Consider the following 57671-nt stretch of genomic DNA (forward strand, 5'->3'; position numbering starts at 1 on the left):
TGTCGTGCGCAATTGTTACCCGGAGCTATCCGGTCGCGAGCAACTGCGCGCGCTGACACTCGAAAACGTCGTTTGTCAGTTGGCGCACCTGCGCACGCATCCTTCCGTCGCTACCGGGATTGCGCGAGGAACCATCGCTCTGCACGGCTGGTACGTCGACATCCACTCTGGTGCCATTCACGCGCTGGACGGACAGACGGGCGAGTTCACCGCCGTGCGTGACGACGCGCCGTTGCCGGTCGCACTTCCGCACGCGCCGCGTCTGGCGGCTCATCAAGCACTGCCTCGCACTGCCTGAGGCTGACTTATGAGCTCCAGTGCCGGCGAGACGGGGTTGTCCCGTCAAAACATCTTTGTGCGGGATTTCACCGCGTCCATCGTGGTGTTCCTGGTGGCGATGCCCTTGTGTATGGGCATCGCGATCGCCTCGGGCGTGCCGCCCGAGAAAGGTCTGATCACCGGCATCATCGGCGGCATCATCGTCGGCGCGCTCGCTGGCTCACCGCTGCAAGTCAGCGGTCCGGCCGCGGGTCTCGCCGTCATCGTGTTCGAGCTCGTGCGTCAGTACGGCATCGCTGCTCTCGGACCGATGTTGCTGATCGCGGGCGGATTCCAGTTCATCGCGGGCGCGGCGCGCCTCGGTGGCTGGTTCCGCGCGATCTCACCGGCGGTCGTGCACGGCATGCTGGCGGGCATCGGCATTCTGATCTTCATCGGTCAGTTCCATGTCTTGTTCGACGATCTGCCCAGACCGAGCGGCGTGGAGAATCTGCTGGCGATTCCCGTCTCGCTGTTTCGTTTGTTCACTGAAGCGCACTCGACTGCCAGTGCGTTTGCAGCCGGCATCATCACGATCGTGTCGATGCTCGCCTGGGAACGATTCAGGCCCAAGACGCTGCGCCTGATTCCAGGCGCGCTGGTGGGTGTCGTGCTCGCCACGCTGGCCGCGTTCTTCCTGCAGCTCGACCTCACGCGCGTCGATGTTCCTGAGTCGATCTTCGCCAGTCTGGCGGTGCCGACCTTCGCGGATGTCACCGGCCTGTTGAGCCCACAGTTCATCGCGACCGCGCTGGCCATCGCATTCATCGCCAGTGCTGAAACATTGATTTCCGCCGCAGCGGTCGATCGTATGCACGACGGCGTGCGTACCGATTACAACAAAGAGCTGCGCGCGCAAGGCATTGGTAACTTTCTGTGCGGAGCCGTCGGCGCGTTGCCGATGACCGGTGTGATCGTGCGCAGCTCGGCAAACATCCAGGCCGGTGCGCTGACGCGCGCGTCCGCGATCATGCACGGCGTCTGGATCCTCGGCTTCGTGATGCTCCTGCCCTGGTTGATGCGCGAGATCCCGATGGCTTCGCTCGCCGGCGTGTTGGTGGTGACCGGCTGGCGTCTCGTGAGCCTCGACCACGTGCGTCATCTGTATCACCACTACGGCGTGATGCCGGCGCTGATCTGGGCCAGCACGCTGTTCATGGTGGTGACCACCGATCTGCTCACGGGCGTGCTCACCGGCTTGGTGCTGTCGATGCTCGAGCTGCTGCCTCACGTGCGCGATCTGAAGCTGGACGTGAATGTCGATCGCAAGGAGACGTTGATCGAAGTGCAGCTGCGCGGTCGCGCCACGTTCGTGGGCATGAACCGGCTGAACAAGGCGCTCGATGAGCTGCCCCTCGGCGGTCACATTCGGCTGAATCTCACCGGGGTCACGCTGCTCGACCACACCTGTGCGGAAGTGATCGCCGACTGGATTCAGCGCAGCCGCAAGGCGGGTACCCGCGTGGAGCTGGTGGAAACCAGCGAGATGCAAACCAGCAATCCGCATCGTCGACTCGCCGAGGCGGCGAGTCTTTGAAGCAACACATGTCGACCATTTTCAAGGAGAACTGCATGAAGACGATTCGTTCTGAATCCCCTCGTCGAGTCGTGCGTCGAGCAGCGCTCTCCGCGACGGTGGCGCTCGCTGGCCTGTTCGGCGTCGTTGGCACGGGTGCCGCCGATGCGAAAGAGGACGGGCCGGCGAGCGCCAAATGCCGGCAGGAAACCAAGCGCGTTGCCGTGTGGCCGCAGAGCGCGCCGAAAGCTCCACAGATGGCGCGCTACGAAGAGCGCCTGGTGACGGTGTGCGAGTCCAAGGCCGACGCCAAGCGGGCGGCTGACGAAGAGCTCCAGGCAAAGGAAAGCGAGGGCTGATAGCTCGGATTCACATTGGACAGGAAACAAACATGACTACTCGATTGATCGCGGGAGTTGCGCTTGCTGTCGCCACTTTTGGACTGCTCGGCTGCTCGAGCTATCCGAGCTCGTACGGCCTGGATGCCGGCAGCGCGACATTGGTACGTCAGACTTGTAACCAGATCATGGGGCTGCGCACCGGGCCCGAGTTCGAAGCCTGTGGCGGCAGCCTTGCCGATACCGTCCGCTCATTGCAGGACGCCAACCTGACCCTGCAGGCCGATCAGGCTTGCGCACAGCAAGGGCTGGCGCGCGGCACGGCAGAACAGGCGAAATGCGTCGTGACGTTCAGAAGGGCGGCGCAGAGCCCCGTGCTCGTAAACGCAGCAGATGTCGCGACAGTGCCGGCTGCGGAGCCGTGGCAGTCCTACTTCAGCATGACCCAGTCGCAGCAGGCGGAGCGCGCGGAGCTGTCCTGCGCGCAGGTCGGATTGCACCCCGCCACCAACGGCTTCTGGAACTGCGTGAGCGACCTCAGGCACTCCATCGTCAACATTCGACCCGACACGATGCCCTGAGACGCCACTGGTGCTGCCTCCAGCACGCTTCTGACAGTTCGACTCGCGGGGCTCCGCGACGGCGCGCTATATTGGTGACGATATGGCGCGTCTGGATGCTCTATGGGTCGATTTTGTGTGGCGGCAGTGGCAGTGCTGGGTGGCTTCGCGGGCGCAGCGAGCGCCGCGCCGGACGCATCCCCCTGGCGGCTGGATCAGGCAATCGACACGCCCGAGTGGCTCAGCTTCAGCGGGTCTTATCGCGTTCGCTATGAGACCCTGAATCATCCTTACCGCGCCGGTGCCACGGGCTCGGACGAGATTCTGGTCGGGCGCCTGTTCTTGAATGCACGGGCCACCGTGCAGAATTTCTACGCCAATTTCGAGCTGGAGGATGCGCGCCAGCAGCTCGCTGACTCCGGCACCCCGCTGGGCACGGACTCCGTCAATACGCTCGAGCCGTTGCAAGTCCTGGTCGGCATGCGGTTCAACGATGTGTTTTCGCGAGGCGCGCGTCTGGATGTCAGCGCCGGCCGCATGACCATCGACCTTGGCGCCCGTCGCCTGGTGGCGCGTAACAACTTTCGCAACACGACCAATGCCTACACTGGCGTGCACACGTTGTGGAAGGGCGCCGACGGCTTCGAGGCGCGTGCCTTCTACGTTCGCCCGGTGCAACGCAGGCCATCCGATTTCGCCTCCTTGCTGGACAACGACAGAGAGCTCGATACAGAGAGCTCGGATGTGACGCTGTGGGGCGCTTTTGGCGCCGCTCCTGAGCTGTTCGGCGGCGTGAAAGGCGAGGCGTTTTTTTTCGGGCTACGCTCGCGCGACCACGCAGGCATCCCCGTGGCGGATCGCGACATCAACACGCCGGGCTTTCGTTTGTACGTGAATCCGGCCGCGAAGTCCTGGGACTTCGAAGCCGAAGGTGCTTATCAATACGGCACATCGCGTCTGACCAATGCCGCCACGGATACCAAGGATCTGCAGCACCGCGCAGGTTTTTTCCACGGCAAGGTCGGCTACACGCTGAGTGGCAAGATGGCGCCGCGGTTCGAGCTCTCTTACGAGTTTGCGAGCGGCGATGACGATCCCAACGACAACGAGAACAATCGTTTCGACACGCTATACGGCTCCCGCCGCCTCGATTTCGGGCCGACCGGAATCTTCGGGGCGCTCGCGCGCAGCAATATCAACTCTCCAGGCCTGAGATTCGAGGCAAAGCCGCTGCAGAAACTGTATGGGATGGTTGGGTATCGCGCGGTGTGGCTGGCGAGCGCTCGCGACCAGTACACCACCGCGCGACTGCAGGACCGCACCGGCAGGTCGGGCGATTTCGTCGGTCATCAGATCGAAGCACAGGTTCAATACAACCTGCTGCCAGGCAATCTGATGCTGGAGTTCGGCAGCGCCTACCTGGCGCATGGCCGCTTCCTGCACGATGCACCGAATGCTCCCAACGAAGGCGACACGACCTACATCTATGCGTCGGCCATGAGCACCTTCTGAAATAAAAAAAGGCTCGACGGGGCTTGAGGCACACCGTCGAGCCGAGAAGGAATGGAACGACTTACCAGCGGAACGTGAGATCCACGCCGGCGAAATTGATGTGATCGCCGTCGACGCCGTAGCGGGTGAACTCGCCACCCAGGCTCCAGCGGCCGCCCAGTTTCACTTGCGCTCCGACGCCGGCCAGCAGGCTGATCCCGTCGTCCTTACGGCGCACGAACTGTCCGTCGATGTTGCGAGTGTCGTAGCGAGCATCCCAGAAGAATGCTCCCGCGCGTGCATGTGCCGACACGCGCGAGCCGAGCGGCATGCGCGCCACCGCCGTCAGATCGAAACCTTCGGCTGAAGGCGGCTGCAAGGCGTTGGCGTCGACCAGGAACGTCGGCACGTCGGCGATCGGTCCGGAGAAAGCCATCTTCACTGCGCCGAGATCGGTGTAGCCGGTCTCGATGGCGAGCCAGTTCGTCACCTCGTAACCGGCGTACGCCCGCCACGCATCGCGGCTCTTGTCGCTCACCTTCGTGGTTACGTCATAGCCCTTATCGCGCAGCGTGCTGTCGACGGCACCGGCGCTCACATCGCTGCGCGCCGAGCCGAACTGACCGCCGACATACCACGAGTTCGTGTCATCGGCACGCGCCTGAGTGGCAACGATACCGAGCGACGCGAGCACGGTCGCGATCTGACGCCGATTCATGTTCTTGAGCATCAGCAGCAACGCCGCGCCCAGCAGCAACATCACATCGAACGAGCCGCCGCCGCCCTTGGTCTGTCCGGTGACCTGAACGTTGGACAGCGAGCCTACGCCGCCCGGATCGGAGATCGAGCCGTTTGCGGCACCGTCGGCATCGTTCACGCTGCCATCCTTGATGGTCAGGCGCACGCACCAGTCGCCGGTGTGCAGGCCGGGGCGGTATTCGTCGCTCGACGGCGGCGGACAGAAGCCTTCGACACCAGGCGCCGAAGCGATCCGGTTGTCGTTGTCCTCGAAGAACGTCCGCCACTGGTTGGTGGTGGGGTCGTACTTGCGATAGACAGGGTGAGCCGGGACCGGCGCACGCTGCGGAATCACCACGCTGGCGCTCTCGCCGATGCGCGGCAGATCGTCGATCACGAAGTCGAAGTAACCGCCCGCGTTGACCACCGAGTCATTCGGAATCCGCAGCGAGGTCGTCGTGCCCGGCAGCTCGGTCTGATAAGCGCCGCGATAGATCGCGTAACTGCCGAGCGACAGGCGCGTGCCCGCATCCGCTTCCATCAAGTGCGACGACAGCTGACCGCCGCGCTCAGGCAACACGTTCGGAGCCACCGGCGCGTATTCCGGAGAATCCGGCAGACCGTTGGCGAGCAGGCGCGTCGCGCCAGCCGGCAGCACCGGCGTGGTCTCGAGCACCACCACATCGAACATGCGACGCGTAATGACTGGCGGCGCACCGTTGTCTGTCACGATCAACTCGAAGCGATGCACGCCGGCCGGCAGGCTCGACGGCTGCACGACGATGCTGTTGCCGCTGACCGTGTAGATCGCGCCGGCAGGAGCACGCCATTCGATCGTGTGCGTGTCGGTGGTATCAGGATCGTGGATATCGGCGCTGAACGTGATCGGGCCGGCATCGCGGCTGGCGACGCGACGCTCTTCGCCCGACTGCGACAGCTGCAGGCTCACGCGCGGCGCCTGATTGATCGTAGTCAACGTGACCGTGAGCGGTCGCGTGTTGCCGCGATTCAATTCGGCATCGAGTGCGATCTGCACGGTGCGCTCGGCGGTGCCGGTCGGAGCAGTGACCTGCACGGCGAACGGAATCTGTTTCTCCACTTCGCCTTCTTCGAACACCACCTGGCCGCTTTCGAGCGTCGTGCCCTGCGTATCGCCGGACACGGTGTAGCGCACGGTGAACGGATAAACCGGCGAGCGGCCGTTCAAGGCGATACGGAACGAGTCGTAGTTGCCGGCGCGAGCGCCGAGGGACAGGTCCGGACCGAACGTTACGGTCGGCCACACACGCAGCGTTTGCTCGAGGACACCGGGCACACCGCGCGAGTCGGTGGCTTGCCAGCTCACTCGATGCAAGCCAGGCGCGAAGCGAGTTAGATCGCCGAGCAGAGTCACCGTAGCAGCCGCGCCGCGGTAGTCCACCGCACTCGGACGCGCGCCGGTCGGCAACGCGGACAGCAACTCACTCGCATTCATGTCGAGCACGGCGGGTTGTTCGACCTGGAAGGTTGGCGGCGTCGGCACGAAGCTGGCGCTCACGGCGCACGACGCAGACACGCTGGCAACCGTGAACACGTTGCCGCTGAGCGAGCCATGGCAACCGGTCGCTGTCACCTCACCGATTGAGTAACCCTCGCCCGGCGTCAGCGTGAAGCTGTTCGGCTGGCCTTCGGGCACTTGCGGGTTGGCCGGCACGACCGAGCCGTTGGTCGGCGTCTCGATGCTGACCGTGCGCAGCGGGATGAAGCTGGCATTCACTTCGCAAGCTTGCGTCACGGCGCCCGTCGTAAAGAGGTTGCCATTGAGCGAGCCTTCGCAACCCGAAACGGCGCCGATGACGAAGCCTTCCGCCGGCGTAACCGTGAATGCCGTGGTCTGGCCATGCGTAACCGTTGCGCTCGCCGGGCCGATGCTGCCGCCAGCGCTCACGGCGGCGGCGCTGACCTGATAGGAGTTCAGCTCGAACGTCGCGCTCACATTACATGCGGCGCCGATCGCGCCCGTGGTGAACGTGTTGCCGTTCAGCGTGCCGGCGCAACCCTGCACCGAAGCGATGTGATAGTTGGCGTTCGGCGTCACCGTGAACTGCGCGGTCGCGCCCTGCGCAACCGACACGGTTGCCGGCGAAATCGTGCCGCCGGCGCCCGCGGACGAAGTGACATCGATGTTCGACACTGCTTCGTTGGCCAGATCGTCGACGATGCTGGTGAGGTCCTCGATGGCGCCGGCCGCGTAGTACCAGCTGAACTCTTCGCTGGCGCCGACCGCCAGGTCGTTCATGCGAACGTACAGCGCATACGAGCCGTCGCCGCCCGCCGTCACCGACGAGGTCGCGGGATTCTGGCTGCGCGGGTTGGCGAAGCTGCCATAGTGGGCGATCGACGTATGAGCCTTGGGCGAACTGGAGTAGAACAGCACGCCTTCCTGACCCGAGGTGATGCGGATCGCCGAGGAGCGCGTCGCTGCGTTGGGCAACTGAGTGAAGCCGTTGCTGCCCAGGTTGCCGCGAGTCTTGGTGGGGGTGTCCGTCATGCCGACCCAGTCGTCTTGCGTACCGACCCACACGCGAACGTTGCCGACCGGGGCGTTGCTGGTGTTGGTGATGCGCGTGGTGATCTTGATGAAGGCCTTGTCGATGCCCAGCTCATAGGTGTTGCGTACCTGCAGCGTGGTGGCGTTGATCGTCACCGTGCCGGTGGAGATCACCGTGCCATAGCCGCGGTTGTCATTCAGCGGCACGAAGCCGCTGGTATCGACCACCTGATCGGTGAGCGTCGGATTGTCGACCACGTTGCCGGAGTTGTTCCATTCGTTGGTGTCGGTGCCGTTGATGCCGATGGCGTTGTCCAGCGGATACGACGAATAGGTGAGCTTGTACCACTGGCTCGCCGGCACGGAGTAATAGAACGGCTGCTCCAGGTTACCCCGGATGTTCACCGATTCCACCGCGCCGTTGCCGAAGCGCAGCCGGCCGTTGTCGAGAACCTGGGCGGACGCTTGTTGCGCCAGCAACCCCAGCGTGAGCAACGCGAGTGTTCGCGTCGGAGATAGCATGGAAAATCTTTTCATGGCCCAACCGTTGAAAGTTCGCGAGATCCGCCGGTTTCTCCGACGGGCAGCGAATCATGCTCATCGCGGAGCACGTCAATCGAGCACTGCGTCACTTATGCACGTGACACAATTGTGACGAGCGTCAATGGTTGGACGGACTAGGGGTGGGGCGCAGAGCGGGGTAGGTGGAGGTCTTAGCGAAAGCTTGCAAATGCTTGCAAAGGCCTGCTGCGCACGATGCCGCAGCAGGCCGCGACCTGCGCTAAAACGATTTGCCGTCCACCGGCTTGCGCTTGACGGCTGCCAGGTCGAAATCTTCCAGGCAACGTACATTGATGGCGGCCATCTTGCCGCCCTTGGGATTGCTGCCGACGCCGAACGGCGCGCAACCGCAACGTTTGCAGAAGTGATGCTGGATGACGTGCTTGTTGAACGTATACGTGTTCAAGCTCTCCGCACCTTTGCTCACCTGCAAGTGCTCGTGCGGAATGAACGTCAACAGGTAACCCTTGCGACTGCAGTGAGAGCAGTTGCACTCCAGGACCTCATCGAAAGTCCCTTCGAACTCGAACGCGATGTCGCCGCAATGGCAGCTGCCTGTGTATTTCATGATGGCTCCGTTTATTCGAAGAACCGGGTAGGTGAGTAATTCTGCACCGTCAGCACGCGATCCTCGATCGCGCCGACCAGTTGGCCATGCTGGGCGGCGGTGCGCTTCTTGATGTCGGCCCATTCCTGATCGGCCATGAATCTGGCCCAGCGATCGGTCAGGGTCGCCTGGTCCGGCCACTGTAACAAGTAAACGAACTCGGTGCGGCCCTCGTGCCGGGCTTCCCATTGCGCAACGATCTTGAAGTCATACTTCGCCATGATGCGCATGGCGTGATCGCGAAAGCGCTGGTGAAACGCCTGCTTGTTGTTCTCGAAGATCTCGTAGACGCGCAGCTGATGGATGACTTGCTGCGGCTCGGTCGCGGATGCTCGTTGCGAGACGCCCGCAAACAACANAACAAGCGCCGCCGCGATTGCCAACCCAGTGCGCTTCAGGAATTCCTTCGCCATGGCCACCTCCTTATCGGGATTGAAAATGTTAGCCGCTGCGGGCGGCGGCGTCAGGCGCTTGCATGAGCATCGCTTTGCAAAAATTTCGCAAGCGAGTCCGCTTCGCTAGCCGGTTTATCGGTGCGCCAGCGGAGGATCCTTGGGAAACGCAGTGCAATGCCGGATTTGTGGCGGCCTGACGCAGCGATGCCTTCATAGGCGAGCTCGAATACCTGGCTGGGCTCGACCGAGCGCACTGGACCGAACTTTTCCACGGTATGTGCGCGAATCCAGCGATCGAGCTGCGCGACTTCCGGATTGCTCAAGCCGGAATAGGCTTTGGCAACGGGTACGAGCTCCCGATCGCGCCACACGCCGAATGTGTAGTCTGTATACAGATTCGAGCGGCGTCCTTGGCCTGGCTGTGCGTAGAGCATCACTGCGTCGAACGAGTGCGGCTCGATCTTCCACTTCCACCACGCGCCACGCTGGCGGCCCGTGCCGTAGCTCGAATCGAGCGCTTTGAGCATCAGGCCTTCAACGTTGCGTTGTCGTGACGCGGCGCGCGCGGCTGCCAGCTCGTCCCAAGTCGAGCCGGGAACCAACGGTGAGACTTGCAGGATGGGCGATGCATTCGCCAGCAATTTTTCCAGGTGAGCGCGACGCTCTCGCAGTGACGTTGCGCGCACATCCTGGCCATCCAGCTCCAACAAATCGTAAGCGAGAAACTGCACAGGGACCGCAGCCAGGATCGCGGCAGTGAGTTTCTTACGGCCAATGCGCTGCTGTAACAACGCGAAGGGTTGAATGCGTCCGTCTTTCCAGGCAACGACTTCGCCATCGAGCACGACGCCATCGGGCAGCGTGGCCGCGGCGTCGACGATCTCAGGAAAGCGTTCAGTGATGCGTTCCTCGCCTCGAGACCACAAGTGACATTCGCCGGCGCGGCGAATGAGCTGGCCGCGAATGCCGTCCCATTTCCATTCCGCCTGCCAGGTGTCGCGCTCGCCGAGCTGGCTAGCCTCGCCCTCGAGCGGCGATGCCAGAAAGAAAGGATAAGGAACGGCCGGATCGGTGCGCGGGCTGTCAGCCGCATGCAGGGCCTGCCAGAACAGAGCGCCGGGTTGCCATTCGCCCATGAGTCGGCCGGTAAGCTCGGTGCGCTCGATACCGGTGACTTCGGCAAGCGCGCGCGTTACCAACAGGTGTGACACGCCGACCCGCAGCTCGCCGGTGAGCAGCTTGTTCAACAGGAAACACTGCCGGTAGGGCAGTTCGCGCCACCAGTTCGTGATCGCCTGGCGCTGCACGTCTTCGTCCGACTCGCGCAGTGGCAGCAGGCGGTCCTCGATCCAATCGGCGAGGGGCGTGTCGTCGGTGCTTGCTTCACTATGCGCCGTTCCTGCTGTGAGAAGCGCGATCGTTTCGGCGAGATCACCGACGGAGCTATAGGATTCATCGATCAGCCATTCCGGCAGCGCGGCTTCATCGACCAGCCAACGTTTCAGCAGCGCTGGTCCGATGAAACGTTTGAGCCGGCGGCCCGACAGGATGTATGTGGCCCAGGCCGCATCGGCCGGCGGCGATTCGCGAAAGTAACGCGACATGGCCGCGACTTTGAGATTGGTCGACTGTGTCGTATCGAGCTCTTCGTACAGCGCGGCGAAGGCTCTCATTGCTGCTCCTCGTCGCCGTACGCCGTTTCGAGTGCGGCAGCGGAGATGCCGAGCTCGTTCAAGTAGCGGGCGAGAGCGTCGGAGTAGCCGTGCGTGAGCAGAATTCTGCGTGCGCCCGTCGCTTTGAACGTATCGATGAGGCCGGGCCAGTCGACGTGGTCTGAAAGAACGAAGCCGCGGTCATAACCGCGCCGACGCCGATTGCCGCGCACACGCATCCAGCCCGAGCAGAAGCCGCTGGAATGATCGCCGAAACGTCGCATCCAGGGTGTGCCGGCAGCACTCGGCGGAGCGAGGATCAATGCGCCACTATAGTCCGTCTTGCGCTCACCGGTTACGGGCAGGGTCGGCAGCATCTCGATACCTTGCTGTCGATAGACCTCGGTGAGCACGTTGACGGCACCATGCAAGTAAACGGTCTCGTTTGTGAATGCACGCAGCTCGGCCAGCACACGCTGCGCTTTGCCCAGTGCGTAACAGAACAGCACCGATGCAAGTCCTCGTTCGCGATTTGCCTGCCACCAATGGAACATTTCTGCGATCACTTCACCCGTCGGCTGCCACTGATAGACCGGCAGGGCAAACGTTGCTTCGCTGATGAATACGTCGCATGCCAGCGGCTCGAACGGCGCGCAGGTCGGATCGGGCTGTCGCTTGTAGTCGCCGGACACGACCCATACGTGGCCTTCATGCTCGATGCGCAGCTGCGCCGAGCCAAGAATGTGGCCGGCGGGATGTAACGAAATCGTCGTCGCGCCGAGTTGCAGCTGTTCGCCGTACTTCAGCGGCGCTGGATGATGATCCACACCCAGGCGATGACGTGCGATGGCGATGCCGGGTTCGGCGACGAAGTAACGCGCGCTGCCATGACGCAAATGATCGCCGTGCGCGTGCGTAATGACGGCGGTATCCACCGGCCGCCATGGATCGATATGAAAGCCGCCGGCCGGGCAGTACAAGCCGTTCTCAGTGACGGTGACCAGCGGTGGAGGCATTGCTGACATCGATAGAGCAAGCGCGCCGTCAGTCGGCGAGTTCCCGGGCACGGCGCAAATCATCGATCAGGTGAGTACGCAATTGACCGGCGTTCGCCGGGTCGGCGCGCAAAATGGCTGACGGATGATAAGTGCATACAATTTGGGCGCCGCTGGCATGCGGAATCTGCAACTGACGGGCTGATTCGATCGAGTCGGTCAGGCCGGCGACAGCGCGCAATGCCGATGCGCCCAGGGCGACGATGATGCGAGGTTTGACCTGCGACAGCTCGGCATCGAGCCAGTGATTGCACGCGGCCACTTCCGAGGCATCGGGCCGCTTGTGCAGACGACGTTTGCCGCGCGGCTGCCATTTGAAATGTTTGACGGCGTTGGTGATGTACAGCTCGCCGCGCTCCAGGCCGGCGGTTTTCAATGCATCGTCGAGCAGGCGACCGGCCGGGCCCACAAAAGGGCGACCGCGCAAATCCTCTTCATCGCCAGGTTGTTCGCCCACCAACATGATGGCCGCCGAAGTCGATCCCTCGCCGAGCACGGCTTGGGTTGCATGACGCCAGATGTCACAGCGACGACATGCCGCAGGGCCGCCCGAATAGTCGGGCAGATCAGCGAGCGCACGCTGCATGGCTCGCGCTTTGGCTAGCTCCATATCCATCGCTTCGCGCTGTCGCTGATCGAAGCTCGCCTGGCCGTCGCGCAATAGCGTTTGGATCTCGACGGACTCGGGCAGGTTGCGCCAGTACCGCTGCGGCATCTCGCGTCGCATGGCGGGTGGGTTGATGCGCGACACGTTGCAGATGCTTCGATAGTACGTGCGCCACAGCCCCTCGTGAGCGTCCGCTTTCGGCAGCGTCGACTTGTCCGGTGTCGCGACGAATTGCAATTCACCGTTCTGCCACAGCGCAGTGCCGTCGGGCGTGGCGATCATCCACTCCATATTGGGAAAGCGCTTGCAGAAGAACGGCACGGCTCGACGCAGGGTTTCGTGAGTCGGCTCGAACCAGGCGAAGTATTTACTTTCGCCTTGCTCGTCGGTCATCTCGCGGAAGCGCACGAAGGCGTGCATCTTGTGCACCTCGCGGTCTACCGCGCTTGCCATTTGCGTGGCGCGGTGAACATCGGGATCGGCGGCGTCTTCCAAGAGATGAGGCTGTCGCAGCGAACGCCAGGCGAGGCGGTACATCAGATCCCAGCGGCCGTCGTGGCGATAGCAGCTGATCGTGTCCAGCAGATCTATCAACTGTCGTGACAATCGCATCGGCTTTGCAGCAGGGACGGCGGAGCTATCCGATGCGAGTGGCTCGAAATATCGGCCGGTGCGCCATTCCATTTCTTCGGGAGCGATGTTCGCGGATAACAGCGGACGCGCCACATCCCGCCATTGCGCAAACTCTTGTACGCAGGCCGAGTACATGATCAGAACAAGGATTGCTGTTCGGGCGCGGTGGCCAGCGCGCGCCGCAGACCGTCGGAACTGCGATCACTTTGCGACGGCCGGTAGTCGGCCGTGCAGATGAAATGACGTGCGCGCTTCAACGTCGCGCCGAGCGTTTTCAAGTCTTCATAGCGCAGCTTGCGATGCCGACGCGAGCTGATGATGCGATCGATCACTCGCACCCCGAGTCCCGGCACTCGCAGCAGCTGGTGTCGATCGGCGGTGTTGACGTCCACCGGGAACAGATGCCGATTCGCCAGCGCCCAAGTCGTCTTCGGGTCGACGCTCAAGTCCAGCTTGCCGCCCGGCATGCTCTGCGCCAGCTCGCCGACCGAGAACTCGTAATAGCGCATCAGCCAATCGGCTTGATACAAACGGTGCTCGCGCATCAGCGGCGGCGCGCGATTCGGCAAGCGAGCAGAGGCGCGTTGAATCGGACTGAACGCCGAGTAATAGATCCGGCGCAGCTTGTACGAGCGGTACAGCGTGTCCGCTGTCTCCATGATGGACGCGTCGGAGCTGTCGTCGGCGCCCACGATGAGTTGAGTGCTCTGGCCAGCGGGCGAAAAGCGCGGCGCCTTCCCTCCGCCATCCGCCTTCTCGTCGAGCTTGAGACGAATCTCGCCCATGGCGCGCTTGATGGACACATCGCTCTTCTCTGGCGCCAGGGTGGTCAGCGCCTCGCGCGTCGGCAGCTCGATGTTGACGCTCAAGCGATCGGCGTAGCGGCCGGCAGCTTCGACCAGTTCCGGGCTCGCTTCCGGAATGGTCTTCAAATGGATGTAGCCCCGGAACTCGTGCTCTTCACGCAGCGTGCGAGCGACCTCCACCAGCTGCTCCATCGTGTAATCCGCGTTGCGAATGATGCCGGAGCTCAGGAACAGGCCTTCGATGTAGTTGCGCCGATAGAAGGAGAGCGTCAGGTCGACCACTTCCTGCACCGAGAAGCGCGCTCGTGGAATGTCGCTCGAGCGGCGGTTGATGCAATAAAGACAGTCGTACAGGCAGAAGTTGGTCAGCAGGATCTTGAGCAGCGAGACGCAGCGGCCATCGGGCGTGTAGCTATGGCAAATGCCCATGCCTGTGGTCGAGCCCATGCCTTTGCCCGGAGCAGCGCTGCGTTTGGGCGCGCCGCTGCTGGCGCACGAGGCATCGTACTTGGCGGCATCGGCGAGGATGGCAAGCTTGGTTTCCAGCTCCATGTCTGGCTGTATATACAGCTCGCGCATGCCGCGCAAGCGGACAACGCTGCTGTCGGGCGAACGCGCTCAACTCACAGAAAAAAAACTTGGCAGCTTTTCAGCGCTGGAAACTTTGGTCGACAGCACGATCGAGGAAGTGGTGCGCTCGACGCCGTCCAGCTCGCCGATGGCATCGATCAGCTCGTCCATCTCGGCGATCGAGTCGGTAACCGCCAGCGCCATCAGATCGAAGGCACCGCTGACGGCCTGGAGCACGCGCACGTCTTTGAGCTTGCGGACTTCGCGTTCCACCTGGCTCGCGTGCTTTGGCTTCACCGTAATCATCACGTAAGCGTGCACGGTGCCGCGTTCCTGCGTTTCCGACAAACGCACTGAATAGCCGGTGATTACCTTCGAGCGCTCCAGCCGCTCCAGCCGACTTTGCACGGTCGTGCGGGACAGACCGAGGCTGCGTGCCAGGGCAGCGGTCGGAGCACGAGCGTTTTCGCGCAACAGCGCAATCAGCTGCTGATCGACCGAATCGAGGGGTTGCGGGCGCGGCTTCATGTAAAAACGGCGAGGACTTCGGCGAAATGACGAGCGGAACCGACAGAACGCCGAAACATTGCCGGGAGCTCGGCGGTTTGGCAATACCCGCTGGCGCCGGGGCTGCCGACAATGGCCGCATGAAACACATTGTCGTAGCAGGCGCCGGTAAGATCGGCGTCACCATTGCCGATATGCTCGCCAGCAGCGGCGACTATCGCGTCACCCTGCCGGATCGCGCGGTGAGCCGCTTCGATGGCCTGAACCCTGCCATCGAGACCAAGGCGGTCGACGTCACCAGTGCGCGCGAGCTGAGCGGTCTGCTCAAGGGCAGCTTCGCAGTGCTGAGCGCAGTGCCGTTCAATCTGACCGGCGACATCGCGGTCGCGGCGAAAGATGCCGGCGCTCACTACCTGGACCTCACCGAGGACGTGGCGACCACGCGCAAGGTAAAGCGTCTCGCGGAAGGTGCGCAGACCGCGTTCATCCCTCAGTGCGGCCTGGCTCCGGGCTTCATCACCATTGCCGCTTACGATCTGATCCGTCGTTTCGACACGCTGCACGACGTACGCATGCGCGTGGGCGCGCTGCCGAAGTTTCCGTCGAACGCGCTCAACTACAACCTGACCTGGAGCACCGAAGGGCTGATCAACGAGTATTGCGAGCCCTGTGAGGCCATCGTCAACGGCGAGCGACGCGAAGTGCCGCCGATGGAAGAGCTGGAAGAGTTCGCGCTCGACGGCGTGACTTACGAGGCGTTCAACACGTCCGGCGGCCTGGGCTCGTTGTGCGAGACCTTGAACGGCAAGGTGCGCAACCTGAACTACCGCACGATTCGCTATCCCGGCCACGCCGCCATCATGAAGGCGCTGCTGAACGATCTGCGCCTGCGTGATCGTCGCGATGTGCTCAAGGACATTCTCGAGAACGCGCTGCCGGCGACGTTGCAGGATGTGGTGATCGTGTTCGTGACCGTCAGCGGCATTCGTGATGGGCGGCTCATGCAGGACACGTACGCCCACAAGATCTACAGCGGTGAGGTCGGCGGCGTCATGCGCAGCGCGATTCAGATTACGACCGCTGCGGGCATCACGGGCGTTCTCGATCTGCTCGCGACCGGCAAGATCGCCGACCGCGGCTTCATTCGTCAGGAAGACATCGATCTCACTACCTTCCTGGCAAATCGCTTCGGGCGCGCTTACGCGCCCCGCTGAGAGTGTGAGCTGTTGTGGCGCCGCCTGCGGCGGCGCCGGGTTTCAAGAGCGAAGTCCTCTTCGCCGCCGACGATGGATCAGGAATCCGCCATGAGTAATTTGAGTGTTGTCCAAGATGTGGCCGAGACGCTGGCGCGACTGGGTGTGCCGGCTGAGCGAGTAACTGGCGGCAGTTTGATCGCGCGTTCGCCGATCAGCGGTGACATCGTGGGGCGGCTGCCCGAGTGCACGGCGCAAGAGGCTGCCGAGCAAATCGAACGCGCGCACCGGGCATTCCTCGCCTGGCGTGCGGTGCCGGCGCCGAAGCGTGGCGAGCTGGTGCGTTTGTTGGGTGAAGAGCTGCGCGCTGCGCGCGAGGACCTGGGGCGCCTGGTCACGCTCGAAGCGGGCAAGATCCTGTCGGAAGGGCAGGGCGAAGTGCAGGAGATGATCGACATTTGCGACTACGCGGTCGGTCTGTCGCGGCAGCTGTTCGGTCTCACGATTGCGTCCGAGCGCGCCGAGCATCGATTGATGGAGAACTGGCATCCGCTGGGCGTCGTCGGTGTGATCTCGGCGTTCAACTTCCCCGTCGCAGTATGGTCGTGGAACGCGGCGCTGGCGCTGGTTTGCGGCAACTCCGTCGTGTGGAAGCCGTCGGAAAAAACGCCCCTAACTGCGCTCGCCGTGCAGACGCTGTTCGAGCGCGCCGCTGCCAAATTTGGCGGTGTGCCGGAAGGTCTGTCGACGCTGCTGATTGGCGGGCGCGCCGTCGGTGAGGTTCTAGTGGATCATCCGCGCGTGCCGCTCGTGTCGGCGACCGGCTCGACGCAGATGGGCCGCACGGTTGCCCCGAAGCTCGCCGCTCGATTCGCGCGTGCCATTCTCGAATTGGGTGGCAACAACGGCGCGATCGTGTCGCCGACTGCCGATATGGATCTCGCGCTGCGCGGTATCGCTTTCGGCGCGATGGGAACAGCCGGTCAGCGTTGCACGAGTCTGCGGCGCCTGTTCGTTCACGCCAGCGTGTACGACGATTGCGTGTCGCGTTTGAAGAAAGTGTACGAGTCGGTCGCGATCGGCGATCCGCGGCGTCAGGATGTTTTGATCGGCCCGCTGGTGGACAAGCAGTCCTATCAGGCCATGCAGCAGTCTTTGCAACAGGCTGCCGCGATTGGCGGCAAAGTCGTGGGCGGCACGCGCGTCGCGGCGGAGTTGGGCGACGATGCTTATTACGTTCGTCCTGCGCTGGTCGAAGTAAGCTCGCAGGACGATGTGGTGCGGCGTGAGACGTTCGCTCCCATTCTGTACGTGATGAAGTACGACAGCCTGCAGGATGCCATTCGGCTGCACAATGAAGTGCCGCAGGGTTTGTCGTCCTGCATCTTCACCAACGATCTGCGCGAGGCGGAATATTTCCTGTCGGCGCTCGGCTCGGACTGCGGTATCGCCAACGTCAACATCGGCCCGTCGGGCGCCGAAATCGGCGGTGCTTTCGGCGGCGAAAAAGAAACGGGCGGCGGTCGCGAGGCCGGCTCTGATTGCTGGAAGGGCTACATGCGCCGCGCGACCAACACGATCAACTACGGTTCGCGCCTGCCGCTGGCACAGGGTGTGAAGTTCGATATCTAGGACTGCCGCCGCCACACGAGCAGCCGGTTATTGGCCGGCATCGTGTGGTCCTGCACCAGTGTGCAGCCGATTCCCTGCGCCAACCGATCGACGGCTTCGAAGTCACGAATGCCGCTCAGTGCCGAGCGTTGTTTCAACCAGCCGTCGAACTCGCGGTTGCTGTCGGTCGTGTAGGTGCCGTTGTAATTGAATGGACCGTAGACGGCGAGAATGCCGCCTGGCTCCAGCACCCGACCGACGCCTGCGAAGAACTGCTCCACCGCTGACCAAGGCATGATGTGCAGCGAGTTCGCGCTGAAGATGGCGTCGAAGGTCGCGTCCGGCCATTGGCCTGTGACATCGAGTGTCAGCGGTGCCGGCAGATTCGGCAAAGCCGCTTCGTCCAGCCACATGCGAATGCCGGGCAAATTCTCCGCAACGTCCGAGGTCTGCCAGGTCGCAGCGGGGAACGCCGGCGCGAAGTAGACAGCGTGCTGCCCGGTGCCGCTGCCGATCTCCAGCACGCGACGTCGATCCGAAAAATACTGGCGCAGGACGTCGAGGATGGGGTCTCGATTGCGCTCGCAAGCGGGCGCGAAAGGTTTGGAAGACGACATGACGGGCGGCATCCGAAGGGGCTGATCGTGTGCCCTAGTCTATGCCAGTCCCGACAGCGCGCACCAAAACAAACAGCCCACCGGAAGGGCGCGCCTTCGCGGTGGGCTGCTCGAGCCGATCGACGAATCAGCGCAGGCTCGCGCCGTGGAAGCGCAGCTTGCGCGCGCTGCCTTCGTTCACTGGCGACGGCTTGCCGTTCAGGACCACCGGAGCGCTGGTCGGCTCGTAGTCGTAGAAGCGGACTACCGTCTGTGGAGGGGTGTTGTCGCTGATGCCGTCCTCCCAGTCGAGGCGGCGGTACTCCATCCAGTAGACGCGGAGCTTCTCGTCCGGCTGGGTGATGGAGGCGAGCGGCACGAGGCGGCGCTCGTCATAGACAACGCACTCCACACTGCTGCCCGGCGTGCAGTTGACCAGTTCGGTGTTCAGAGTTCGCGTGCGGCGGACGATCACGTCCTCGCCGTCGATGTCCCAGTAGAAATTGAAGTCGGGCGCGTTGCTGCCACTGAGAGTGACCACCGCATCATTCACGATACGGTCATCCTCGTGCGAGCCGGTGCCGCCGTTGTCGAAGCGCAGGCGGAAGCCCTTCAGGCGCCGCTCGGTGCTGCCTTCGACACCAACGCCGAACTGGTAGAAACGACCGACCATGTTTTCCGGTGTGAACACCAGCGGCAGCTCTGGATCGGCGAACACCGAGGCGCCGGCATCGAGGCGTCGGCCATTCGCGGTCTGGATCTCATAGAACAAGTCGGTGGTCACGGCATCGACCTGCCGCAGCGAGCGGAACTTTGCGATGGTGCCGTCTCTGAACGTCGCGGTCACGACGCGGCCGGTGCTATCGAGCGACCAGGTGAATTGCTTGCCGAATGCCCAGGTCACACCCGAACCATCGGCATGCAGATCGGCGATGTCCGCCGTGGCGCCACTGGACTCGTCGTAAACGTAGATCGATTGCGTTGAGTCCGCCAGCTCGGCGGCGTCGAGTTGTTCGAAGTCGTCGTCTCCCAGAATGGTGCGCGCCACTGTCGTGGTTTCAGTGCGCGCAGAGAGCTGGCACCCGGGCGGGGGTGTCTGGATCAGATTAGTGATCCGATTGGTCTCGGTGATCGTCACGACGCGATTGCTCAACAAGGTGAGCTTGGCGCCATCGCTGGCATACTCCGTCCTCACTTGGCCGGAAATGGCAGGGCAGTTGGCAACGGTCTCGTAGCCCTCGACCCGCACCGTCTCGCCATAAGTGATGTCGATGGTACTGCCATTGATGGCCCAGGTCGTATTCACGTTCCAGCTGCCGGCCGCGGCGGTGCCGGTGCCATCGGCGTTGAATGTGTACGCGTTCACGCGATTGAAGTAGTTGAACGAGAACTCGGCCGCATTGGACAGCATCGCCGCCGTCAGTTTCGCGGGCACCGAGTTACTGCTGATCGGCTGCGTCAACGACGTGTCCGTGACGATCGCCGTCTGGGTGCTCGCGAACACCGTGGGATTCTGATCGTAGGCACTGTTGACGAACTGTTCGCGCGTCGCTGCGTCGGACATCAGTGCCAGCAGCGAAGTCTGTCCCGCTGGCATCGGATAGTTGTCCGAGTCGTCCACGAACAGCTTGATCGCCGTAGCCAGGTCCAACACTTCCTGACTGTTGAGCGTCGCCGACAGCGCGCGCAGATCTGCATCGGTCGCGATCGATCGGCCGTTGCTCGCTTCTAGGATCAGCAGCGCCTGCGCCGTGCTCACATTCGTGATCTGGGTCGCAAAGTTCTCGGTGTTCGACAAGATGTCATCGTCGCCAGCTTGCGCTTGCAGAGCTGCGAACGTGCCGGCGAGGCTGGTGAATTCGACGTAGGATTGCGGCCCGACGCCGCGTGCTGACAGCGTCACGAACTCGCTGGTCGAGCCTGGGTCGATTTCGATCTGGAGGCTGTACGCGCCATTGGCGTCGGCGTTGGCCGTGAAGGTTTCTGTACCGACAGTGGCCGTGACGACGGCATTGGCAATGGGAGCGTCGGTGACAATGCCAGTCAGCGTCAGCTGGCTCAACGGCTGCGGCGCAGGCGGATTCGGATTGGGATTGGGATTGCCGGTGGGCGGAGTGGTTGGAGGCGCGGTGTTGTTACCGCCGCCACCGCCGCCGCAGCCAGCGAGTGTCGCCATCAGTAGCGTCGAGATGACCGCCGCACTCAGGCGGCGACCCGTCCAGAATGAACTCATCGAAAGCTCCTCGAATGCCAGTGCGTTCTTCATGACCCACTTGGGAAACCCTCGTGGGGGGGATGACGCGGACGGTAGTCGAGGAGCTTTTTTCAGCGCATTGCCAATTTTGGATAGAACGCGGACTAGTTGCGCAACTTGTGATCCGCACCTCGGAGGATGTGAGAATCAAGTCTCACGGGCGCAGACTTGGTGCGGCCAGCAGCTGGCTTGCGGGTGACGGTGGCTGGAGTGCCGAACGGCTCGTATTCGTAGTACACGATCAAATTATCACGCTGGAATGCCTGGCGAACGTCGGTGCGGCCGTTGCGCCACGCCTCGAACCAATACGTGCGCGTGCCCTCGCGTGCGAGCGGAATCATGCGCGCGTCCTTGAACAGCTGGCAAAGCGGTTCCAATGGATGGCAATTGAAGTCGAACCCGGTGCTGGTCGTATATTGCAGCACCAGATCGTTGCCCTCGATATTCCAGCGATATCCCAAACGGTTATAGCTGGCGCTGTCCTCGACCCGGATGCTGCCGTCTTGTTCAACGTTCTCTCTCTCTCGCGAGCCCACACCATCGGCATCGAAGCGATAGCGGGATCCCTTGCCTCCCGGAGCGACGGGCTGCTCGTCGATACCGAAACGGTAATGACGGCCCAGCACATTGTCCGTCGTAAATGCGACCTGTGGGTCTGCGCGCAGCGACGCCCCGGCGTCGACGCGACGTCCGGTCGGCAGTGTGAAGTCATACAGAACATCTGTAGCGACGTTGTCGAGGTCGCGGATCGAGCGGAATGTCGCCGTCACCCCATCGTTGAATGTGACGTTGAGGATGCGGCCGCTGCTGTCTAGCGACCAGTCGAATTGCTTGCCGTACGTAAGCGTCGTGCCGGTGCCATCGGCACGCAGCTCCGCGAGGTCGGGTATGAGTACGATGTTAGGGACAGCGACGTCGTAGTCCGAATCGTAGACCCATAGCGCGCGGGTCGAGTTGCGCAACTCCGCGATATCGAGCACTTGGAAGTCGTCGGCATCGAGAATGGTACGAGCTACGGTAACGATCTCGGTATCCGGACCTGGGCCGCAATCGCGATGGGTGATGTGCCTGGTCTCGGTGACCGTCAGCAGGTTTTTGCTCAGCAGGGTCAGCTTCGCGCCGTCGACGTTGTATACGATGGGATATCCGGCAACGGCATAATAATTGGAGAGCTCCGGACAGATCGCCAGCTCCCAGCCCCGCATATCGACGATGGCATGTTCATAGGTGACCTCGACGCTCGCACCCGCAATGCTCCAGGTCATGTTCCGGTGCCACTGGCCGGCGGATGCCGTGCCGGTGCCATCGGCATTGAATGTATATGAAATGACGCGGTCGGGATCCGCGTAGGTCGCGACGTCGTCATCCGTCAGCAACGCGGCCGTCAGCGTCGAGGGTAGCGTGGCGCCAGTGATGGGTTGCGTCAGCGTGGCATCGCTGACGATGGCATTCTGCGTGTTGTTGAACGTCGTCGAGTCCTGTGCATAGAACTCGGCGACCAACTGTTCGCGAGCTGTCGTGTTCGCAAGCAGCGCCTGTAACGAGGTCTGCCCGGACGGCATCGGATAATTGTCGGCTGCATCCACCAGCAGCTTGATCGCGGTCGCCAGTTGCAGCACCTGCTCGCCATTCAGCAGTGGGGACAGAGTGTCGATCAGCGCTTGACTGTTGATCGGCTGTCCGCCGTTCGCTTCTCGGAGCAGCACTGCCACCGCTGTGCTGACGTTGGTGATCTGGGTCGCGAAGTTCTCGGTGTTCGACAGCAGATCGTCGCTGCCGGCTTGCGCTTTCAGCGCCTGGAACGTGCCGGCGAGACTGATGAATTCAACATACGATTGCGAGCCGACGCCTCGCGCCGTCAAGGTGACAAAAAGCCGCTGGTCGCGCTTTCCTCGACGGACAGTTCGATCCTGTAATTGCCGTTGGCATCGGCGGTGGCGGTGAACGTCTGGCTGCCGACGGTCGCAGTGACCAGGGCGCCACGAATCGGGGCATCGGTGACAGTGCCGGTCAAGGTCAGACGGCTCATCGCTGGCCCTGGGGGAGGGTTGTTACCGCTCGGGCCATCGGTGCCACCACCGCCGTTGCCGCCGCCACCACCGCAGGCGGCAAGTACAGACAACAACAACGTCGACAGGACCGCCTTGCCAGGTGAATGGCCGGACCGGAACGAACTCATGAGGACTCCCTGTTTTTGATTAGAGCTGGTTGAGCCGGGCGACCAGCTCGATCTGCCGTTTGGCGCCGGCCTTGGCGAGCAAAGCTTTGATCTGCGCGCGCACCGTGCCGACCGCCACCTTGCGTGCGGCGGCGATCGCTTCCGGCGTTTTGCCGGAGCACAGCTGGAGCGCAATATCACTTTCGGCGCTGGTCATATCATAAGCAGTTTGCAGGATGGCGGCTTTGCGATCGTTCGCGGGTTTGGAGCCTCGCGCGACGATCAGCACGCGGGGCATGAATGTGAACTCGGTGGCTTGGGTCGGCAAGGAGATTACGTCAAGAACGATAGGGGCAAGATCGTGCTCACCACTGCGCACGATGACGGTTCGCAGTAGCGGTGCGCCCGGGCGAGTGTGACCAAGGGCGGCGGCGCCGATGGCGTCCTCCAGCTCTCTGGCATCGCTCGCCAGAGCAGCGCGCAGCCGGCCTTCCCTCAACTGCAGTCCGCGATTGGCAGTCGCGAGTTGCTCGGCAGCCGGTGTGAGCTCCCTCACGGTGCCAATGCGGTCGCAGACGAACGCAGGCATGGCGAGCGCTTCCATGGCACCTGTCAGCAGCGCGGCGCCGTTACCTTCCAACGCCGCCTGGGTGCGAACAGCCGCACGTACATGAGGCGCGAGTGAGGCGAACACGGCCCGTTCCGGTTCGGTGATGTGCCCCTGGCGTTCATTTCGCACGACGGCCAGCCCGGTCAGCATGCCCGGCTCGCGTTCGAGTGTAGCCAGGCAGATGAAAGGCATGCCGTAAGGAATGACGAAATCCTGATAATGCGGATTGCGCCGGTACTCGTCGGGGCTGATGAAGTCACATTCGGCGAGTGTCTCGAGCAGCGGCGCCTTCATGCCCGCGCATACCCGCGGATTGATTCGCGGATCGCCGCCGCCGACGGCTACAAAGGCGTCGTGAAAGCCGGGGTCGACGTCGGTGAAGATGTCGATGGGCACAGTCGTGTCGTCGCCGATGCAGATGAGCTGGCCGCGCTGTGAGCCGGTTGCCTGGGCAAGGGCGGCGAGCGCTTCATACCACCCGGAGCCGCTCACCCCCGCGGCTTGAAATCGGTCGGCCAGACCCAGCCAGTGCTCGTCACTGCGTAACATTCCCGAAATTGACCACACAACCGTGCAAACACAAAGCGGCGGCGCGCAGATCATGTGAGGAATTGGACATGGTTCACGCTTGGATCGCAGATGCTCTAGGATTCCGGGTCTGGCACCTTGGACGGAGGTTTCGTGAGAACATCGATGCGAGCAGCCTGGGTGGCTGCGCTGGTTGCGGGTGTGGCCATGGCGGCTGAAGCAGGACCCCGTTGGGCGATCGTGGTGCACGGTGGTGCAGGCGTGATCGAGCGTAAGGAGCTGACCGCCGAGCAGGAGCGCGCGTATCGCGAGGCGATGCGTAAGGTGACCGAACACGGCGCCAAGCTGCTGGCGGCCAACAAGCCGGCGCTGGATGTGATCGAAGCGGCCATCGGCATGATGGAAGACGACCCCTTGTTCAACGCCGGTCGAGGCGCCGTGTTCACGGCCCAGGGGCGCAACGAGCTGGATGCCGCCATCATGGACGGCAAAACATTGAAGGCCGGCGCCGTTGCCGCGGTGACGCGCACCCGTCACCCCATTTCATTGGCACGTCGCGTGGCGGATGTCTCCCCTCATGTGATGCTGGTCGGCGTGGGTGCCGACGAGTTCGCCCAGCAGCAGGGACTCGAGCAGGTCGAGCCCGGCTGGTTCTACACGCAGCGCCGTTGGGATTCGCTGGTCAAGTTTCTGCAAGCAAACAAGCTGCCCGTGCCGGCGAAGCCATCCGGCATCAAAAATGACGATCCGGCCAAGGGCCTGGCGCATGACGAAGGCAAGAAGGGCACGGTCGGTGTCGTCGTGCTGGACATGGCCGGGAACGTCGCGGCGGGCACTTCCACCGGCGGCACTACTGGCAAGCGCTGGGGGCGCGTGGGCGACAGTCCAATCATCGGCGCCGGTACGTATGCATCCAATCAATCGTGTGCCGTGTCCGCGACCGGCACTGGCGAATATTTCATCCGCCTCAGCGTCGCGCACGAGATCTGCTCGCTGGTGCGTTATCGCGGCATGAGCCTGCAAGCTGCCGCCGACGAAGTGATTCAGAAACAACTCACGGCGTTGCAGGGCGACGGCGGCATCATCGCCGTCGCGCCCGATGGTCAGATGGCGTGGAGCTTCAATACCTCGGGCATGTATCGTGCGCGCGCGGCCGAGGGGCAGCCGGTGACCATCGGTATCTTCAAGGACGAGAGCTGACCCGTCTCGTCCCGGTGTCGTCAGTATCGGTGCTGTCGATGTGAGCCAGCACCGTGACCATCAATTGAGCCACTGAATGTCGCGACTTGACCAGTGCCGCGTCCGCGACATTGCGCAAGGTTCGCGAAGGTTCATCGGCTGTGTAGGAGATGACGACAGGCGGGCGCTCACCGGCACGGGTTGCGATAGGCAACAGATCCTCCGCCGAGCCGTCCGGTAACGTCACATCCAGAATCACCGCATCGAAATGTTTCGCGGCCAGCAGCTGACGAGCGGCTGCGATCGATCGTGCCGAAGTCACGACTGCATTGCGCGACATGGCTTCGTGCACGATCGCAGCGAGCGACAGATCGTCCTCGACATGCAGGATCTGCGGCAACGCCTCACCACGCGATGACGTGCCGCGCTCCACCTCGAGCAGCGGGTCCTCACCCGCAGCGCTGTGCTGCCCATGGACAGGCAGGATGATGTAGAAACTCGTGCCCTTGCCGGGCGTCGTGTCGAAGCCGATGCGTCCGCCGAGCTTTTCGGTAATGGTCTTCGCAATGGACAGCCCCAGGCCAGTGCCGCCCTTGGCGCGGCTGTCCGAAGCATCCGCCTGTGCGAACTTCTGGAAAATGCGCTCGCAGAACTCGGGTGGAATGCCGGGACCATTGTCGCTGACGGTCACGCGTACGCAGGCAGGTCGCTCGCGATCGAGGCGAATGCGTACGACGCCGCCGGGTGGAGAGAACTTCGCGGCGTTGGAGATCAGGTTGGTGAGCACCTGAGTCAGCCGGTCACTGTCGATGAGCACGTCGGCATCGTCGCCGTCTTCCAGCTCGATGGCGACGCCGAGCCCTTGCGCGAAGCCGCGGTTGAACTCCGCCGCCGACGCCACTTCGGCCCGCAGCGAGCGCACCTTCAACGCGAAATCCAACTTGCCTGCTTCGGCCTTCTCCAGATCGAGGATGTCATTGATCAGTCGAATCAGGCGCTCGCTGTTCTGGCGCGCGATGCCGACCAGCCGCGCCGCCTTCTGTGGGATCTCACCGGCCGCGCCACCGGAGATGAGGGCCAGCGAGCCGCCGATCGACGTAAGTGGCGTACGCAACTCGTGGCTGATTGTGGAAACGAACTCGGACTTCATGCGCTCGACTTCGCGTCGCACCGAGATGTCGTGCATCACTGCGACGTAAAGGCGCTCGTCGTTGATGATCATTTCGCGTATCGACACTTCGATCGGAATGAGCCGGCCGCTGCTGTGGCGGCCCTCCATTTCGATGCGTCCCGCGATGCGCTGGCGGGTTTGCAGGTAATGCGTCAGCTGCGATGCGTTCGGCTCGGTCAACAAGCGTTGTGCATCCTTGCCGATGATGTCCTTGGGAGCGAAGTCGAACAGAACTTGCGCGCCATGGTTCCAGGATTCGATGTTGCCGCTGTCATTGATGACGACGATCGCGTCTTCGACACTATCGAACAAAGTCGCGAGCCGCGTCGCCTGGTCGCGGTACAGGCGCTCGCTGTCCTGCAGGCGCTCATGAGTTTCACGCAGCTCCATCTCGCCGCGCTTGAGCAGTGTCAGATCGCGAACCGTTGCGACCAGCGTGCTGCGCGTGGCTTGATCGAGCCAGGCGAATTCCACTTGCAGATAAAGCATCTCGCCGGCGGCGGATTCGCGCTGAAATTCCATCGCTGGCTCATCGGCACAATGAGCCAGCGAGCGCATGCCATGCTCGTCGACCTGCAGCTCCAGTCCAGGCAGCCACTGCGTGAGCTTTTCGCCAATCACTTCGCGCGAGTCGGTACCTAGCAGGCGACGGAAGCCAGGATTCGCCGACAGAATCGTGCCGATGCGATTGACGGTGATGATGCCGTCACCGGCGGTGTTCATGATCGCCGTAAGGTGCATCGCGCTGTCGTTGGCGCGCGAGCGTGCAGCGACCACCTTTGCGATGAGCGGCGCGATCTGCCAACGAAGCAGCCAGGCGGCGGCCGCGACCAGTCCAATCATCAGCAGCAGCAGCATGTTCAAGCGCTGACGCAGGTCGCTATAGAAGGTGTCGAGCGGCGTCGCCAGTGTGATTGCCAACGTTGTGCCGGCAATGGGGCCATACGCAGCGAAGAAACGCGTGCCGCTCGGCTCCGCGCCAAGTGTTACGCCGCTTCTGCCACTGAATGCGAGATTCAGGGCGCTGGCGCGGTCGGCTGGATCTCGTGCCAAGGGCAAGCTCGCCAAGGGCGAAGCTGCCAGTCGCAAACATTGCATCGAGTACGCACCGAGTGCCTGACAAATGGACGTGTCGAATTCGGTGATGGAGCGGTCCGACAACAATGTGGCGTTGAGGCGCGGCAGCGCGAACTGCATTCTGATGAAGCCGTTGCGGCCAGATGCGTCCGGAGGCGTCGGCCGCTCGATCAACAGATGCGCGTCGCTGCCGATCTCGATGCGCGCATGATCGTCCAGCCGCACGACGGTGTTGGGCGGCGGGCCGAATGAGCCCGACTGCAGCAGCGATTGACCGTCCGCGTCCTTCAGGTCCAGCGCCTGCAGGCCGCGGCTCAGCGGCAGTCGACGTTCCGCCCAGCCTTCCAGGCTCTGCCGCAATGTGGCCACGCTCGCTCGCGGAGAGTTGTGCGCGATGAGCTGGGCCAACGACTGGCTCGACACCACTCGCTCGCTCTCCTGGCGTTGGCTGGCGATCTCCGTGCTGATCAGCTCGACCTGATTGCGCAATTCGCGGCTCAGCGCCTTTCTTTGCAGATCGTGACTGTGACGAACGACGACGGCAAAGCACACAGCGGCGCAGGTGATGGTGATGGCAAGCATCGCTCCGGTGCTGACCGCGAGGATGCGGCGAGAATCGTTGGAAACATCATCGGCTTTGTTGAACGAGCGTCGATACGCAAGTTGCGCCAGCCCCAACGACAGCAGCAACAAACCGGCGGCGGTGTGAGGCGCGATGCGCGTCGCGTATTGCCAGTCATAGATGATGTCGAGCCCCAGCAAGCGGCCGAAGAACGACACCAAGGCGATCAGCAAGACTCCGCTTGTCGCCAATGGTGCGAGCCAATGCACACGGCTGCGTGGTGGCTGCGTCAGCTGCGCCAGTGCCACGGCTGCAAGCGCGAACGCGGCGGCGACTTGCGGCGCCATGCGGCCTGGATGCGGCGCTGCCTGCAGGATCCAGGAATTGCCGAGCAACCGATCGATGCCCAGATCGACGCCGAACGCGTGCTCGCACAACGTGAGCACGCTTGGAATTGCCAATAGCGCCGCAAGTGCGAGCCGCACGTGCCGCTGGCCGATGCTCAGCGCCAGGCCCGCGATGATGAAGCAAACGGCGGCAAGCATCGTCATGCCGACTTCTTCCAGGCCAACCAGGAGCGTCAGCGGCCGGCCGACCAGCCAGCCGCCTGCGACCAGGGCGCCGAGCGCGATCAGCAGCATCGCGACGATGTCACTGTTACGAAAGGGCAGTCGCCGCGAGATCAGTGACGTCATGACAGTTTTACACACTGTTCCGTCTGAGAAGGTCGGTGCAATGACGAATGCTCGGTTCGAGAAAGCTAACCAATACGGTTATGACAGCAGGCTCATATGCACGCCTTTGCTATCGACTTCATATTAGCCGGCGATTGCGGGAATCACTCATGCAATCGGCATGGGGTACCTGATCTCATGCCGCGGCTTCTAGTCCCAAGCTGCCGGAAATTCTCACAAACATCGAGCCATCGCTCTCATGAGCAACGTTCAGAACACCGCTGTGACAGGAGTTGCGGGCCGGCCGCCCCAGCGTATTTTGCTGGTCGACGACGATGAGCTCGAGCTGGAGCTGATGGCCGACCGGCTCAAGTCGCTCGGTTTCGAAACGCACACCGTCAGTGACGGCAGCGCTGCGCTGGAGCTGTTGCAGACCCAGTCGTTTCCCGTGGTGATTACCGATTGGCAGATGCCGCGTCTGGATGGCATTCGTTTCACCGAGAGCCTGCGCAATCAGGGGGACAGTGAGACTTACATCATCATGCTCACGGTGCTCGACGATGACAGCTCGCACGAGCGCGGCTATTTCGCTGGCGTCGACGATTACCTGAGCAAGCGGGCGCCGGATGCAAAGGTCGTCGCTGCCATTCGCGCCGCCTTTCGGGCGGTGGAGATGCGGCAGGCGTTGCACGCCGTAAGGCAGCAGCAGGGCGCTGGCATCGTGAGTGATGTGGCGAGCGGAGTGTTGGCCGATCGGCTGCGTGCTGAAGTGAAGCGTGCAGTCCGCTATGGCCGTAACCTGTCCGTGCTGGTGATACAACTGCAAGCTGAGAGTGGCGCGCCGGCGGCGGCTGACACGATGGCGCGAGCGGTGAAGGTGGTGAGTGACGCAATTCGGGTCGATATCGATTTTGCCACCCGTTATCGCGGTCTCGATGGCACTCAGCGTATTGCCGTCGTGCTGCCCGAGACCAATGGCTCTGGAGCGTCCGGCCTGGGAGTCCGCTTGAGCGCCACCTTGGCGGCACGCTTGCTGACGCCGCTCGAAGCCTTTACGGCCCGAGTCGGTTGCGCATCGTTCACGCCCGGCCAGGAAGCGGGGCCATCACAGCAAATTGCCGCAAGCATCGAAGCGCTGCTGCGCGAAGCCGAAGCGAGTGTTCGAGTTGCGCCCAGCGCCTCGACCCCACAGCGGCGTACCGAAACGGGCTGAGCCCATGGAATCCGATCCCAGCGTATTCGAGCAGACGCTGACCCTGGAGCTGAGCGCGCTGCAGCCCGAGCTGCGCGTGCTTATCGTCGATGACGATCCTGAGGCGCGCGACTATCTGGTCGCGGTGGTGCAGGACGCGGGCTATCAAACCGTGGTGGCGTCCAGCGGCGAGCAGGCCTTGCAGCTGCTGGAAGAAGAGTTCTGTCCCATCATGATCACCGATCGCAACATGCCCGGCATGGACGGCGTCACGCTGTGCAAGCGGGCGCGTGAAGGGCAGTATCCCGGTTACTTATATATATTTCTGCTCACGGCACAGAACGCCAATGCCGATATCGTGTCGGGCCTGAAAGCCGGTGCGGATGACTATCTCGGCAAGAGCAATATTTCCACGCCTGAGCTGGTGGCGCGTCTGGGCAACGCGCGTCGTATCGTCGGTCTCGAACAAGCACTGCGTCGCGCGCTCGATCAGAAGCGGCAGATGGCGAACACGGACGTACTCACCGGTGCGTACAGCCGGCGCTATCTCGAGCGTCAGCTGTCGCTGGAACTGGAGCGGACCCGGCGTTTCAATCATCCGCTGTCGGTGCTGCTGCTCGATATCGACTATTTCAAGCGCATCAACGATCGCTATGGGCATGCCATCGGCGATGAGGTGCTGCGCAATACCTATCGCCGTCTGCGGGAGTTGCTGCCGCGCGCCTGCGATTGGATCGGGCGTTATGGCGGCGAAGAGTTCCTGATCGTGTTGATCGATACAGATCTGCGCGGCGCGGAGATCGTTGCTCAGCGCATGGTCAGTGGCATGGCGGAGGCTCCCATTGAAACATCGGTCACGCCCATTCCGGTGACCATCAGCGTCGGCGGCGCCGAGGCCGCGCAGATCCTGACGAACGATCTGAGCTTCAAGCGTCTGCTGGAGATTGCCGATCAATGTTTGTATGCCAGCAAACACGGCGGTCGCAATCGCTACACCATGCGCCTGCATGGTGAGTCACCTCTTTCACTCGGCTCGATCGCCTCGAGCGCACACGGAGCAGCGCGCCAATGAATAGAGACAGTCTTCGCGAGATCCTGTACGTCGACGACGAGCCGGACATTCGCGAGATCGTGCAGATGGCGCTCGGCCTCGTGCCCACGTTGTCGGTGAACACTGCCGACTCGGGCGCTCGCGCGCTGCAGAGCATGCAGGAGAATCGTCCGGATCTGGTGCTGCTCGACGTGATGATGCCGAACATGGACGGGCCGACCACCTTGCAACAGATGCGCAGCCAGCCTGAGCTGCAAGCCATTCCAGTGATCTTCATGACCGCCAAGGCCATGCCGCAGGAGGTGGCGCGTTTTCGCGCGCTCGGAGCGGCGGCGGTGATCGCCAAGCCGTTCGATCCCATGCTGCTGGCCGAGCATGTGTTCTCCATCTGGGAGACTTTGTGATGTCGACGGGTGCTGACGAGCTGCGTGTCAAAATGGCTCAGATCGCGGGCCGCTATATCGAGCGCGTGACCCGCGAGCTGGTGCAGCTCAAGGGACTGATCGACGATGCCGCGGGCGGCAACCTGGAGGTGGTTCGTGAGATCGAGGCGCTGACTCATCGCATGCATGGCAGCGGCGCGATGTTGCAGTTCGAAGAGATCAGCGGTCACGCCGGCGAGCTGGAGCATCTCGCGGCTGGTTGCCTCGCCTCCGGCAAGGTCGATCAACCGCGCATGGTCGAGATTCTTGGCAAGCTACAAGCGGCGATCGACCGCGAGATCGAGCGGCGTTCGGTGTCCTAGCGCGGCTGCAGCCCCATCTCGAACAATTCGATGAAACGAAGCGCGATCTCGGCGGCCGCCAGCTGATCGTCGCTGCGATACCAGTGAGCAATCCAGTTCAGCGCGCCCGCCAGCGCGAACGCCGTCATTTTCTCGTCGCAGGGGCGAATCGAGCCGTCGTCGACGCCGGCGCGAATCAGGCTGCGTAAGCCCTGGTCGATTTCCGATTTGAGTGCTTTCACCTTGCGGCTCATGGTCGGGCTGAGGTCCTGGTTCTCGGCTTGCACCATGCACCAGCCAAAGTCCGACGTGATGGCTTCCGCATAGCGCGAGATCACCGCGGCGAGGCGCTCGCGTCCGGTGGTCGTCGATTCCCGCTGTTCCTCGATGCCGTCCATGATCAGCTTCAGGCCGGCGCGGAAGCATTCGAACAGCAGCTGCTCTTTATTCTCGACGTAGTGATAGACCGTCGGCTTGGTGACGTTCAGCGCGCTGGCGATGTCGTCCAGCGAGGTGTTGTGATAGCCGCGCTCCCGGAACGCCCTGGCGGCGGTCATGATGACCGCGTCGCGCTTGCGCTCCCGATCCCGTACCCGCGCGCCGACCGAAGCCCAGAGGGCCGGGCCGCTGACCCGTTGCGGAATGTTCTTGCGCGCCTGTCGACCTGCCACCGCGGAGCTGCTCCTGACTTAAGGGGAGGGGCCGGATCATAACGTGAGCCCTGGTTCACCGGGCGCCCGATTGACCCGGTGGGGTCGGGCTAAATATACTCACGGGTAAATTAGAGCGCCAGCTTTAATCTGCCCCCCGGAATACCTTCGCCCCGAGGCGACCCATGAATACAGCCGCTGTCCTGCCTTTCCGTGCCGATAACCGAGCGACCCGTCCCGAGGCGCAGCCGCTGCGCTTCGTCAGCGCCGCGTCGTTGTTTGACGGTCACGATGCCGCCATCAACATGATTCGCCGCCTGTTGCAGGCACATGGTGCGGAAGTCGTGCACCTCGGCCATAACCGCAGCGTGGCGGACATCGTGCGCGCGGCCATTCAGGAAGACGCCGATGGCATCGCCGTGTCGTCCTACCAGGGTGGACATAACGAATACTTCGCCTACATGGTCGACATGCTGCGCGAGCAGGGCGTCGATCACATTCGCGTCATCGTCGGCGGTGGCGGCACGATTGCTCCGCACGAAGTCGAGGCGCTCGAAAAACACGGCGTCGAAAAGATCTACACGCCGGAAGACGGCCGCCGCATGGGCCTGGACGGCATGATCGACGATGTGTTCAAGCGCGTCGCCGCCTCCGGCAAGCCGAGCTATGCGTTCGGAGCCGACAGCTCCCTGAATCCGCGCGATCACCATCAACTCGCGCAGGCCATCTCGCTGCTCGAAGGCGGCAGCGAAGACGATCCGGCCAGCCAGGACATGCGCGAGGCGATTGCCAAGGTGCAGGGCGGCGCGCCGGTCATCGGCCTCACGGGTACGGGCGGTGCCGGTAAATCCAGTCTCAACGACGAGCTGCTGCAACGATTCGTGCGTCATTTCCCCGATCGCAACATCGCGGTCGTGGCAATGGACCCGACGCGTCGTCGCTCGGGCGGCGCGCTGCTGGGCGATCGGATTCGTATGAACTCGCTCGCCGCGCCCAATGTGTTCATGCGTTCGCTCGCGACCCGTCGCCAGAATCTCGCGACCAGTGCCGTGCTCAAAGACGTCATCGGCCTGCTGCGGCTGGCGCAGTTCGATCTGATCATCGTCGAGACCGCCGGCATCGGTCAGTCGGACACCGAGATCACCGACATGGTCGACGTGTCCGCCTATGTGATGACCAGCGAATACGGCGCGGCCAGCCAGCTCGAGAAGATCGACATGCTGGATTTCGCCGACGTGGTCGTGCTGAACAAGTTCGAGAAGCGTGGCGCTGAAGATGCATTGCGCGACGTGCGCAAGCAGTGGCGCCGCAATCATCCCGATCGCGCGCGTCTGCCGGACGAGCAGGTGCCGGTGTTTCCGACCATCGCCAGCCGCTTCAACGATCCTGGCGTCAACCACCTGTTCTCGCACCTGTGCACGCTGGTGAACGAGAAGCGTCCCGACTTGAAGGACCGTCAATGGTCGCCGGGCGATGTCGGCCCGATCAAGTTCGTTTCTCGCGATCCGCTGATCCCGGGCACACGCAGCCGCTATCTCGCCGAGATCGCTGGTACGGGCCGCAAAGCCCGAGCGGATATCGAGGCGGCCGTGGACGCGGCGCGACGTGCATCGGGTCTGTATGAATCGTTGCGCGCTTTGCATGACGCACGTCTGCCGGGCCCGCTGGATCGCTTCCCGGAAGAGGCACTCAACGATGAATCCATCGACACAACTCGCCGCGAGCTGCGCGCTGCTTACAACAAGGCGCTCGATGAGGTCGGTGCCGAAGGTGTGGGCGAGCTGAAGCGCTGGCCGCAGCGGGTCAAGGGCGTCAGTGACGAGAAGTATTCATACAAGGTGCGCGACAAGCTCGTGACTGGCGACAACTACGTCACGTCGTTGAGCGGCAATCAGATGTCGAAGATCGCCGTGCCGCGCTTCAAGGATTGGGGCGAGACGCTGCACTTCATCCTTTCCGAGAATCTACCGGGCAGCTATCCGTACACCGGCGGCGTGTATCCGTATCGCCGCGAGGAAGAGGATCCGATCCGCATGTTCGCGGGCGAGGGCGGACCGGAGCGTACCAATCGTCGCTTCCATTATCTCGCCAGCGGCGGCGGCGCGACGCGCCTGTCGACGGCGTTCGATTCTACGACGCTGTATGGCGAAGATCCGGATACGCGTCCGGACATCTATGGCCGCACCGGCAACTCTGGCGTCTCGATCGCGACGCTCGACGATATGAAGAAGCTGTACTCCGGCTTCGACCTGTGCGCGCCGACCACGTCCGTGTCCATGACCATCAATGGCCCGGCGCCGATGCTGCTGGCCATGTTCATGAACACGGCGATCGATCAGCGCGTCGAACGTTTCCTGCGCGCCGAAGGTCGCTGGGATGCGGCGGAAAAACGCATTGCCGAACTTCGCCAAGAGACGGGTTCCAAGGGCGTCGAGCTTGCCAACTACAACGGCGGCTTGCCGCAAGGTCACGATGGCTCGGGCATTGCGCTGTTGGGCATCACCAGCGATCAACTGATCGCGCCCGGTGTGTTGAGCGCCGAGGAGCACGCGAAGCTGCGTGCCGAAGCGATGTCGCAAGTCCGTGGCACGGTGCAGGCCGACATTCTCAAGGAAGATCAGGCGCAGAACACCTGCATCTTCTCCACTGAGTTCGCGCTGCGCATGATGGGCGACGTGCAGCAGTTCTTCATCGACAACAAGGTGCGGAATTTCTACTCCGTGTCCATCTCCGGGTATCACATCGCCGAGGCCGGCGCGAACCCGATCAGCCAGCTGGCGTTCACGCTGTCGAACGGCTTCACGATCGTCGAGTACTACCTGGCGCGCGGCATGAAGATCGACGACTTCGCGCCCAACCTGTCGTTCTTCTTCTCCAACGGCATGGATCCCGAGTACGCGGTGATCGGTCGCGTCGCTCGTCGTATCTGGGCGCGCGCGATGCGCGATCTGTACAGCGCCGGCCCGCGCAGTCAGATGTTGAAGTATCACGTTCAGACGTCGGGCCGCTCGTTGCACGCGCAGGAAATTCAGTTCAACGACATTCGTACGACGCTGCAGGCGATGTACGCGCTGTTCGACAACTGTAACTCGCTGCACACGAACGCTTATGACGAGGCGCTCACGACGCCGACGGAAGAGAGCGTGCGTCGCGCCGTGGCCATCCAGCTCATCATCAACAAGGAGCTGGGCCTGAACAACAACCAGAATCCTTGGCAGGGCTCGTTCTTCCTCGAGCAGCTCACCGATCTGGTCGAAGAAGCCGTGTACCGCGAGTTCGAATCGTTGTCGGAGCGTGGTGGCGTGCTCGGCGCCATGGAGACGATGTATCAGCGCGGCAAGATTCAGGAAGAGAGCATGTATTACGAGAAGCGCAAGCACGATGGCTCGCTGCCGCTGATCGGTGTGAATACCTTCCTGTCCGCGACGGATTCGGACGAAGCCGCGAAGGGCGTGGCGCTGATTCGTTCCACCGATGAAGAGAAGGACTTCCAGGTCGCGGCCGTGAAGTCGTTCCAGCAGCGCAACGCGGAACATACTGCAGAAGCCCTACGTAACCTGCAGAAGGTCGCCACGTCGGGCGGGAACGTCTTTGCCGAGCTGATGAACGCGGTTAAGGTATGTTCTCTGGGCCAGATCTCCCGCGCGCTGTACGAAGTCGGCGGGCAGTACCGCCGCAGTATGTAACGATCAGCTAAGACACTGACTGCCATGTACAAAGCACCTCTGAAAGAACTGCGCTTCGCGATCCATCAACTGATCGGCGATGCCCGTTTGGTCGGACTGTCCGACCTGTCTGACTACTCCACCGAGTTTGCGGACGCCGTGCTCGACGAAGCCGCCCGCTTTGCCGAGGGCGTGCTCGATCCGATCAATCGCGTCGGCGATCGCACGGGTGCGAAGTGGACTGCCGAAGGCGTGCGCATGCCGGCCGAGTTCAAGGCTGCATATGCCAAGTTCGTGGAAGGTGGTTGGACGCAGCTGCGCGCTGAGGCGGAGTTCGGTGGCCAGGCCGCGCCCATCATGCTGGGGACCGCCGTGGAAGAGCTGTGGGCGTCGTCGAATCTGGCGTTCAAGCTGTGCCCGATGCTCACGCAGGGTGCGGTCGAGGCCATCAATCAGGCCGGCTCGCAGGCGCAGAAAGAAAAGTATCTGCCCAAGATGATCAGCGGCGAGTGGACCGGCACGATGAACCTCACGGAGCCGCAGGCGGGCTCCGATCTAGCTGCCATCCGCACTCGCGCCGTGAAGGAAGGCGATCACTATCGCCTGTACGGCCAGAAGATCTTCATCACTTACGGCGATCACGACTACACGTCGAACATCATTCACATGGTGCTCGGCCGTATCGAAGGCGCCCCCGCCGGCGTGCGCGGTATTTCGTTGTTCATCGTGCCGAAGGTGCTGGTGAACGACGATGGCAGCCTCGGCGCGCCCAACGATGTGCGCTGTGTCTCCATCGAGCACAAGCTCGGCATTCATGGCAGCCCGACTTGCGTGCTGTCGTATGGCGATAAGGAAGGCGCGATCGCTTATCTGGTCGGCGAAGAGAATCGCGGTCTGGAATACATGTTCATCATGATGAACGCCGCGCGTCTGTCGGTCGGCCTGGAGGGCTATGCGCTCGCCGAGCGTGCCTATCAGCAGGCGCTCGAATATTCGCGGACGCGCGTGCAGGGCAAGCCGAAAGCCAAGAACGTTCCGGAAGGCTCGAAGGTCGCGCCGATCGCGTATCACGCCGATGTGAAGCGCATGCTGCTGACTCAGAAGGCGTACACCGATGCCGCTCGTGCTGTCGCGCTGTACGCAGCGATGCAGCTGGACCTGGGCAAGCATCTGCCCGATGGCGACGAGAAGACGAAGGCGCAGGCTCGTGGCGAGTTGCTGATCCCCATTGTGAAGGGCTGGTCGACCGAGCTGGGCGTGTTGATGGCGTCGCTGGGCGTGCAGGTGCACGGTGGTATGGGCTTCATCGAAGAAACCGGTGCCGCTCAGATCCTGCGTGACTCGCGCATTGCGCCGATTTACGAAGGCACGACGGGCATTCAGGCCGGCGATCTGGTCGGCCGCAAGGTGGGCCGTGACAATGGCGCGGCGATGAATGCGCTCATCGCCGACATGCAGGCGGAGCTCGAGCAGATCTCGTCGACCGATGCTGGTGTCGCTGCAAGCAAGGCCGCTGCACTGGAAGGTGTGGCTGCGCTGAAGGACGCGACGGCGGCTGTGTTGAAGGATCCGGAAGGCGCGTTGGCGATTTGCGTGCCTTATCTGATGCTCGGTGGCGTGGTCATTGGTGGCTGGCTCACGGCGAAGGCGCACGACCTGGCGGTCAGCCAGGCTGCCTCAGATCCGGAGTTCTTCACCGCGAAACAGCAGATCTCGCGTTTCTATGCGGCGAATCTGTTGCCGGAAGCGCAGACGTTGGCCCGCGTAGTGAAGCAGGGCGCGGCGTCGATTCTGGAAGCGGATCCGGCGAAGCTGTAATCGCTCAGCGTGAGGCCCACCCCGCAATGGGGTGGGTCTCCGAGAACTCTATCAACGCGCGCAACAGCGCGGCTTGGGTGTCCGCTCACCGCTGTTCCGGAATGCGTCTTCGATGGCCACTGCCAGCGAATGCACGTCGGTGATCACAGTGAGCTTGTCCTGCTCGATCAGCCAGCGCCGGTTCAACTCGTGCAGCGGGTCGTCCGGATTGAAGCGGTTCAAATACACGATAGTGGGCGTGGGGGTGACTGCCGCCAGCGTGAGGCGCACGGCATTGATCGTGCCCAGCTTCGCATCCGCGACCAGCAGCATCTGATCCACATCCAGACGACGCAACAGCTCCAGGCTGTCGCCGTCGCTAGCCACCGGCGAGCGCACGCCGCCGACAGTTTCGACGAAACCGATGTCCACGTCCGCCGGCCAGCAGATCTCGTCGACGATTTCCGATATCCACACCGGACCGCGTCCCAGCGCGTTGGCCGCCATGGGCGGCGCCAGCGCGATCGGATACCAGCGGTGAGCGGGGCAGATGTCCGTGACTTCTTCGCCGCTCGCACCCGCCAGACGCGCGGCATCGGTATCGATTTCATCCGGTCCATACGACTGCACCGGTTTTCGTGCGGCCACGCGTGAGCCTCGCAGCTTCAGCGTTGCCAGCAACTGTGCGGTCACCCAGGTCTTGCCTACTTCCGTGTTCGTCCCAATCACACCCATCAATAGGGAAGGTCTGGAGTCCATCAGAGTCATGCGTGTCAAGCGATGTCGAGTTAAATAGGATTGAGGTTGCCGAGTGCGGCCTGCAGTCTGCTGACCATCGCCTCGGTGTGAGCTGCCGACAGCGCGACGCGTAACCGCGCCGTTCCCTTGGGTACTGTCGGCGGACGAATCGCCGGCACGTGAATGCCGACTTCTCGTAGTTGGGCCGCTGCCGCCAGCGCCGCCGCATCGTCACCGAGCACGATGGGCACAATGGCCGATGGATGCCCCGGGCGAAGCATATCGATGAGTGAGCGCAGGCGCGTTCGCAAATGATCGCCTTCTTCGCTCCGGCAGATCCGTAGCGCCGCCGCGGCCGCCGCGGTGTCGGCCGGCGACAGGCCGGTGGTGAAGATGAAAGTCCGCGCGCGATTGACCAGCAATTCGATCAGACGGCTGGAGCCGGCGACGAAACCGCCCAACGAGCCCAACGTCTTCGAGAGCGTGCCGACGTGCAACACCTCGACATCGCGAGTGGGCGGGAGCTTGGGACCGAGCGCGGCATGCGCTTCATCGATGACCAACAATGCGCCGTGCTCGCTGCACAGCTCGGCGAGCGCAGGCAAGGGCGCAGTGTCACCATCCATGGAGAACACCGATTCAGTCACGACAATTTTTCGACCTGGAGTTTGTCTAAGCAGGCTCTGCAGATGCTGCAGATCCAGGTGACGGTAAATCAAAGTGCGCGCTTTGGCCAGACGACAGCCATCGATTATCGACGCATGATTGAGCTCGTCGCTGAAAAGAGTCACGTCGGCTTCGCCCATTGTTGTTAGCACGCCAAGATTGGCCGCGTACCCTGAAGGAAACACGAGTGCGCGCTGCGTTTGGTTCCACTCGGCGAGCAAAGATTCCAATTCAATGTGCAAACTGCGCGTGCCGACGATCAGGCGCGAGGCCATTGCACCGGTGCCAAAGCGTTCAATGGCTGAAATGGCGGCGAGGCGCACCTGTGGATGCGAGGCCAGGCCCAGATAGTCGTTGGAAGCAAAAGAAACAAGCGTCCGGTCTCGCAATTTGCCTTCGGGGCCATCGCCATCGAAGGGCACTGTCTCGCGATATCTGTTGATGGCGCGCAGACCGTCCAGTTCGCGTTCCGCCCAGGCATTCCAGTTGGTCACGCTGTTTCCTCCAACGCGGCCGCGAGCGTCGTAACGATGCGCTCGATCTCCGCTGCCGTGACGGTGAGCGGGGGCACGATCGTCACTACCGGGCCCATGGAGCGTGACAGCACCCCGCGCTTGATCATTGCCGTACAAATCCGGCGTGCGAATTTGGGATCGTCGCTGGTGTCCAGCTCGACCGCGCCCATCAATCCTTGCAGGCGAATCTGTTTCACGCGCTTGAATGGACCAATGCGCGTCTGAAGCTCGGTGCGCAGCTGTGCGGAGCGCTCACGAACGTTGTCAAGGACGGGCAGAGATGCGATCAGCTGTAAATGTTTGAGCGCGACCGCCGCGGCAAGCGCGTTTCCGCCGTATGAGTGGCCGTGATACAGCGTCTTCTCGCTCAGGTCCGGGCCGAGGAACGCGGCGAATACTCGCTGTGACGCTACCGTGGCCGACATCGGCAAATATCCGCCGGTGATGCCCTTGCCCAGACACATCAAATCCGGTCGCAAACCGCACTGCTCGGAAGCGAACAGCGTGCCGGTGCGACCGAAGCCGGTCGCGACTTCATCGCAGATCAGCAACACACCGGTTTCGTGACACGCCTTGCCGAGCTCGGCGAAATCCGCCGCGGGCGCAATCGACATGCCGGCCGCGCCTTGCACCAGAGGCTCAACGACGACAGCTGCGAGCTTGCGATGATGTTCGCGAACCATCTGTGCCGCTGTGAGCACGGCGCCTGGCTCGGAGAACGCTGGAGCGCGCAGGACAGGGAAGCGCAGTGGATCGAAAATCTGCGTGCCGAATCCACCGCCGCCCAACGACAGCGAGCCGATGGTATCGCCGTGATAGCCGTCGCCGAATGCCAGATAGGTCGTGCGACCCTGCTCACCCTTGTTGGTCCAGAACTGGAAAGCAATCTTCAACGCCTGTTCGACGGCGGCGGCGCCGTCCGACGCGAACAATGTATGTGCGCGATCCACCGGCACGACGCGAGCCAGCGCTTCGGCGAACTCGATGACGATGCGGTTGCCGTTGCCGAGCATGGTCGAGTGAGCGACACGGTCGAGCTGCTCGCGTAGCGCCTGATCGAGTTCGGGCACGCGATGGCCGAGCGTCGTGACCCACAGCGACGAGATCGCGTCCAGGTAACGGCGCCCTTCGACGTCGATGAGCTCGCGTCCTTCGGCGCGCTCCACGATTACCGGGCTGTTCTCGCCGTAGCAATCCATTTGGGTAAAGCCGTGCCAGACGCTGGCGGCGTCGCGTTCGAGCCAGTTCATGCTGTCAACCTCGTCTACGGAATCAGGTCGACAGTGTAAGCGAGTTGCAGTCGCCGTGTATGATGCCGCGATGGAAAAAACCTATATTTCGGCGGAATCCCTGTTGCGGGACTCCCTGGCGCTAGGGGTGCAGATCGTCCGCAGCGGCTTCCGGCCGTCCTTCCTGGTGGGCGTCTGGCGCGGCGGGGCGCCGATCGGCATCTCGGTCCAGGAGGTGCTGGAGTTCAATGGGATCGAGTGCGATCACATCTCGATCCGCACGTCGTCCTATCTCGGCATCGATCTGCAGTCCAAGACGGTGCGGGTGCATGCGATCGACTATCTGGTATCGCAGTTGAGTGCCGAGGATCAGTTGCTGTTGATCGACGATGTGTTCGACTCGGGGCGCAGCCTGGAAGCCGTGGTCGCCGAATTGCAGCGTCGCTGCCGGCGCAACATGCCGGAGCAGGTCAGGATCGCGACGGTCTATTACAAGCCAACCAGAAACACGAGCTCACTGCGGCCGGATTACTTCATCCGCGAGACGGATCAGTGGCTGGTGTTTCCGCATGAATTGCAGGGCCTGACTCGGGCAGAGATTCTGGCGAACAAGCCGGTAGGAGAGGATTTCTTCCTGCCTACAGCGCAGATCAAGGAATAGCCCGAGTCCTCAGTTACCTCTCAGCAAGTCCGCGAGCGTCAACGCGATCACGGCGGTTGCTTTTCTCAGGTCGTCGAGCCGCAAACATTCGTCGGCGCCGTGCCCGTTCGCTTCCTGCAATGTTTTGGGACCGGCCCCGTACAACACGGTGGGAATGCCCGCGGACGCATAGTGTCTCGCATCTGTGTAAAGAGGCACGCCCTGCACCGGGATCGCGACACCAAATTCCTCTTCAGCATGCGTTCGCAGCGCAATGATCAATCGCGCAGCTTCGGGCAGTTCGTGCAATGGCTCGGCCAGCATGATTCGTTGAATATCTACAGCGATGCCGGAGCGATGCGCGACTGCACTTTCGATCAGCGAGCGCAGCTGTGACTCGGCCGCCTCGGCGGACTCTTCGGGGATGATGCGACGTTCGAGCCGAAGGGTGGCCCGGTCCGGTACGACATTCGTGTTGATGCCGCCTTGAATCAGGCCGATGTTGAGCGTCGGTGTATCGATGCCGGGCACCTTCGAGTGTGTGTGCCTCAACTCATCGCGATGCGAGTAAAGCGCATTGAGAATGTCTGTCGCTGCCTCGATCGCGTCGATGCCTGTGGCCGGCATCGCGGCATGGCCGGACTTGCCATTCACCCCGACTTCCAGATGCAAACAACCGTTGTGCGCGCTGGTGACTGCATAGGAGAAGCCGGCGCAGATTGCCAAGGCGGGCGTGCTCAGGCGCTGTGCGATGAGGCGTTTCGGCCCGATGTTGCCGCCGGTCTCTTCGTCATAGGTGAAATGCAGCTCGACCACCCCATCGAGCGGTACGCCCTGCTTTTCCAGATCCAGCAGGGCGAGCAGCGCCCAGGTGTAGGTCGCGAAGTCCGACTTACTCACGGCAACGCCGCGGCCGAACATCACCAGTCCATGATCGGGATCGTCGATGATCTCGGCGCCGTACGGATCGCGGGTCCAGCCTTGGCCCGGCGACACGACATCGCCATGCGCGTTGAGCGCAATCGTGACGCCACCGCGGCCGAAGCGTCGCCGCACGATGAGATTCGTGGCGGAGATCATTCCATTTGCCCTGGCGACCTGTGCCGGGACGACGTCGGTTTCCACTTCGAGATCGAGCAGGCTCTCGAGCAATTCGTGGGCCCGCTCGGCAGCAGGCGCGCAGTCGCCCGGCGGGTTGTCGCTGGGCACGCGTACCAGCTCGGCAAGGAACTCCACTTGCCGGATGAACTCGCGCTCCAGGAAGGCATGCACCAAGGCGCGGGCGGAGGCAGGCATTCGTATTCCTATTTGTTGGTTTGTATCCGACGGCGCCATTATAAACGCGCGCTTGTATTGACGAATCATTGACATTCATCGCCTGGTCATCGCATTCGGGCGCGCACTTGGAACCATCGAGAAGATGAACCGCTTAGTAGGGGGACACCGAATTCATCGGAACATCTGGAGGATGAAACATGCGTGCCTTTGCTTTGCTTGCCGTGACCGCGCTGATGTTCGCGGCCGGTTGCGCTAAAAAGGATGACAGCGCCCACATGAACAACACGCCGCCGGCAGATACGGCGCCGACGACGCCTGCGCCTATGCCGGGTGAGCCGGCCCCGAGCCCGTCTCCGTCGGAGACCCCGCCGCCCCCGGATGCCGGCACGACGACGCCTCCGCCGGACGAGAATACGAGTCAGCCGCCGCAATAACGGGCTCGTTCATAGCGGCCACAGGCCACGAGGCGGCGTCATCTGGACGCCGCCTCATACTGCGTTACTAATAACCTCCGATAACTTCCTTATCACCGCGGCGTTACTGACACGACCTGCGTGCTGACTGCAGAATCGCTGTCCCTTGTTCAGGATCGATGGCAGTGCGCATGAACCTTCGCGTCTGGTGGGTGCTGGCCGGTTTGCTGCTGGCGCCTGCTGCGTTTTCGCAGCAGCTGCTCAATGCGTCTTATGACGTGTCGCGCGAGCTGTTCGACGCTATCAATCCCGCCTTCATCGCCGAATGGAAACAACAGACCGGCCAGACGCTCAAGATCCGTCAGTCGCACGGCGGCTCATCGAAGCAGGCGCGCTCGGTGGCCGAAGGTCTGCCGGCCGACGTGGTGACCTTCAATCAGGTCACGGACATCGAGCTGCTGCATAAGGCTGGTCTGGTCGGTGCGGACTGGCGCCAGCGCCTGCCGAACAACGCCTCGCCGTTCTATTCGCTGCCGGTGTTGCTGGTGCGCCAGGGCAATCCCAAGCAGGTGAAGGATTGGAATGATCTGGCCAGACCCGGCATTCAAGTCGTGTTCCCCAATCCCAAGACTTCAGGCAATGGCCGATACACCTATCTGGCTGCTTACGCTTACGCCCTGGCGCAGAACAATGGTGACGCTGCCAAAGCGAAAGAATTTGTGAGTCGACTGCTCGCGAATGTGCCCGTGTTCGACACCGGCGGTCGCGGCGCCTCGACGACGTTCATCGAGCGCGGCATCGGCGATGTGCTGGTGACGTTCGAGTGCGAGATCACTGCAATCCGTCGCGAGTATGGCAAGAGCAATCTGCAGGCGGTGATTCCGTCGATGAGCCTGCGCGCCGATTTCCCGGTTGCCGTGGTCGATAAAGTTGTCGATCGCAAGAACACGCGTGAGGCCGCGACTGCGTATCTGAAGTATCTCTACAGCCCGGCTGGTCAGGACATCATCGCCAGGCACTACAACCGCGTGAACGACGCCACCATCACCCAGAAATACGCCGCCCAGTTTCCGCCGATCAAGCTGATGACGGTCGACGAAGTGTTCGGCGGCTGGGACAAAGTGATGAAGACTCACTTCGCCGATGGCGGCATCCTGGACCAGGCACTGGCCAAGGCGCCGGCACGCTGAGCATAGGTTGGGCATCGCCATGACACAGCAGCAACTCGCCAAACTGGAGCCACCGCGCTTCGAACAGGGTAAGGAGTTGCTGCTCGCGGGCATCGACGCGCGTTACAAATGCGACGACAAGGCCGGCATTCCGGCGCAGTGGCAACGGTTCCTGAGCTACTTCGGCCACATCCCGGATCAAGTGGACAACGTCGCTTATGGCGTCGTCCACAACGTCGACGATGCCGGCAACATGGAATATCTGTGCGCCGCGCAGGTGCGCGATTTCTCCAGAACGCCGCCGGAGCTGAGCACGCTTCGCATCGGCGCGCAGCGCTATGCGATCTTCAAACATCGCGATCACGTCTCGACCATCGGCAGTACGCTCGCGGCGATCTGGGGGCGATGGGTGCCGGAGTCGGGCTACCAAGTCGCCGATGCGCCGACGCTCGAAGTCTACGGTCCCGAGTTCGATTCGAAGACCGGGGAGGGTGGGTTCGAGGTGTGGGTGCCGATCAAGCATTGAGGGCCGGTACCTCGGAACACCGAAGTTGAGGGCGGCGTTGCTTTGCGTGTCCTCAGCTAACGACAACTGCAACCCGCCTGCTGTGCCCGAGCCGAGAAAGCTTGGCGTCTCGGCCCAGATCGACAAAGACGTCTTCCGCACACGCTTCCGTCAGCGCTTTTACGATCCCGCCTTCGACGGCTCGATGGCCGAGATCGACGCCCTGGCGGACATCGCCTGGGAGGCGTATCACGAAGGTCGTAAATCTCCTCGCACACGCCCGGCCGGGCCAGAGTTCGAGAATCCGGAATACGAGCTGTCGGTGCAATGGTTGCAGGCTCGTGAGGAAATCCGCAAAGCGCAGCGCCTGCACGAAGAGTCTCAGGGGCCGACTCGGATTTTGCTGATCAGCGGCGCGGCGCGCCACGAGCAGACCTGCCCTGGCGAAGTGTCGAAGAGCTATCGCTTGTGTCAGCTGGCGGAGCAAACATTGGTGGCCGAGCACGCGCGCGTCGATCTGCTTGATCTGAGTCACCTGACGGCGGAGTACGGTCGTGTCATCTATCCGTGCAAAGCCTGCGTTTCCACCGCGATGCCGTTATGCCATTGGCCGTGCTCCTGCTATCCGAATCACTCGCTCGGTCAGGTCGACGATTGGATGAACGAGATCTATCCGCGCTGGGTCGCGGCGCATGGAGTGATGATCGTGACGCCGGTGTATTGGTATCAGGCGCCATCGCCGTTGAAGCTGATGATCGATCGCCTGGTGTGCGCCGATGGCGGCAATCCGGATCCCACGCGCACCGATGGCAAGAATGCCAAGAAGGCGAAAGCCATCGAGCTGCAAGGCTGGGACTATCCGCGACATCTCAAGGGGCGCGCGTTCGCAACTGTCGTGCACGGCGACACGGTCGGCGCGGAACTGCTACGTCGCAATCTGCACGATTGGCTCTGTGATATGGAACTCGTCCCGGCCGGCGGCGACGCGAACATCGATCGTTATATTGGCTACTACGGTCCGTACGCGACCAGTCATGAAGCGCTCGACAAGGATGAAGCGCTTCAGCAAGAGGTTCGCAATGCAGCTCGTCTGCTGCTGGGAACCGTGACGCGCGTGCGAGCGAGTGGGGCGCCCAAAGACGACGACGTGCGCGATCCGCGTCCAAAATAAGCCGCATTCGATATAGAGAAACGCTGTTGCTCCTGCCCTTCGTCCAGTTGCATGGGGGGCGGCTTCGCGCCATCCTGCCGCGCAGTTCCAGGAGGCTTCAATGAGCGATGTCTTGTACGAAGAGCGCGGTCGGATCGCGATCGTCACGCTGAATCGCGCCGATGCGCTGAACACATTCACGCAGGAAATGCGTCTCGGCATCATCAATGCCTTCAGGAAAATCGCAGCTGCCGAGCACATTCGTGCTGCCGTCCTGACCGGTGCGGGCCGCGGCTTCAGCGCCGGCGCCGATCTCAAAGGTCTGCCGCCCGTCGGCCAGGAAGTGGCCGCTATGCTGGAAACAGAGTTCGGGCCCGGCATTCTGGCCATCGCCGAGTTGCCGAAACCGGTGATTGGTGCGGTCAATGGTTTCGCCAGCGGTGTCGGTGCGGGATATGCGCTCGCGTGTGACATGCTCGTGATGGGCGAGAAAGCATTTCTGCAATTGCCGTTTGCGAAAATTGGACTGGTGCCCGACGGCGGTCTCACCTGGCAGTTTGCGCAGCGGGTCGGTGCGCGGCACGCGTTCGAACTGGCGCTCATCGGCGATCGCATTCCGGCAGCGCGTTGTGTGGAGCTGGGGCTGGCCAATCGAGTGGTTCCCGATGCCGAGGTGCTCGACCAGACTTGTGCGCTCGCCGAGCAGTTGGCCGATGCGCCGCCTCTGGCTTTGGCCGGCACGAAGCGACTGCTTCGTCGCGCGCATGCATTGGATCTCGCCGGCGCAATCCGCGAAGAGGGTGAGATTCAGAAGACTTGCATCGACAGCCAGGATTTTCGCGAAGGCATCAAAGCGTTCTTCGACAAGCGGCCCCCGCAGTTCACCGGCCGCTGATCCATCAGATGAAATCCGTTGTCTTCACCGCTGTGCCGGATTTGCCCGAAATCCAGGCAGGGCAAGATCTGTCTCAGACTATTGCAATTGCCATCGAGGCGGCGGGCGTGGTGCCTGCACCCTTCGATGTAATCGTCGTCGCGCAGAAAATTGTTTCCAAAGCGGAGGGCCGCAGCGTCGACTTGCGCACGATCACGCCATCGCCCCGTGCTCTGGAACTGGCAATGCAAACTCGCAAGGACGCGCGGCTCGTTGAGGCGGTGCTCGCAGAGTCGCAGGAAGTGATGCGCGCCGTGCCCAATGTACTCATCGTTCGCCACCGGCTGGGGTTCGTCATGGCCAATGCCGGCATCGATCGCTCGAATGTTCCTGGAGCGGCTCAAGATCAAGTGCTGCTGTTGCCGCAGGATCCAGATGCTTCCGCGGAGCGCCTGCGTAATGAGTTGAGCGCGCGTTGGCAAGTCCCCATAGCGGTGCTGATTAGCGACAGTTTTGGCCGCGCCTGGCGCAATGGCGTGGTGAATGTCGCCATTGGAGCGGCCGGACTGCCATCCATTATCGACCGTCGAGGCGAATATGACCGGGAAGGTCGCGCGCTGGAAATGACGGAGGTCGCCCTGGCTGATGCCATTGCGGCCGGCGCCGCGTTGGTCATGGGTGAAGCAAGCGAGGGAACTCCAGTGGTAATTGCACGAGGTCTGCGATGGACGGCAACTGAACGCAGCGCGGCGGCGCTGTTGCGCTCCAAGGATCAGGATCTGTTCCGATGACTCAGGTACTGGCGCTTTCAGGAGGCATCGGCGGGGCCAAGCTCGCCGTGGGGTTGCAACATGTGCTGCCGCCCGGGGAGCTGACCGTTGCGGTCAACACCGGCGATGATTTCGAGCACCTGGGGCTGGCGATCTCGCCCGACATCGACACCATGCTCTACACGCTGAGCGGGCTGTCGAATCCGGAGCTGGGCTGGGGCCGCGGCAACGAAAGCTGGAATTTCATGGCGGAAATCGAGCGGCTCGGCGGCGAGAACTGGTTTCGCCTCGGCGATAAAGATCTGGCGGTCCACATCGAGCGCACGCGCCGCCTCAATGCTGGCGAGAAGCTGTCGGGCATCACCGCCGATTTCGCGCGCCACTTCGGCCTTTTGGGGCGCGTGGTGCCAATGACGAACGATCTGGTGCGCACCATGGTGATCACCGACGAGGGCACACTGGATTTTCAGCACTATTTTGTCGCGCGGCGCTGCGAGCCGGTGGTGAAAGGACTGGCATACGCAGGCGCGGCGGACGCGCAGCTCGGGCCCCTTCTGCAGGAGGCGTCGCAGGATCCGTCGCTGCAGGCCATCGTGATCTGTCCGTCGAATCCCTGGCTGAGCATCGCGCCTTTCCTGGAAATTCCCGCGTGGCGCGAGCTGCTGCACGAGGCGACCGCGCCGGTGATCGCAGTATCGCCGCTGGTCAATGGCCAGGCGGTGAAAGGGCCGACAACCAAGATCATGAGCGAGCTGCAGCTGGAGCAATCGTCGGCGACTATCGCCCGCTTCTACGAGGGCATCATCGACGGCTTCGTGCTCGACCCGTCCGAAGCGCATATCGTGCCGGAAATCAGTGTTGCCACCCACGTGACCCCAACCCTGATGAAGACAGCGGCGGACAAGCAAAGACTGGCCCGCGAGGTGCTGGGTTTCGCACGCTCCTTCAGCAACTTGTAAGACGCTCCGGAGCGCGAAATGGCACAATTGCCGCCCCGTTCGGGACGGGCATCGGGCTGGAGCATGCGAATGACTATTCGGTTGAGCGTAGTGGACCGCAATGGCGGTGAGCACGAGGTGGAAACGGCGCCGGAAGGCTCTTTGATGGAAACGCTGCGTGAATTGGACTACGGCGTCAGCGCCATCTGCGGCGGCATGTGCTCCTGCGCCACTTGTCACGTTTATATCGATCCGCAATGGCTGCCGAAGCTGCCCGACCGGCACAGCGATGAAGGCGATCTGCTGGCCGAACTGCAGTTTCGCCAGGACAACTCCCGTCTGTCATGTCAGATTCAGTTGCAGCAGGCCCACGACGGCCTGCGCCTGACGCTCGCTCCGGAAGAATGATTGGTTGCAGATTTCGCTCATGTCCGCTCACACTGAAGATCACATTTATATCGTTGGCGCCGGCCACGCCGGTGGCGAGCTCGCGATCGCAGCACGTCAACAGGGTTACGCCGGGGCGTTGACGATCGTCGGCGAAGAATCTCATCTGCCGTATCAACGCCCGCCGCTGTCGAAGGCTTATCTGAAAGGCGAGTGTGAAACGACGTCGCTCTATCTGCGGCAGCTGGCCGCGTATGAAAAGGCAAATATCAATCTACTGTTGAGCCGGCGGGTCGAGCGCATCGAGCGCGAACACAAGAAGCTGGTGTTCGACGACGGCCGCGAAGTCACCTATTCGAAGCTCGGGCTGACGACCGGCGGTCGCGCACGTCGCATGACGATCAACGATGCTGCTCGCGCCGAGCGGACCAGCAACTTCCATTACTTGCGGACTGTCGACGACGTGATGGCGATTCGCGCGCGTTTCGAAGCCGGGCAGCGCCTCGTCGTGATTGGTGGTGGTTACGTTGGACTGGAGGTTGCCGCGTCGGCAATTGCGCGCGGTGTGAAAGTCACCGTGCTCGAGGCTTTGCCTCGCGTGCTGGCACGAGTCACGGCGCCGCAGATGTCCGAGTTCTATGAGAATGTGCACCGTGACGCTGGTGTCGATCTGCGCACCAACGTCGAAGTGACCGCGCTCGATTTCAACGCCGCCGGCGATGCAGTGACAGCGGTTCATTGCACGGGTGGTGTAGTCATTCCTGTGGACTTCGTGGTTGTCGGTATTGGCTTGCTCCCCAACACTGAACTGGCACAGGCCGCGGGGCTGGATGTGGACAACGGCATTGTGGTCAACGAGTACGCCGTCACTTCCGATCCCGATATCGTCGCTGCCGGCGATTGCACGAATCATCCGAGCGTGTTCTGCGGGCGGCGCATTCGCCTGGAGTCGGTGCCGAATGCCGTCGAGCAGGCGCGAGTTGCCGCAGCTTCGCTTGCGGGCAAGCCGAAGGCGTACGAGTCGGTGCCGTGGTTCTGGTCCGATCAGTACGATCTGAAGTTGCAAATGACCGGGCTGTCGCAGGGCTACGATCAGTTCATCCTGCGCGGCTCGATGGAAAACAAANNNTTCGTTCGCGGCCTTCTATCTGCGGCAGGGCCAACTGATTGCGGTCGATGCCGTCAATCGCGCCCAGGAGTTCATGGTCGCCAAGCGCATGGTCGCAGCGTGTAAACCGTTCGATCCAGCCGCACTCGCCGACGAGTCGGTGCCGCTGAAGACGCTTGCCGGGCCGGTGCAGACCGCGGCTCCGTCAGCTTGATTTGCCCGCCGCCGACGCTCGGCGTCGGCGGCTTCGGCAAGACCCCATTGCCCGCAGAGCGCTGACTGGCCAGTGTGCTGGAGTCAATTTCAGGCAATCTCCAGGGGGCTCGCGATGACCGAAGCATCTTCGACCACCGGTTTCAAGCCGAAGAAGTCCGTCGCACTGTCCGGTGTGACCGCCGGGAATACCGCGCTGTGCACCGTCGGACGCAGTGGCAACGATCTGCATTACCGCGGCTATGACATTCTCGATATCGCCAAGAGCTGCGAGTTCGAGGAGATCGCTTACCTGCTGATCCACGGCAAGCTGCCGAATCACGCCGAGCTGGCTGGTTACAAAGCAAAGCTGTCACGTCTGCGTGGCTTACCGGCTGCGGTCAAAGCCGTGCTCGAGCAATTGCCTGCCGCAGCTCATCCGATGGACGTTATGCGCACCGGGGTGTCGACGTTGGGCTGTGTGTTGCCTGAGCCCGAGCATCACGCGCCTGCTGCCGCTCGTGACATCGCCGATCGACTCATCGCCAGCCTCGGCTCGATGCTCACGTACTGGTATCACTACAGTCATCACGGTCGTCGCATCGATGTGGACACCGATGACGATTCGATTGGCGGTCACTTCCTGCACTTGTTGCATCAGGAAACGCCGTCGCGTGAGTGGGTGCATGCGATGCATACGTCGCTCATTCTGTACGCCGAGCATGAATTCAATGCGTCGACGTTTACTGCGCGCGTCATCGCGGGCACTGGCTCCGATCTGTATTCGGCAGTCACTGGCGCGATTGGCGCCTTGCGAGGCCCGAAGCACGGCGGCGCGAATGAAGTTGCGTTCGAAATCCAGCAGCGCTACGACTCGCCCGGTCAGGCCGAGGAAGACATCCGCAAGCGGGTCGCGAACAAGGAAGTGATCATCGGCTTCGGTCATCCGGTCTATACGATCTCCGATCCGCGCAATGAGGTCATCAAGGAGGTCGCGCGCAAGCTCGCACAGGAGGCGGGCGACACCAAGATGTTCGACATCGCCGCCCGCCTGGAACAGGTGATGAAAGAGATCAAGAACCTGTTCCCGAACCTGGATTGGTACTCGGCGGTGTCGTACCACCTGATGGGCGTGCCGACGGCGATGTTCACGCCGCTGTTCGTCATCGCCCGCACCACCGGCTGGGCCGCCCATGTGATCGAACAGCGCGAGGACGGTAAAATCATCCGGCCGAGCGCGAACTACGTCGGGCCGGACAATCTTCACTTTGTGCCGCTGGATCAGCGGCCGTAATCAGCTCAATCATGGCGCATCACGACCTCAAATCAGCAGAACGTCCGGCTCCGGATCAACTCTTGACGGCGATCGCCGATTACGCGCTGTCGTATCAGATCGACAGCGAGGCGGCCTACGAGACGGCCTACTACTGCTTGATGGATACGCTGGCGTGCGGCTTTCAGGCGCTGCAATACCCGGCTTGCACGAAGCTGTTGGGGCCGGTCGTGCCAGGGGCCGTGATGCCGGGCGGGTCGCGAGTGCCCGGCACGAGCTACGAGCTCGATCCGGTGCAGGCGGCGTTCAACATCGGTGCGATGGTTCGCTGGCTCGATTTCAACGACACATGGCTGGCGGCGGAGTGGGGCCATCCTTCCGACAACCTCGGTGGCATTCTCGCAGTCGCCGATTATCTGGCGCGGCGGAGTGGGGCGCAGGGCAAGACGTCGCTGCGGGTGAGAGATGTGCTCACTGCGATGATCAAGGCCCATGAGATCCAGGGCGTCGCTGCGCTGGAGAATAGTTTCAACCGCGTCGGGTTGGATCATGTGTTGCTGGTCCGGCTGGCGTCGACGGCGGTCACGACAGCGATGCTGGGCGGTACGCGGGAACAGGTGATCAACGCGGTCTCGAATGCGTTCGTGGATGGCGGCGCGCTGCGGACTTATCGACATGCGCCGAATACCGGCTCGCGCAAGAGCTGGGCGGCGGGTGATGCGACCAGTCGAGCGGTGCGCCACGCGTTGATGGCGGTGGCGGGGGAGATGGGCTATCCCTCGGCGATCACGGCGCCGACGTGGGGCTTTCAAGAGGTGCTGATGAAGGGCAAGCCGCTGGCGTTTCCGCAGCCCTTCGGCAGTTACGTGATGGAAAACATCCTGTTCAAGATTTCCTTCCCGGCGGAGTTCCACGGGCAGACGGCGGTGGAAGCGGCGATGAAGCTGCACCCGCAGGTGCGAAGACACATCGAGAGTATCGAGCGCGTGGTGATCGAGACGCAGGAGTCGGGCGTGAGGATCATCGATAAGACGGGGCCGCTCAACAATCCGGCGGATCGAGATCACTGCATTCAGTACATGGTGGCGATTGCGTTGATCTTCGGCCGACTGTCGGCGTCGGATTATGAGGATGCAACGGCGAGTGATCCGCGCATCGATGCGTTGAGGGAAAAGATGGTCGTGAGCGACAACGCGACGTTCACGGAGGAGTATTACGCCCCGGATAAGCGACACATCGGAAATGCGGTGCAGGTGTTCTTCAAGGACGGGACGAGAACCGAGCGAGTGCAGGTCGATGTTCCTCTCGGTCACCGCAAGCGGCGCGCGGAGGGGATGCCGGTGCTGGTGCAGAAGTTTGAGGCATCCGTGGCGGGGCATTTCTCACCGAAGCAGACGGAAGCGATCAAGGCGATGTTTGCGGATCGGGCGACGTTGGAGAAGATGCCCGTGCAGGAGTTTCTTGCCGGCCTCGTCAAGATCAAGTGACGTTTCAGCGCTCGTTACGAAATGCCCAGCGCAGCACCTCGGTGAGCCGATAGCCAGCCAGCGTGAGTCGCTGCTCCGCGACTTGTAGGGATTGTTCGAGATAGCGCTGCGACTGCTCCAGGGCCGTGCCTGCGGAATCGCTGGCTCGCAGGTCCGGGCCGTAAGCGACAGTGCTGCCCAGCTCATAGCTCTCCCGGGCCCACCCGGAAAACTCCGATGCGTTTCGAAACGGCTGCAGCGCTTTGAACTGTGTGCGTGGCAAGCGTCGCATGAGGTCTTCGGCGCGACTCATGGCCACATCGGGTTCGCCCTCGCGGCTGACACTGTCGTCCCAATACCAATGCAGCGTGACTGGCTGTCTAGCGACCGGGTCGAGCACGAACTGCAGGCTGCCGCCTCGATCGCCTTCCGGGAATCGTTTCGAGACTTGCGACACGCTGTGCAGCGGCTGATGCATGTCGCCAACCAGATGAAATATCCAGGCCAGCGCGACCGCTCGCTCACCGGCTGACGCGCGCGCATCCGATGCAACGCTCAGATTCAGTGCAAATGCTTCATACGCCGATCCTTGAGGCACATCCGCTGGCATTTTCGCCGGCGGCGACGCTGAGTTCACGATGGGACGCGACCAGTAGTGCCAGGTTGGATGATCGTGAATGCTGCCGCGTGCATCGTCCGGCCAGCGTGCCAGTTCCAGGAAGATGCGGCGACGGCGTTCCTCGCCAGTGGCTCGACCCATGGCAACCTCGAAGGCGCCGCGGTCCGGATGTTTCTCGGCCAGCGCGACGATGCGCTCAACGATCCGGCGGTCTTGTGCGTTCAGTTCGTCATACGCGATTGCCGCGCTGACCATGTGCCCCGGGCGAGACCACGCCAGGGCCGTGGAGCAGGGCAGAACAACAGCAAGTAACAGGGCGACGCAGGGCTTCATTGCAGATCCATGAGAATGAACGATCGCCATCAATAACAGCACGCGCGGCGTACGCTCGAACCAGTGTTGCATGAAATGCATGTCGGGTGAGGTCTTTTGCCGTCAGGTTGCAAAGCAACCGTCATCAACCGGCAACGCACAGCATCGAAGGTACCGGTTCCAGCCCGAGGAGCCAGAACCAAATATGAGCGCATTCAGCCGCCGAGAATTTCTTGCGACCTTGTCCGCCGCCGGCATCGTGCCGAGCGCCTTTGCCATGGGGCGCGATGGTCAGTTGCCGAGTGAAGGCTCCGGTCCTTCGTTCTTACACGGTGTAGCGAGCGGCGATCCGCTGCACGATCGGGTCATTCTGTGGACACGCATCACGCCGAAGAAGCTGGGTGACGTTTTGCAGGGCAAATGGAGCATTTCCACCGATCATCATCTCAAGCGCATCGTGCGCTCGGGCTCGTTCTCAACCGATGTCACGCGTGATTTCACCGTGAAGATCGACGCCACGGGTCTCGAACCGGACACGATTTATTACTACCGGTTCGAAACGCGCGGCGCGCAGTCTCCGCTCGGTCGCACGCGCACGCTGCCGATAGCACACCGTCGGCGCTGGCGCATGGCGTTTGCCTCGTGCTCCAACTATCCGTACGGCTATTTCAATGCGTACGGCCGGATGGCGGCGCGCAACGACATCGACATGGTGGTGCACCTCGGCGATTACTTGTATGAATACCCGCAGGGTGGCTACGCCAATCCGTTGCTGGTCGGTCTGCGCGATGTGGTACCGGCGAACGAGATCCTGACGCTCACCGATTATCGTCTGCGCCATGCGCTGTACAAGACGGATCCCGATCTGCAGGAGCTGCACCGGCTGCATCCGTTCATCTGCGTGTGGGACGACCATGAAAGCGCCAACGATGCGTGGCGCGACGGCGCGGAAAATCACAATCCGGAGAACGGCGAGGGCGAATGGGTCGTGCGCCGGCGTAATGCGGTCCGCGCGTACAACGAGTACATGCCCATCCGCAGCAAGAATTGTCTCGATGACAAGATCTATCGCAGCTTCCGCATCGGCGATCTGGCCGATCTGGTCATGCTCGACACTCGCTTGCACGGCCGCGATCTGCAGGCTGCGTTCAAGACCGGCCAGTCCGAGCTGCCGGTCAGCGACCCGACCGTGAGCGATGGCACCCGCACACTGCTCGGTTTCGATCAGGAAGAGTGGCTGGAGCGTCAGTTGTGGCAGTCCAAGCAGCGCGGCCAGACCTGGCGCGTGCTTGGCCAGCAGGTGATGATGGCGCAGCTCAGCAGCACTTTCGGTCAGACCATCATCAACCCGGATCAGTGGGATGGTTATGCGCCGGCGCGCACTCGCCTGTTCCGTCATCTGATCGACAACAACATCAAGAACAACGTGGTGCTCACCGGCGACATTCACTCTTCGTGGTGCGCCGATCTCACGTTGAATCCTTGGGACAGCGCCAGCTACAACCCGCAGACCGGCGCTGGCGTGATTGGCGCGGAGTTCGTGTGCCCGGCCGTAACTTCACCCGGACCGATACCCGATGCCGCCGCCGATGTGGTCGCCGGTCAGTTGCGCTTCGTGTCGCCGCACCTGAAGTACATCAATCTCAACCGTCGTGGTTACGGAGTGCTCGATCTCACGCACGAGATGGCGAGCTGCGAGATCTATCATGTGGCGACCGTCGATGCGAAGGACGATCGGGAGACGCTGGCGACGGTGATGGTCAGCGAGGTCGGAAACAATCTGGTTCGCGGTGTCGGCGAGAAGACGCTGCGCTTGTGATTTCCAGATGAGCTGAGCCGGCGGCCCGAACGCCGCCGGCTTTTTCATTGCCAACGACGGGATTACTTCAATCCCATGCAGTTCGCGTAGTAGGTCACGGTCGCCGGCCAGTCGGAGAAGATGCCGATAACGCCGACTTTGCGGGCCAGCACATCCAGTGCCTTGTACATGTCGCTGTCGTTCTTCAGCGCGCGGCCGGTCGGATCGAAGGCGTAGTAGAAGCCCGCGCCGACGCCGCCGTTGCGCAGGTCCGCACGCTCGAACGACCAGGTGATGATGTCGAAGCCGAAGCTCTTGATGTCCAGCCCGTACTGCGACGGCACGATCTCGTCGTTGTTGTTCACTGCCAGCAGCACGCCGATGGGCGGAGCGATAATTTTCACGCCCTGTTTCTTGAGCTGCTTCAGCTCGGCCACGGACAGTCGCGGGAAGTTCGGCGAGGACGGATCGACGTCATCGAGATACACGGCCTGCTGGCCGAAGCGCGGCTCGTTCTTGATCCAGTACAACACGTCGCGGATGTCGAACGACTGCGGGTACACATCCTTCGGATTCACACCCGCGGCCTTGAACTCGTCGATCATCTTCTGCGCGTAGTTTTCCTGGCCGCCGAACACGGTCATCAGGCGCTCGGGATTGCCAGACTTCAGTTCCGGCGTGTGCTTGACGCCGAGCTTCTTGTTCAGCGCGATGCTCTCACGCAGCGTGAGCAAGGTGCCGCGGCTGGTGTAGAGATCGGTGCGGAACGATGCAGTGCCGCCAAGGTAATCCTTCGCAGTGGTTGCGCTCGGGTTGGAGGCATCCATCTTGCCCTTCAACGTCTTGAACTGCGCGAGCGTGATGTCACTGGCGCAGCACTTCGGGCTGGAGCCCGGGCCGGACCAGGGCACGGTGCACGAGCCGTTCAATTCGGTGTCGACGATGTTGGTGGTGGTGTGCAGATCGCACTCGTCGTGACGGCACACCAGCTCGCCGTCCTTGGTGAAAGTTACATCGCATTCGACCACGCCCGCGCCCTGGCGCGCGCCGGCTTCATACGATTCCCCGGTGTGCTCCGGGAACTGCAGCGGCGCACCGCGATGAGCAATGGAGAAATTGGACTTGTAGAACGGACCGGTTTTGCAGCTCTGCAGCTTGTCTTTCAGGCGGCTGTCGTCGAGGCCGTCGACCAGAAAGAATGGACGGTCGCCGAGTTGCACGGAGCTGCGCGCCGGCGAACCTTTGTCGCCGTGGCGATCGCCCTGATCGTCGCCGCGGCCGTAATCGCCAGCGAGCGAAGCAAAGGAACAAAGCGCAGCCAGCAAAGCCGCGGGGGCGGTCAATTGCAAAGGATGGGGCATTGAACTCTCCTGCGAATGGATAGGGAGTCCGGCGCCGCATTCCTGCAATTGACTCAATGGGCGCTCGAACCGGCCTACAGATACGCCGGCGAAGTTCAACGCGGGTTGCGATTCGATGATCGCTCGATGACACCGAGCGACCGAATTTGAGGAACTGGCTCCAACGGAACCAGACGGCGGGATCAGCTGTTAGTACGTTCCGCGTGCAGCGTATTGCGCACCAGGCGGGTCGCGATCACCGAGACGAAGGTCTTGACTCGAGCTTGCGAATTCAGGCGCGCGTGTTCGATTTCGTAGAGCTCGCGCACATGCTCGATCGGGGCGTCGCTCTCTTTGGCGAGAGCTTCGATGGCTTGCTGCTGTTTGGCCGGATCACCTGCGTTATTGCGCAAGACGGTCATGATCCCTCCAGAAATTTGCTAAGGCGTTCATCAACGGGGCGCATGGTAGCTCCAGAGCAGCGCGTTACCGTTAACTTCGGTGTCCGCGCACCATTTTGGTGCATGCGCTCGATATGCTTTTTGTGTGGTGTCAGTCACTTGCGCCGCCTTGCTGGGGGCATGCCGATGAGCTGTCACATTTGCGGAACGCGGCAATTGCGCAAGTCAAGCAATAAGTGCCGTCCGGTAAATTTTTCCGACCCTGGGTTATCGATGGGGACTAAGGCGGTCCCCGAATCCCTTGTGCGTGGATC

General features: G+C 62.3%; 48 protein-coding genes and 1 pseudogene (1 of these 49 only partly in view). 27 read left to right on the forward strand and 22 right to left on the reverse strand.

Annotated elements, in window-relative coordinates; genetic code table 11:
- From D0550_RS11100 to D0550_RS11120, 5 genes are all read left to right on the forward strand, one after another.
- Window positions 1-298 carry the end of a carbonic anhydrase gene (locus D0550_RS11100; protein WP_116809247.1) on the forward strand. Its footprint begins 395 nt before the window's first position, so 298 of the gene's 693 nt are visible here — the last part of the coding sequence; its start codon lies beyond the left edge, outside the window; its stop codon occupies window positions 296-298.
- A 9-nt stretch (window positions 299-307) separates the two neighbouring features.
- A complete protein-coding gene (locus tag D0550_RS11105; protein ID WP_116809248.1) occupies window positions 308-1855 on the forward strand; it encodes a SulP family inorganic anion transporter in 1548 nt (515 codons plus the stop codon).
- Between the two features lie 35 nt (window positions 1856-1890).
- On the forward strand, window positions 1891-2193 hold the full coding sequence (locus D0550_RS11110) for a hypothetical protein (RefSeq protein ID WP_153067120.1): 303 nt from the start codon (window positions 1891-1893) through the stop codon (window positions 2191-2193).
- Between the two features lie 32 nt (window positions 2194-2225).
- Complete coding sequence (locus D0550_RS11115) at window positions 2226-2753, forward strand: hypothetical protein (protein WP_116809250.1); 528 nt, start codon at window positions 2226-2228, stop codon at window positions 2751-2753.
- A gap of 102 nt (window positions 2754-2855) precedes the next feature.
- On the forward strand, window positions 2856-4244 hold the full coding sequence (locus tag D0550_RS11120) for an alginate export family protein (RefSeq protein WP_116809251.1): 1389 nt from the start codon (window positions 2856-2858) through the stop codon (window positions 4242-4244).
- Between the two features lie 61 nt (window positions 4245-4305).
- Here D0550_RS11120 and D0550_RS11125 read toward each other — a convergent pair whose 3' ends face one another.
- The 8 genes from D0550_RS11125 to D0550_RS11160 all read right to left on the reverse strand — a co-directional run bounded on the left by D0550_RS11125 (window position 4306) and on the right by D0550_RS11160 (window position 14905).
- Window positions 4306-8028: an outer membrane beta-barrel protein gene (locus tag D0550_RS11125; RefSeq protein ID WP_116809252.1), complete on the reverse strand. Its 3723-nt coding sequence runs from the start codon at window positions 8026-8028 to the stop codon at window positions 4306-4308.
- A gap of 244 nt (window positions 8029-8272) precedes the next feature.
- Complete coding sequence (locus tag D0550_RS11130; protein WP_116809253.1) at window positions 8273-8620, reverse strand: GFA family protein; 348 nt, start codon at window positions 8618-8620, stop codon at window positions 8273-8275.
- 11 nt (window positions 8621-8631) lie between these two features.
- Entirely contained in the window at window positions 8632-9072 is a 441-nt protein-coding gene (locus D0550_RS11135) for an NIPSNAP family protein (RefSeq protein ID WP_116809254.1), read from the reverse strand.
- A 50-nt stretch (window positions 9073-9122) separates the two neighbouring features.
- Window positions 9123-10727, reverse strand: coding sequence for an ATP-dependent DNA ligase (locus D0550_RS11140; RefSeq protein ID WP_116809255.1), 1605 nt, complete (start codon window positions 10725-10727; stop codon window positions 9123-9125).
- Complete coding sequence (locus D0550_RS11145; RefSeq protein WP_116809256.1) at window positions 10724-11722, reverse strand: ligase-associated DNA damage response exonuclease; 999 nt, start codon at window positions 11720-11722, stop codon at window positions 10724-10726. The genes D0550_RS11140 and D0550_RS11145 overlap by 4 nt, the downstream gene beginning before the upstream one ends.
- A gap of 28 nt (window positions 11723-11750) precedes the next feature.
- Window positions 11751-13136 (reverse strand): UdgX family uracil-DNA binding protein, encoded by a 1386-nt coding sequence (locus D0550_RS11150; protein WP_116809257.1) that lies wholly within the window; start codon window positions 13134-13136, stop codon window positions 11751-11753.
- Window positions 13137-13138: 2 nt separating this feature from the next.
- Window positions 13139-14359 (reverse strand): putative DNA modification/repair radical SAM protein, encoded by a 1221-nt coding sequence (locus tag D0550_RS11155; protein ID WP_116809320.1) that lies wholly within the window; start codon window positions 14357-14359, stop codon window positions 13139-13141.
- Between the two features lie 66 nt (window positions 14360-14425).
- Window positions 14426-14905, reverse strand: a complete 480-nt coding sequence (locus D0550_RS11160) for an Lrp/AsnC family transcriptional regulator (RefSeq protein ID WP_116809258.1) — start codon at window positions 14903-14905, stop codon at window positions 14426-14428.
- Window positions 14906-15024: 119 nt separating this feature from the next.
- On the opposite strand from D0550_RS11160, the gene D0550_RS11165 reads away from it, so the two are divergent.
- Window positions 15025-16098: a saccharopine dehydrogenase family protein gene (locus D0550_RS11165; RefSeq protein WP_116809321.1), complete on the forward strand. Its 1074-nt coding sequence runs from the start codon at window positions 15025-15027 to the stop codon at window positions 16096-16098.
- A gap of 90 nt (window positions 16099-16188) precedes the next feature.
- Window positions 16189-17709, forward strand: coding sequence for an L-piperidine-6-carboxylate dehydrogenase (gene amaB / locus D0550_RS11170; RefSeq protein WP_116809322.1), 1521 nt, complete (start codon window positions 16189-16191; stop codon window positions 17707-17709).
- Here the strand turns inward: amaB and D0550_RS11175 are convergent.
- The 5 genes from D0550_RS11175 to D0550_RS11195 form a co-directional block, all read right to left on the reverse strand.
- A complete protein-coding gene (locus tag D0550_RS11175; protein WP_116809259.1) occupies window positions 17706-18305 on the reverse strand; it encodes a DUF938 domain-containing protein in 600 nt (199 codons plus the stop codon). The genes amaB and D0550_RS11175 overlap by 4 nt on opposite strands.
- 127 nt (window positions 18306-18432) lie before the next feature.
- Window positions 18433-20517, reverse strand: a complete 2085-nt coding sequence (locus D0550_RS11180) for a carboxypeptidase-like regulatory domain-containing protein (protein ID WP_153067121.1) — start codon at window positions 20515-20517, stop codon at window positions 18433-18435.
- Between the two features lie 125 nt (window positions 20518-20642).
- Window positions 20643-22400: a hypothetical protein gene (locus D0550_RS11185; RefSeq protein ID WP_116809261.1), complete on the reverse strand. Its 1758-nt coding sequence runs from the start codon at window positions 22398-22400 to the stop codon at window positions 20643-20645.
- A complete protein-coding gene (locus tag D0550_RS34885; RefSeq protein WP_161965764.1) occupies window positions 22397-22717 on the reverse strand; it encodes a carboxypeptidase-like regulatory domain-containing protein in 321 nt (106 codons plus the stop codon). The genes D0550_RS11185 and D0550_RS34885 overlap by 4 nt, the downstream gene beginning before the upstream one ends.
- Window positions 22718-22736: 19 nt before the next feature.
- Window positions 22737-23855, reverse strand: a complete 1119-nt coding sequence (locus tag D0550_RS11195) for a helix-turn-helix transcriptional regulator (protein WP_116809263.1) — start codon at window positions 23853-23855, stop codon at window positions 22737-22739.
- Window positions 23856-23999: 144 nt separating this feature from the next.
- Here D0550_RS11195 and D0550_RS11200 point away from each other — a divergent pair, with 144 nt between their 5' ends.
- Window positions 24000-25034: an isoaspartyl peptidase/L-asparaginase family protein gene (locus tag D0550_RS11200; RefSeq protein WP_414717284.1), complete on the forward strand. Its 1035-nt coding sequence runs from the start codon at window positions 24000-24002 to the stop codon at window positions 25032-25034.
- Here D0550_RS11200 and D0550_RS11205 read toward each other — a convergent pair.
- Entirely contained in the window at window positions 25018-28518 is a 3501-nt protein-coding gene (locus D0550_RS11205) for an ATP-binding protein (protein ID WP_116809264.1), read from the reverse strand. The two genes, D0550_RS11200 and D0550_RS11205, sit on opposite strands and share 17 nt — an antisense overlap.
- Window positions 28519-28756: 238 nt before the next feature.
- On the opposite strand from D0550_RS11205, the gene D0550_RS11210 reads away from it, so the two are divergent.
- From D0550_RS11210 to D0550_RS11225, 4 genes are read left to right on the forward strand one after another with little or no spacing between them, the layout of a single operon-like run.
- Window positions 28757-29710, forward strand: coding sequence for a response regulator (locus D0550_RS11210; protein WP_116809265.1), 954 nt, complete (start codon window positions 28757-28759; stop codon window positions 29708-29710).
- Between the two features lie 4 nt (window positions 29711-29714).
- Window positions 29715-30761, forward strand: a complete 1047-nt coding sequence (locus D0550_RS11215; protein ID WP_116809266.1) for a diguanylate cyclase — start codon at window positions 29715-29717, stop codon at window positions 30759-30761.
- The gene (locus D0550_RS11220; RefSeq protein ID WP_116809267.1) at window positions 30758-31144 is read left to right on the forward strand and encodes a response regulator; all 387 of its coding nucleotides are present in this window, start codon (window positions 30758-30760) and stop codon (window positions 31142-31144) included. The genes D0550_RS11215 and D0550_RS11220 overlap by 4 nt, the downstream gene beginning before the upstream one ends.
- Complete coding sequence (locus tag D0550_RS11225) at window positions 31144-31485, forward strand: Hpt domain-containing protein (RefSeq protein WP_116809268.1); 342 nt, start codon at window positions 31144-31146, stop codon at window positions 31483-31485. Before D0550_RS11220 ends, D0550_RS11225 begins: the two co-directional genes overlap by 1 nt.
- On the opposite strand, the gene D0550_RS11230 is transcribed toward D0550_RS11225, so the two are convergent.
- A complete protein-coding gene (locus tag D0550_RS11230; RefSeq protein ID WP_116809269.1) occupies window positions 31482-32135 on the reverse strand; it encodes a TetR/AcrR family transcriptional regulator in 654 nt (217 codons plus the stop codon). The two genes, D0550_RS11225 and D0550_RS11230, sit on opposite strands and share 4 nt — an antisense overlap.
- Before the next feature lie 164 nt (window positions 32136-32299).
- Here D0550_RS11230 and D0550_RS11235 point away from each other — a divergent pair, with 164 nt between their 5' ends.
- Entirely contained in the window at window positions 32300-35800 is a 3501-nt protein-coding gene (locus tag D0550_RS11235) for a methylmalonyl-CoA mutase family protein (RefSeq protein ID WP_116809270.1), read from the forward strand.
- A 24-nt stretch (window positions 35801-35824) separates the two neighbouring features.
- Entirely contained in the window at window positions 35825-37597 is a 1773-nt protein-coding gene (locus D0550_RS11240; RefSeq protein ID WP_116809271.1) for an acyl-CoA dehydrogenase family protein, read from the forward strand.
- 51 nt (window positions 37598-37648) lie between these two features.
- Here the strand turns inward: D0550_RS11240 and bioD are convergent, their stop codons facing one another.
- The 3 genes from bioD to bioA are packed head-to-tail and all read right to left on the reverse strand — an operon-like array spanning window position 37649 to window position 40745.
- On the reverse strand, window positions 37649-38335 hold the full coding sequence (gene bioD, locus D0550_RS11245) for an ATP-dependent dethiobiotin synthetase BioD (protein ID WP_161965765.1): 687 nt from the start codon (window positions 38333-38335) through the stop codon (window positions 37649-37651).
- A 29-nt stretch (window positions 38336-38364) separates the two neighbouring features.
- Window positions 38365-39474 (reverse strand): aminotransferase class I/II-fold pyridoxal phosphate-dependent enzyme, encoded by a 1110-nt coding sequence (locus D0550_RS11250; RefSeq protein ID WP_116809273.1) that lies wholly within the window; start codon window positions 39472-39474, stop codon window positions 38365-38367.
- Window positions 39471-40745 (reverse strand): adenosylmethionine--8-amino-7-oxononanoate transaminase, encoded by a 1275-nt coding sequence (gene bioA, locus D0550_RS11255; protein ID WP_116809274.1) that lies wholly within the window; start codon window positions 40743-40745, stop codon window positions 39471-39473. Before bioA ends, D0550_RS11250 begins: the two co-directional genes overlap by 4 nt.
- A gap of 70 nt (window positions 40746-40815) precedes the next feature.
- On the opposite strand from bioA, the gene D0550_RS11260 reads away from it, so the two are divergent.
- Window positions 40816-41385 carry a phosphoribosyltransferase gene (locus tag D0550_RS11260; protein ID WP_116809324.1) on the forward strand — a complete coding sequence of 190 codons (570 nt, stop codon included), beginning with the start codon at window positions 40816-40818 and terminating at the stop codon, window positions 41383-41385.
- A 9-nt stretch (window positions 41386-41394) separates the two neighbouring features.
- On the opposite strand, the gene D0550_RS11265 is transcribed toward D0550_RS11260, so the two are convergent.
- Window positions 41395-42660: a M20/M25/M40 family metallo-hydrolase gene (locus tag D0550_RS11265; protein WP_116809275.1), complete on the reverse strand. Its 1266-nt coding sequence runs from the start codon at window positions 42658-42660 to the stop codon at window positions 41395-41397.
- A 179-nt stretch (window positions 42661-42839) separates the two neighbouring features.
- Between D0550_RS11265 and D0550_RS11270 the strand changes: the two genes are divergently transcribed.
- From D0550_RS11270 to D0550_RS11320, 11 genes and pseudogenes are all read left to right on the forward strand, one after another.
- Entirely contained in the window at window positions 42840-43076 is a 237-nt protein-coding gene (locus tag D0550_RS11270) for a hypothetical protein (protein ID WP_116809276.1), read from the forward strand.
- A gap of 170 nt (window positions 43077-43246) precedes the next feature.
- Window positions 43247-44245, forward strand: coding sequence for a sulfate ABC transporter substrate-binding protein (locus D0550_RS11275; RefSeq protein WP_116809325.1), 999 nt, complete (start codon window positions 43247-43249; stop codon window positions 44243-44245).
- Between the two features lie 19 nt (window positions 44246-44264).
- The gene (locus D0550_RS11280; protein WP_161965766.1) at window positions 44265-44750 is read left to right on the forward strand and encodes a GyrI-like domain-containing protein; all 486 of its coding nucleotides are present in this window, start codon (window positions 44265-44267) and stop codon (window positions 44748-44750) included.
- Window positions 44751-44868: 118 nt separating this feature from the next.
- Window positions 44869-45900: a flavodoxin family protein gene (locus tag D0550_RS11285; RefSeq protein ID WP_349770712.1), complete on the forward strand. Its 1032-nt coding sequence runs from the start codon at window positions 44869-44871 to the stop codon at window positions 45898-45900.
- Window positions 45901-46000: 100 nt separating this feature from the next.
- Window positions 46001-46774: an enoyl-CoA hydratase/isomerase family protein gene (locus D0550_RS11290; protein WP_116809279.1), complete on the forward strand. Its 774-nt coding sequence runs from the start codon at window positions 46001-46003 to the stop codon at window positions 46772-46774.
- 8 nt (window positions 46775-46782) lie between these two features.
- The gene (cofE, locus tag D0550_RS11295) at window positions 46783-47544 is read left to right on the forward strand and encodes a coenzyme F420-0:L-glutamate ligase (protein ID WP_116809280.1); all 762 of its coding nucleotides are present in this window, start codon (window positions 46783-46785) and stop codon (window positions 47542-47544) included.
- Window positions 47541-48482: a 2-phospho-L-lactate transferase gene (gene cofD / locus D0550_RS11300; RefSeq protein ID WP_116809281.1), complete on the forward strand. Its 942-nt coding sequence runs from the start codon at window positions 47541-47543 to the stop codon at window positions 48480-48482. The genes cofE and cofD overlap by 4 nt, the downstream gene beginning before the upstream one ends.
- Before the next feature lie 69 nt (window positions 48483-48551).
- The gene (locus D0550_RS11305) at window positions 48552-48869 is read left to right on the forward strand and encodes a 2Fe-2S iron-sulfur cluster-binding protein (protein WP_116809326.1); all 318 of its coding nucleotides are present in this window, start codon (window positions 48552-48554) and stop codon (window positions 48867-48869) included.
- A gap of 19 nt (window positions 48870-48888) precedes the next feature.
- Window positions 48889-50170 (forward strand): annotated as a pseudogene (locus D0550_RS11310) (NAD(P)/FAD-dependent oxidoreductase).
- Window positions 50171-50284: 114 nt separating this feature from the next.
- Window positions 50285-51442, forward strand: a complete 1158-nt coding sequence (gene prpC, locus D0550_RS11315) for a bifunctional 2-methylcitrate synthase/citrate synthase (protein ID WP_116809282.1) — start codon at window positions 50285-50287, stop codon at window positions 51440-51442.
- 11 nt (window positions 51443-51453) lie between these two features.
- Window positions 51454-52908, forward strand: a complete 1455-nt coding sequence (locus D0550_RS11320) for a bifunctional 2-methylcitrate dehydratase/aconitate hydratase (protein WP_116809283.1) — start codon at window positions 51454-51456, stop codon at window positions 52906-52908.
- 4 nt (window positions 52909-52912) lie between these two features.
- Here the strand turns inward: D0550_RS11320 and D0550_RS11325 are convergent, their stop codons facing one another.
- On the reverse strand, window positions 52913-53839 hold the full coding sequence (locus D0550_RS11325) for a S1/P1 nuclease (protein WP_161965767.1): 927 nt from the start codon (window positions 53837-53839) through the stop codon (window positions 52913-52915).
- 184 nt (window positions 53840-54023) lie between these two features.
- Here D0550_RS11325 and D0550_RS11330 point away from each other — a divergent pair, with 184 nt between their 5' ends.
- Window positions 54024-55637 carry an alkaline phosphatase D family protein gene (locus D0550_RS11330; RefSeq protein WP_161965768.1) on the forward strand — a complete coding sequence of 538 codons (1614 nt, stop codon included), beginning with the start codon at window positions 54024-54026 and terminating at the stop codon, window positions 55635-55637.
- 62 nt (window positions 55638-55699) lie between these two features.
- On the opposite strand, the gene D0550_RS11335 is transcribed toward D0550_RS11330, so the two are convergent.
- The gene (locus tag D0550_RS11335) at window positions 55700-56977 is read right to left on the reverse strand and encodes a glycerophosphodiester phosphodiesterase family protein (RefSeq protein ID WP_116809286.1); all 1278 of its coding nucleotides are present in this window, start codon (window positions 56975-56977) and stop codon (window positions 55700-55702) included.
- Between the two features lie 182 nt (window positions 56978-57159).
- A complete protein-coding gene (locus tag D0550_RS11340) occupies window positions 57160-57378 on the reverse strand; it encodes a DUF3562 domain-containing protein (protein ID WP_116809287.1) in 219 nt (72 codons plus the stop codon).
- Window positions 57379-57671 lie beyond the last annotated feature (293 nt).

This window comes from Steroidobacter cummioxidans (assembly GCF_003104955.1).

Bases quoted from the DNA above. Each gene is read 5' to 3' on its own strand.
- D0550_RS11105 (WP_116809248.1), top strand. From the start codon at position 308: ATGAGCTCCAGTGCCGGCGAGACGGGGTTGTCCCGTCAAAACATCTTT.
- D0550_RS11110 (WP_153067120.1), top strand. From the start codon at position 1,891: ATGAAGACGATTCGTTCTGAATCCCCTCGTCGAGTCGTGCGTCGAGCA.
- D0550_RS11115 (WP_116809250.1), top strand. From the start codon at position 2,226: ATGACTACTCGATTGATCGCGGGAGTTGCGCTTGCTGTCGCCACTTTT.
- D0550_RS11120 (WP_116809251.1), top strand. From the start codon at position 2,856: ATGGGTCGATTTTGTGTGGCGGCAGTGGCAGTGCTGGGTGGCTTCGCG.
- D0550_RS11125 (WP_116809252.1), bottom strand. From the start codon at position 8,028: ATGAAAAGATTTTCCATGCTATCTCCGACGCGAACACTCGCGTTGCTC.
- D0550_RS11130 (WP_116809253.1), bottom strand. From the start codon at position 8,620: ATGAAATACACAGGCAGCTGCCATTGCGGCGACATCGCGTTCGAGTTC.
- D0550_RS11140 (WP_116809255.1), bottom strand. From the start codon at position 10,727: ATGAGAGCCTTCGCCGCGCTGTACGAAGAGCTCGATACGACACAGTCG.
- D0550_RS11145 (WP_116809256.1), bottom strand. From the start codon at position 11,722: ATGCCTCCACCGCTGGTCACCGTCACTGAGAACGGCTTGTACTGCCCG.
- D0550_RS11150 (WP_116809257.1), bottom strand. From the start codon at position 13,136: ATGTACTCGGCCTGCGTACAAGAGTTTGCGCAATGGCGGGATGTGGCG.
- D0550_RS11155 (WP_116809320.1), bottom strand. From the start codon at position 14,359: ATGGAGCTGGAAACCAAGCTTGCCATCCTCGCCGATGCCGCCAAGTAC.
- D0550_RS11160 (WP_116809258.1), bottom strand. From the start codon at position 14,905: ATGAAGCCGCGCCCGCAACCCCTCGATTCGGTCGATCAGCAGCTGATT.
- D0550_RS11165 (WP_116809321.1), top strand. From the start codon at position 15,025: ATGAAACACATTGTCGTAGCAGGCGCCGGTAAGATCGGCGTCACCATT.
- amaB (WP_116809322.1), top strand. From the start codon at position 16,189: ATGAGTAATTTGAGTGTTGTCCAAGATGTGGCCGAGACGCTGGCGCGA.
- D0550_RS11175 (WP_116809259.1), bottom strand. From the start codon at position 18,305: ATGTCGTCTTCCAAACCTTTCGCGCCCGCTTGCGAGCGCAATCGAGAC.
- D0550_RS11180 (WP_153067121.1), bottom strand. From the start codon at position 20,517: ATGAGTTCATTCTGGACGGGTCGCCGCCTGAGTGCGGCGGTCATCTCG.
- D0550_RS34885 (WP_161965764.1), bottom strand. From the start codon at position 22,717: ATGAGTTCGTTCCGGTCCGGCCATTCACCTGGCAAGGCGGTCCTGTCG.
- D0550_RS11195 (WP_116809263.1), bottom strand. From the start codon at position 23,855: ATGTTACGCAGTGACGAGCACTGGCTGGGTCTGGCCGACCGATTTCAA.
- D0550_RS11200 (WP_414717284.1), top strand. From the start codon at position 24,000: ATGCGAGCAGCCTGGGTGGCTGCGCTGGTTGCGGGTGTGGCCATGGCG.
- D0550_RS11205 (WP_116809264.1), bottom strand. From the start codon at position 28,518: ATGACGTCACTGATCTCGCGGCGACTGCCCTTTCGTAACAGTGACATC.
- D0550_RS11210 (WP_116809265.1), top strand. From the start codon at position 28,757: ATGAGCAACGTTCAGAACACCGCTGTGACAGGAGTTGCGGGCCGGCCG.
- D0550_RS11215 (WP_116809266.1), top strand. From the start codon at position 29,715: ATGGAATCCGATCCCAGCGTATTCGAGCAGACGCTGACCCTGGAGCTG.
- D0550_RS11220 (WP_116809267.1), top strand. From the start codon at position 30,758: ATGAATAGAGACAGTCTTCGCGAGATCCTGTACGTCGACGACGAGCCG.
- D0550_RS11225 (WP_116809268.1), top strand. From the start codon at position 31,144: ATGTCGACGGGTGCTGACGAGCTGCGTGTCAAAATGGCTCAGATCGCG.
- D0550_RS11235 (WP_116809270.1), top strand. From the start codon at position 32,300: ATGAATACAGCCGCTGTCCTGCCTTTCCGTGCCGATAACCGAGCGACC.
- D0550_RS11240 (WP_116809271.1), top strand. From the start codon at position 35,825: ATGTACAAAGCACCTCTGAAAGAACTGCGCTTCGCGATCCATCAACTG.
- bioD (WP_161965765.1), bottom strand. From the start codon at position 38,335: ATGGACTCCAGACCTTCCCTATTGATGGGTGTGATTGGGACGAACACG.
- bioA (WP_116809274.1), bottom strand. From the start codon at position 40,745: ATGAACTGGCTCGAACGCGACGCCGCCAGCGTCTGGCACGGCTTTACC.
- D0550_RS11260 (WP_116809324.1), top strand. From the start codon at position 40,816: ATGGAAAAAACCTATATTTCGGCGGAATCCCTGTTGCGGGACTCCCTG.
- D0550_RS11265 (WP_116809275.1), bottom strand. From the start codon at position 42,660: ATGCCTGCCTCCGCCCGCGCCTTGGTGCATGCCTTCCTGGAGCGCGAG.
- D0550_RS11270 (WP_116809276.1), top strand. From the start codon at position 42,840: ATGCGTGCCTTTGCTTTGCTTGCCGTGACCGCGCTGATGTTCGCGGCC.
- D0550_RS11275 (WP_116809325.1), top strand. From the start codon at position 43,247: ATGAACCTTCGCGTCTGGTGGGTGCTGGCCGGTTTGCTGCTGGCGCCT.
- D0550_RS11280 (WP_161965766.1), top strand. From the start codon at position 44,265: ATGACACAGCAGCAACTCGCCAAACTGGAGCCACCGCGCTTCGAACAG.
- D0550_RS11290 (WP_116809279.1), top strand. From the start codon at position 46,001: ATGAGCGATGTCTTGTACGAAGAGCGCGGTCGGATCGCGATCGTCACG.
- cofE (WP_116809280.1), top strand. From the start codon at position 46,783: ATGAAATCCGTTGTCTTCACCGCTGTGCCGGATTTGCCCGAAATCCAG.
- cofD (WP_116809281.1), top strand. From the start codon at position 47,541: ATGACTCAGGTACTGGCGCTTTCAGGAGGCATCGGCGGGGCCAAGCTC.
- D0550_RS11305 (WP_116809326.1), top strand. From the start codon at position 48,552: ATGACTATTCGGTTGAGCGTAGTGGACCGCAATGGCGGTGAGCACGAG.
- prpC (WP_116809282.1), top strand. From the start codon at position 50,285: ATGACCGAAGCATCTTCGACCACCGGTTTCAAGCCGAAGAAGTCCGTC.
- D0550_RS11320 (WP_116809283.1), top strand. From the start codon at position 51,454: ATGGCGCATCACGACCTCAAATCAGCAGAACGTCCGGCTCCGGATCAA.
- D0550_RS11325 (WP_161965767.1), bottom strand. From the start codon at position 53,839: ATGAAGCCCTGCGTCGCCCTGTTACTTGCTGTTGTTCTGCCCTGCTCC.
- D0550_RS11330 (WP_161965768.1), top strand. From the start codon at position 54,024: ATGAGCGCATTCAGCCGCCGAGAATTTCTTGCGACCTTGTCCGCCGCC.
- D0550_RS11335 (WP_116809286.1), bottom strand. From the start codon at position 56,977: ATGCCCCATCCTTTGCAATTGACCGCCCCCGCGGCTTTGCTGGCTGCG.
- D0550_RS11340 (WP_116809287.1), bottom strand. From the start codon at position 57,378: ATGACCGTCTTGCGCAATAACGCAGGTGATCCGGCCAAACAGCAGCAA.